This window comes from Curtobacterium sp. RIT-PI-V, assembly GCF_025642935.1.
GTDB lineage: Bacteria > Actinomycetota > Actinomycetes > Actinomycetales > Microbacteriaceae > Curtobacterium.
Window position 1 is genome coordinate 1 of record NZ_JANZKM010000025.1, and the last position, 57,671, is coordinate 57,671.

Consider the following 57,671-nt stretch of genomic DNA (forward strand, 5'->3'; position numbering starts at 1 on the left):
CGAGACCGCCGCAAGGTGCACCATGGGCGGGTGACGACGACGACACGCACGCTCTTCCGACGGAAGCCCATCGAGACGATCAATGACGACACCGGAGCCGAGGGCGGCCTGAAACGGCACCTCGGCCTCTGGCAGCTCACCGCGATCGGCATCGGCGGCATCATCGGCGCGGGGATCTTCACCCTCGCCGGCACCGTGGCGAACGGCGTGGCCGGTCCCGCGGTCCTCATCAGCTTCCTGGTCGCCGGCGTCGCGAGTGCTGCGGCGGCGCTGTCGTACGCCGAGTTCGCCGGCCTCATCCCCAAGGCCGGCAGTGCGTACACGTACGGCTACGCGGTCCTCGGCGAGATCGTCGGGTGGTTCATCGGCTGGGACCTGCTGCTCGAGTACACCGCGATCGTGGCGGTGGTCGCGATCGGCATCTCGGGCTACGTCGGGTTCCTGGTGGGCCAGTTCGGCATCGACCTGCCCGCCTGGATGCTCGGCGCCCCCGGCACCGGCGACGGCCACGTGATCGACGTCTTCGCGATCATCCTGTGCCTGGTCACCGCGTTCGTGCTCACCCGCGGCATCCGCAGCGCCGCCCGGTTCGAGTTCGTCGCGGTCGGCATCAAGGTCGCGCTCGTCGTGCTCATCGTCGTGCTCGGCGTGTTCCACATCAACAGCGCGAACTACTCCCCGTACTTCCCGTTCGGCTTCGGTGGCGTGATGACCGGTGCCGCGACGGTGTTCTTCGCGGTGTTCGGTTACGACGCCATGTCCACCGCGGCCGAGGAGTCCGTCGACGCCCGCAAGCACATGCCGAAGGCGATCCTGCTGTCCCTCGGCATCTCGATGGTCCTGTACGTGCTGGCGACGCTGGTGCTGACCGGGATGCAGAAGTACACCGACATCGACCCGGCCTCGGGCTTCTCGTCGGCGTTCGCGTCGGTCGGCCTCGGCGGTGTCGCGAACGTCATCGCGATCGGCGCCATCGTCGGCATCGTCACGGTGCTCGTCACGTTCATGCTCGGCGCCAGCCGCGTCTGGTTCTCGATGAGCCGTGACGGCCTGATGCCGAAGTGGTTCGCGAAGACCGACCCGAAGCGCCACGTCCCGACCCGCGTCACGTGGATCCTCGGCATCGCATCGGCGATCCTGGCAGGCGTCCTGCCCATCGGCGTCGTCGCCGAGCTCACGAACATCGGGATCCTGCTCGCGTTCGTGGTGGTCTGCTCCGCGGTGATCGTGCTCCGCTACCGCCAGCCGAACCTCGACCGTCAGTTCCGGTTGCCGTTCATGCCGGTCATCCCGATCATCGGCGTCATCGCGTCGCTGTGGCTCGTGACGTTCCTGCAGTGGGAGACGTGGGTGCGGTTCGCGGTGTGGTTCGCGATCGGTCTGGGCGTGTACTTCGGCTACTCGCGGAAGCACAGCAAGCTGGCGGCAGCCGAACCCGCGAACACGGAGAAGCCGTCGGCCTAGCGTCCGCTCCAGCGCACCCAGCCCTGCACCTGCGCCGCAGCGCTCTCGAGCGACGAGTGCGCCCCGTTGATCGAGTGGTCCGGCGAGTCCACCGTGAACTGGTCGGTCCGGGTGACGTCGCAGACGACCTCGGAGCCGAGCCACACGTTCCAGTGGTCTGCGGAGTCGTGCACCCACCGCAAGCGGTCCGGCATGAGCGTGTCCAATCGAGTGGAGAGCGACGAGCAGTCGTCGCCCGTCCACGCAGACGGTAGCCCTGCTCGATGTGTGCCGTTCGGGTCGGCGGCTCCGCGCGTCGGTGGCACCTGGCACGATTGACCCGTGCCAGCAGCCCCGATGATCGACGCCGTCGACGTCATCCGTTTCGTCGGGCCGCAGACCTTCGGGCGCGCACGCGACGTCGTGCGCGCCGGCCTGGTCGACGATGCCGTCTGGAACGCCGACGACGGCACCGTCACGGCGACCGTCTCCGGCACCGCCGACGACCCGTACGAGTGCCGCATCGACATGACCGTGGCCCGCGGTGACTTCATCCGTCCGGTCCGCAGCACGTGCAGCTGCCCCCTCGGCGGCGACTGCAAGCACGTCGCCGCCGCGCTGCTCACCATCAACGCGCGTGCCCTGGCCGCCAACGCCGGCCCGCGTCCGGAAGCGTCGGCTCCGCCGCCCTCGGACTGGAGGCACGACCTCGCCCGCCTCGCCGGTGACGACGACCAGGCGGCCACCCCGCAGGGCACCCGGATGGGTCTGCAGTTCGAGTTGCGTGACGCGGTCCCCGCCGCCCTCGCGGCCCGTGCCCGCGCCGCCGGCCGCGCCCTGCCGGCGCCGTCCCGCACCGTCCGGCTCGGGGTCCGACCGGTGACCCGCAGCGACGCCGGCAACTGGGTGCGCGGCCAGCTCACCTGGGGCACGCTCCCCTACTCGCAGAACCGCCTGGGCCTCGGCGCCGAGCAGCACGGGTGGTTCATGCAGCTCGCGGCCCTGCACCGTGCCGGCCAGCTCGCGGGGTTGCCCGGCGAGAGCGACTGGCTCCACCTCGACGACTTCCGCAGCCCGCTCCTGTGGCCGTTGCTCCGGCAGGCGTCGGGGCTCGACATCGCCTTCGTCACCGGCAAGCGCGAGGGCGGCGCGGTCCTCGGCGAGCAGGCCCAGGTGCTGCTCGACGTCGCCCGGCACGACGACGCCGTGGTGATCGGCGCGAGCGCGGTGCTCGACGGCCGCCCGGTGGTCCACGGTGCCGCACGGATGGTCGGCGACCACGGTGTGTACGTGTTCCGCGAGAGCCCCGAGTTCACCGTCGGACTCGCACCGACCCCGGCGCCCGTGCCCGAGGACCAGCGCCGCATGCTCCTCGAGGGCACCCGCATCACGGTACCGACGGCCGAGGTCGACGAGTTCCTGGCCGACTGGTCGCCCCGGCTGCGCGGTGCCCTCGGCCTGGTCAGCTCCGACGGGTCGGTCGAGCTGCCCGAGCGCACGCCGCCCGAGCTCGTGCTGACGGCGACGTTCGAGGCGGCCCGGGCACCCCGCACCGACGACCGGGTGCACCTGCACTGGCGTTGGCACGTCGACGGCCGCAAGGACCCGGTCTCGCTGCACGGGCCGCTGCCCGACCTGTCTGGGCTCCGCGCCGCGGACGATCCAGCCAGCACCGACGACCCAGCGAGTACCGACGGCCCAGCCAGCACCGACGTTCCGGCCGGCACCGACGTTCCGGCCGGCACCGAGGCGGCGACCGCCGACGCCGACGTGCCCGCGGCCCTGGAACCCGCCACGTCGACAGCGCGAGCCGACGGCGCGACCGCGGGCGAGCCTCCCGTCCGCCCTGCCGGACCCGGTGGTGGGCTCGACTGGTTCCAGGACGGCACCATCGACGGCGCCGACGTCGCGGTGTTCGCGAACGAGTTCCTGCCCGAGTTGCCGGCGCTCGGCGTCCGCACGGCGGTGCAGGGTGAGCGCCTCGACTACGAGCGGTTGAGCGGGCGGCCGCACATCCGCGTCACGACGATGCCGTCGGACAAGCACGACTGGTTCGACCTCGGCATCATCGTGAGCGTGAACGGCAAGCAGATCCCGTTCACGCCGCTGCTCACGGCGTTGGCCGGTCGGCAGCGGCGGCTCAAGCTCGTCGACAACTCGTACCTGTCACTCGCGGACCCCGCGTTCGACCGGCTCAAGGAACTCATCGACGAGGCCCGCGACCTCGACGAATGGGAGCCCGACCAGCCGATCCACGTGACGCCGCTGCAGGCCGGGCTGTGGACCGAGTTCGACCTGCTCGCCGACGAGACCTCGCACGACGAACGCTGGCAGGCGATCACCGCGGGGCTGATGGGGGCGACTCCCCCGGGGGACGTCCCGGTGCCGGACACCGTGCACGCCGAGCTGCGGCCGTACCAGCACGCCGGGTACGCGTGGCTGTCGTTCCTGGCGGCGCACGGCATCGGCGGGGTACTCGCCGACGACATGGGCCTCGGCAAGACCCTGCAGGTGCTCGCGATGGTCGCAGCGCGCCGTGCCGCCGACCCCGACGGGCCACCGTTCCTGGTCGTCGCGCCGACCTCGGTCGTCGGCAACTGGGTGGCCGAAGCGGCGAAGTTCACGCCGTCACTGCGGGTGGCGGCCGTCACCTCGACCTCGCTGAAGGACCCCGGTCTCGTCGCCCGCACGGCCTCGCAGGCCGACGTCGTCGTCACCTCGTACGCGCTGCTCCGGCTCGACTCGCAGGCATGGACCGACCTGCCGTGGTCGGCACTCGTGCTCGACGAGGCGCAGTTCGTGAAGAACCCGCAGTCGCAGACCCACCGGGTGGCGTCCGAGCTGCACGCACCCGTGAAGTTCGCCATCACCGGCACCCCGCTCGAGAACGGGCTGACCGACCTGTGGGCGCTGTTCCACATCGTCGCGCCCGGGCTGCTGTCCACCTGGACCCGGTTCGGCGACGACTACGTGAAGCCGCTCGCCTCCCCCGAACTCCGGGGCGAAGCGCGCCAGCAGCTCACCGCGAAGCTCCGGCGGCGGATCCGGCCGCTCATGCTCCGCCGCACGAAGCAGGCCGTCGCCGCCGACCTGCCGCCGAAGCAGGAGCAGGTCGTCCGCGTCACGCTCGACCCAGCGCACCGCGAGCTGTACGAGCGCACGCTCAACCGCGAGCGACTGAAGGTCCTCGACCTGATCGACGACCTGTCGAAGAACCGGATGATCGTGTTCCGGTCGCTGACGCTGCTGCGGATGCTCGCGCTGTCGCCGGCGCTCGTGTCGAACGGGTCGGACTCGACCCTGTCGCCGTCGACGTCGATCCCGTCCGCCAAGCTCGACCTGCTGCTCGACGAGCTCGAACAGCTCGCGGCGGAGGGCCGCCGCGCCCTGGTGTTCAGCCAGTTCACGTCGTTCCTGCGGATGGTGTCGGACGCCCTCGACGAGCGGGGCGTCGGCTACGAGTACCTCGACGGGTCGACCCGCAAGCGCCCACAGGTCATCGAGCGCTTCCGGCAGGGCACCGCGCCCGCGTTCCTCATCTCGCTGAAGGCCGGCGGCTTCGGGCTCACCCTGACCGAGGCCGACACCGTGTTCGTGCTCGACCCGTGGTGGAACCCCGCCGCCGAGTCCCAGGCCGTCGACCGGACCCACCGCATCGGGCAGACCCGGTCGGTGAGCGTGCAGCGCTTCATCGCTGAGGACACCATCGAGGAGAAGGTCCTGGCCCTCGCCGCGCGCAAGGCCGAGCTGTTCGCCACGATGATCGACGACGACGCCCTGTTCGCCGACGACCTGACCGCCGACGACATCCGCTCGCTGCTCGCCTGACGCGCGGGCGCAGTGCGCGGTTGCGCGTCAGGCGAGCGTGGGCGAGCGCGTCAGCGAGCGAGGGCGTCGATCGCCGCGACCTCGTCCGTCGAGAGTTCGATGCGGGCACCGGCGGCGTTCGACCGGATGCGCTCCGGGTTCGACGACTTCGGGATGACGACGAAGCCGTGCGCGACGTGCCACGCGACGATGACCTGGGCGCTGTCGGCGTCGTGCTCGCCCGCGATGTCGAGCAGCGTCGGGTCCTGCAGGTTGCTCGCCTTGAAGGGGCTGTAGCCCTCGAGCACGACCCCGCGCTCGGCCAGCCCGTCCGCGATCGCCTGGTCGTACTCGACCGGGCTCCACTTGATCTGGTTCACGGCCGGGGTGGTGCCGGTCGCGGTGACGAGCTCGTCGATCTGGTCGAGCGAGTAGTTGCTCACACCCACCGCTCGGGTCAGTCCGTCGGCCTGGGCCTGCACGACCTGCTCCCACACGTCAGGGCGGGCCTCGCCGTTCGGTGGCCAGTGCACGAGCCAGAGGTCCACGTGGTCGAGGCCGAGCTGGTCGAGGCTCTCCTCGATCGTCTCGCGCACGCGGTCGGCGTTGTCCGGCGGCAGCTTCGTCGTCACGAACATGTCGTCACGGGCGAGGCCGGACTCGGCGAGGGCCTTGCCGACGCCGCGCTGGTTGCTGTAGCCGGTGGCGGTGTCGATGTGGCGGTACCCGGCCGCCAGTGCTTCGCCGACGGCGGCGGGGGCCTCGCCGTCGGGGATCTGCCAGGTGCCGAAGCCCAGGAGCGGCATCGACCCACCGGTGACGGACACGGACGGATTCGCGTAATCGGTCATGCGGACCTGTCTACGCCGTGGTCGCGCATCAGTTCAGAGCGTGGCGGTCCACGGCCATGTCCGAGGTCTCCGCCATGATCGTCGAGGCCGCCCGGCGCCGCACCACAGCACCACCGCACCACCAGGAGTTCCACGCACCCATGACGTCCCGCCGACGCCGCCGCACCCGCATCAGCCTCACCTCCGTCCTCGTCGTCCTGGCCCTCGCGGTCGGTGGCTACGCGCTCGACGCCACCGGCGTCCTCGGACCGGACGCCGACGCGGCTGCCGGTCCGACGGCGGTCGCCACGGCCACCGTCGGCACGGACAGCGACGCACCGGAGCCGAGCCGCGCCTCCAGTCCGACGAATCCGACCGTCAGCACGTCGACCGACACCGACGCTGCGGACGCCCGCGCGCTCCTCGCCACGCTGCCCGTCAAGGGCAAGGCCCCCGGCACCGGCTACGACCGCACCGGCGATTTCGGCAGCGCGTGGATCGACGTCGACCACAACGGCTGCGACACCCGGAACGACGTGCTCGCTCGCGACCTCCGCCGCATCGCGCGGCAGGGGCCGTGCAAGGTGATGGCCGGCACGCTCGTGTCGCCGTACACCGGGGCGACGATCGACTTCGTGCGCGGGAACACGACCTCGACCCTCGTGCAGATCGACCACGTCGTCGCGCTCGAGAACGCCTGGCGCACCGGCGCCCAGCAGCTCAGCCAGTCGGAGCGGGAGGCCCTGGCGAACGACCCGTCGAACCTGTTCGCCGTCGACGGCCGGTCGAACTCCCAGAAGCGCTCGGGTGACGCCGCGACCTGGCTGCCCGCGAACACGGCCTTCCGCTGCACCTACATCGAGCACCAGGTCACGGTGAAGGCGAAGTACCGCCTGTGGGTGGCTCCGGCAGAGCGGGCCGCGATGGTTCGGGTGCTGGACGCCTGCTGACGTCGGGCGGGCCGGCGCCGCTGGGTGTCGGCCTGGAGGCCCGGCGCACCTCCGCCCCGCGTGGCAGGCTGCGGACATGGCTGAGCAACTCACGGTCCCGCAGGCGTTCGCGCTCCTCCAGATCGAGCCCGATGGCCGGAAGTCCGTCGACGGGCAGACGTTGGACACCGGTCTCGCGGGAGCGGTCCTCGCCGACCTCGCGCTCCGAGGTGCGGTCTCGCTGCAGAACGGCCTGGTCACCGTCGTCGACGGCGCCGCCACGGGCGACCCGGTGCTCGACGGCGTCGTCGGGTCGATCGCGGCGGCCGGTACACCGCGCAAGGCGAAGTGGTGGGTGAGCCGGCTCGGCAAGCAGCGGCTCCGCGACGACGTCGTCGCCGGACTCGTCGAGCGAGGGATCATCAGCGTCGAGCAGGGCAAGGTGCTCGGGCTCTTCCCCACCACGAAGCACCCGGAGCGCGACGGAGCACCGGAGGCACTGCTGCGATCCGGCATCGCGGACGTCCTGGCTCGGCGGGCGGGCCCGACGCCGTTCTCCGCCGCGGTCATCGGGCTGCTCGACGCGACGAACACGCTCCGCAAGCAGTTCGGCGCGGTCGACAAGGGCCTGGTGAAGGAGATCACCTCGGGTACCTGGGCGAGCCCGGCGGTGAAGGCCGTGCTCGAGGAGATCCAGGCCGCGGCGATGATCGTCATCATGGCGGCGACCACCGCGACGACGACCACGGTCATCACGAGCTGAAGTCGGCAGCACCGGGCAGTCTCTCGCCCCCTCGACCCTCCTGCAAAACGACAGGTGTAGCCTAAAGGGAATTCATCGTCGAAGACCCCAGGAGGCCTCCCCATGCCCGAAACCAACTCCGTCACGTCCCGCTTCGCCGACCGAGTCGTCCTCATCACCGGCGGCGGCTCCGGCCTCGGTCGCGCCACCGCCGTCCGTCTGGCCGCCGAGGGCGCTGCGCTCTCCCTCGTCGACGTCTCCGAGCAGGGACTCGAGGCGACGAAGTCCGCCGTGCTCGAGGCCACCCCCGCCGCCCAGGTCCTGACGACCGTTGCCGACGTCTCCGACGAGGCCCAGGTCGACGCCTACGTCACCGCCACCACCGAGCGCTTCGGGCGCATCGACGGCTTCTTCAACAACGCCGGCATCGAGGGCAAGCAGAACCCCACGGAGTCCTTCACCGCCGCCGAGTTCGACAAGGTCCTGTCGATCAACCTGCGTGGCGTGTTCCTCGGCCTCGAGAAGGTCCTCAAGGTCATGCGTGAGCAGGGCTCCGGCATGGTCGTCAACACCGCGAGCGTCGGCGGCATCCGCGGCATCGGCAACCAGTCCGGGTACGCCGCCGCCAAGCACGGCGTCGTCGGCCTGACCCGCAACTCGGCGGTGGAGTACGGCCGCTACGGCATCCGCATCAACGCCATCGCCCCCGGCGCCATCTGGACCCCGATGGTCGAGAACTCGATGAAGCAGCTCGACGCGGAGAACCCCCGGAAGGCCGCCGAGGAGTTCATCCAGGTCAACCCGACGAAGCGCTACGGCGAGGCCCCCGAGATCGCCGCCGTCGTCGCGTTCCTGCTGTCCGACGACGCGTCCTACGTCAACGCGACGGTCGTCCCGATCGACGGTGGGCAGTCGGCCGCGTACTGAGCCGCACCGTGACAGCATGGCTGGCGTGAGCAACGACCAGACGAACGGATCCGCCTTCGGCCGAGGCGTCGACAAGGCCCCGCCGACCGCGGCCGCCGAACTCCGCCGCCGGATGGCAGCCTCGCCGGCGGGCTTCCTGCGCAGCGCGGCGTGGGTCCCGTGGAAGCCGGCGGGTACAGCGGAGGCCGGCAGCGTCGCACACGTCATGATCCGCGACAAGCCGTTCGTGCCCGTCTTCACCGACCCCGACGAACTCGCCGCCGGTCTGCCCGACGCCGATGGGCGTCCGGTGCCGATGTCCGAGCTCGTGACCGCGCTGCCCGAGGAGTTCGGCATCGTGGTCGACCCGACGAGCGCCGAGGCGGCGAACTTCCTGCACGCCGACGTCCTCGCCCAGATGCGGGTGCAGATGCAGGGTGGCGTCCCGACGGCCGACGACTGAGTCGCGCCGCGTCAGGCATGGCACGCCGCCGCCGCATGGCGCACGCTTGAACAGGCATACCAATCAAACGCCGGGCAGGTCGGCTGCTGCTCAGCTGCTCGCGGTCAGAGCAGCACCGGTGATCGCCCACCAGTAGCCCAGCAGCGCTCCTGCCGGGACTGCCAGCACGGCGACCGCGACGGCGCGACGCATCATCCGGTTCCGCCGCGCCGCCAGGCCGATCTCCCGCTCGAGCCGTTCGAACCGCTGGACGTGGCGAAGGGTGTCGTTCACCACCACAGCCTCGACGTGCCAGGTCCCGCGTTCCTCGGCCAGCATCGACAGGAATCGGACGGCTTCGTCGGAGTGGACTCGCGGCAGATCCCTGATCCAGGCGCCGATCTGACGGGGCGCGACCGTCACGACGGCCGGTGCCGTCTTCCCGAACTGCAGCGTTCCCGCTGCGACGACCAGGAGGGGCTGCACCGGGATCGGTCCGCCGGCTGCGGCGGACAACAGGCGAGTCGCTCGTTCCCCCTCGGCGAGGGCGCGGTGCACGTGCGGTGTCCGCTGCCCGTTCACGGTCAGCATCCGGCCGCCGACCCACACCTTCTGCCCCGAATGGTTCTTGGTGTTGATCGAGAACACGCCGGTGGGTCCGACGACGACGTGGTCGATGTCCGTCATGCTCGTCCCGACCGGTACCGCGTGCAGCACCGTGAACTCGGGGCCGAGCGCATCGAGCTGGGCGGCGACCTGCCGTTCTCCGACAGCGCCCTTGAACCACGAGCGGGCCTCGTCACGAAGCGGGTCGTGCCCCCAGAAGCGCTGCCAGCCGGTTCGCGCCGGCCCCTCAGCCTGGATGGCCAGGCACTCCTGCATGACCGCGTACCCGGGCTTCCGTGCACGGAGCGTCAGCGCGGCCCCGCCCCTCGGAGTCGGGCGGTGGTCGGCGACAGCGGTGTTCTCCCCCATGGGTCCACCGTCCCAGGACGACAGGTGTCGGGACCAGCCCTCGTTCTGGCGTCACAGTGACGGCGGCGCGGCCGGCGCGGCCGTCAGCGAGCGGGCTCGACGAGCTCGATGAAGCGGGACAGCAGCGACAGCCCGGCGATCGACGGCGGCAGTCCGGTGGTCAGTGCGGGCGAGTGCACGAGGTACGCCGCCCACTTCGCCCGCGACAGCGCCACGTTCAGCCGGTTCGGCATGAGCAGGAAGTCGAGCCCGCGAGGGATGTCGGCTGCGCTCGACGCCGCCAGGGACACGATCGACACCACGGCCTCGCGGCCCTGGAACAGGTCGACCGTGCCGACCTGGGTGCCGGTGAAGCCTGCACGATCGAGCTCCTGACGGATCAGGGCACCCTGCGCGTTGTACGGGGCGACGACGATGACGTCCTCGTCGGTCAACGACCTGGTGGAGTCGCCGTCGGTCCAGGTCCGCCCGACGACATCGCCGACGAGGGCCACCACGCGGGCGGCTTCCTCCGGTGACGAGGTCGTGTTGCCCGCGTGCACGACCGGCACGGGGTGCACGCCCGCGTCGATGCCGTCGAGGTGCCGACCGGACACCATCGACGCGAGCTGCCCGTCGTAGGACAGCGCCGACACGGACTCGGTCAGCGCCGGCTCCATCCGCCGGGTGCGGGCCAGGAAGTAGCCGAACTCCGGCGGCAGGACGTGCTCGCCGTCCGCCAGCCAGCCCAGCGCCGACTCGTCGACGGGCTCCGGGTGCGAGCCCTGGGACACCTGCGGGAGCTGCTGCGGGTCCCCCAACAGCAGGAGTCGGGTCGCGGCGATCGAGGACGCGATCGTCGGTGCGAGCGAGAACTGCCCGGCTTCGTCGACGACGAGCAGGTCGAGCGACCGGCGCTCGATCGTCGACGCGTTCGCGAACGTCCATGCGGTCCCGCCGACGACACCACCGGTGCCGGAGGCCTCGCACGATGACAGGAACGCGGCGACCGCAGCACCGTTCTTCACGGGCGTCCACGCGGCCGCGTCGAGTTCGTCCTCGGTCGCACCGGACTTCGGCACCTTCACGACCCGGTCCGCGGGCACGCCGGCGTTCACGACCGAGGACAGGAAGTTCTCGGAGGTCGCGTGGGACTGCCCGACGACGCCGACCCGCCAGCCGTACTCGCGGACGAGCCGTGCGACGACGTTCGACCCGACGTAGGTCTTGCCCGTGCCGGGAGGCCCCTGGATCGCCAGGTACGAGTGGTCGAGGCCGAGCAGCGTCGCCACCACGGCGGACACCGTGTCGTCGCCCTGCACGGGCACGATCGCACCGCGTGGCGGCACCCGGCGCAGCAGGTCGAAGGCCGGGTCCGACACCATCGAGGGCAGCTCGTCGAGGACCTGCTGCCCCCACTCGGCGATCGCCTCGGGCTGCGGCTTCGCCCGGGGCGGTGCCGAGGGCGCGAGCACGACCGGGAACTCGTGGTGCGGCTCCGCCCCGACGGGCAGCCCCTCCTTCACGAGCACCTCGACGGCGTCGCCGTTGTCCCACACGTCCACGATCACGGCGCGCGACGACGCGCCCTTCGACCCGGGGCCCGGAGACACGACCGAAGGCGGAAGCGGGTCGTCGTAGACGAGGTGGGGCGTGCCTCCCGGCCGGAGCCGCGAACCGGGCGCGAGCGTCCCCGACAACCGGAGTTCTCGCGACTGCGAGCGGGCACGCGGCAGCGTGTCCCAGTCCCGCTCGACGGACGCACGCTCCACGACGAGCACGTCACGGGTGTCGGCCCAGTCGTCGACCGGGTTGCGCAGGCGGTCGAAGTGGTCCTGCCAGAAGGTCTTCGCCTCGCGCCGGTGGTAGTCGATCGCTGCTGCGGCGAGCGCCAACGCGGTCTCGTCGGGCGTGCGGTCGAGGGCGTCGACGTCCTCCAGGTGCGACGCGAGCGCGACGTACACCGGGTTCGGCTCGCGCTCGACGGGGATCGGCGGGACGTCGAGCTCGAGTGCCGGATCCGCTGCGTCCGGGTCGTCGGTGCGCAGGGAGCGGAGCCAGTCACGCAGCCGCAGGGTCGAGCGGCAGTCGTAGGCGTTGTAGTCGGCGACCTCGTCGAGCATGTGCTGGCCGGCGACGGGGTCTCCGTTCCGGAGCTCCTCGATCGCGTCGACGTAGGCGGTGATGCTGTCGGCCGCGTTCGTCACATCGCTGAGCCGCAGGTCGTCGCCCATGTACAGCGGCTCGAGCTTCTTGATCGAGTAGCTGTGGCTGCCGACGACCAGGGCCTTGCGGACGATCGGGTACAGGTCGACCAGGACGCCAGCGCGCAGCAGGTCGTCGACGGCCTCTTCACCAACCCCGTGCCGGGCGGCGAGCGACAGCAGGTGCGTCCGCTCGTAGGCCGCGTAATGGTAGATGTGCATGCCGGGGTACTGCTGCCGGCGTTCCTCGATGAAGGCGAGGAACTGCTCCAGCGCAACTCGCTCGTCGCGGATCGTGTGTGCCCAGAACGCGGTGAACTCCGCGCGGTCGTCGACCAGGCCGAACAGGTAGTCGAGGCCCCAGTGCACGCCGTCCTCGGTGTGCAGCGGGTCGCCTTCGAAGTCGAAGAACACGTCGCCGGGATCCGGCGCCGGGATCGCATCGAGCGCGCGGGCATCGAGGACCTCGAAGCGCGGCTTCGCGGGCTGGTCCGGCCCGTCGGCGCCGTTCCGTCGGGCGGTCTCCGTCTCGATCTGGAGGCCCGCCTGGCGCACCAGCCGATCCTGCGTCGCGCGGGGCAAGCCCGGCACTGCCCGGGTGCGGACCGCCAGGTCGTCGATCGTCCGCACCTCGTGCTTGATGAGCTTCGCCCGCTGGTCAAGGCGCATGCCGGCGACGAGGACGAGGTCGCGGTGCTCGGCCACCTGGGTCGAGCAGACGGCGCAGCGGCCACACGACGAGTAGCGCGGGTCACCCCACCGCAGCGGCTCGTCGGCGGCGATGCGCTCGGCGATGACCCGCTGCAGTTCGGCGCGCTGCGTGCGGTACACCGGCGCGATGTCGGCAAGGTCGTGCGTGGTCGTCGTCCGGTCACCGAGCACCAGGTGCACCTGCGCCCCGGTGGGGATGCCGTGTGCCTGCATCTGCTCGGCGTAGGCGGCGAGCTGCAACAGGGCGCTGATCTTGGCGTGCCGGGCGAGCTTGGTGTCGTAGACCTCGTACTCGCCCCGGTCATTGCGGATGATGAAGTCCGCGAAGCCGATGAAGCCCGGGCTGTCCGCCGTGGGTGCCGCGTGGAACGTCGGCTGGTACAGGACGTCGGCGCCGTCGGCGAAGGCCTGTCGCGCTTCGGCTGCGGCGCGTGCGTAGTCCGGCGGGGCGGGGCGGTCGAACTCGACGACGTTCCGGGTCTGCTTGAGGATGTCGAGGTAGTCGAGCTCGTGCTGGTCCCCCAGGCGGGCGGTGCGCTCGAGCATGTCGTCGTGCGCCTCGGACAGGGGTTCCCCGCGACCGAGCTTGACGTCGAGCCGGCGCAGGAACGCCCACTCGCAGGCCGACCACGTGCTCATGTCACTCGGGCTGAGCAGCACGTGCCCGTCGACGCCGATCTGCATGCGTTCCCCCTTGTTCTCCGGTGCGCTGAAAGCCTAGGGGCGAGCGCCGACACCCGAACGGGAACGGGTCGGCCCCGTCAGGGTCCGACCCGTTCCTCTGCGAACTCGGATTACCAGCAGATGAAGAGGCTGATGGAGGAGAGCAGGATGTGACCGCCTTCCTCGGGCGCGTCGGCCTCGATTGCCTGGAGATCATGAGCGTTCATCGTCGTCGTCCTTTCGTCGGTGAGTTGACGATCGTGAACGTACACACGTTGCGTTTGACATGTCAAACACTCCGCTGCCACCATCTCGGCATGGGTATCGGGTGGGCGCGCTTGAGCGGCGACTGGGCGGACTGGCGGATCACGAGCGACCTCGATTGGACGCGCTTCGGTCAGCCGGTCGGGGCACCGCCCGACCAGGGCTGGAAGATCCACTTGTCGGCTCGCCTGCAGGATGCCGAGCGGGTTCGATCGCTGGCTGCCGAGTTCTGCAGGACCGCAGGATGGTCGTTCAAGTACCTGACGGACCGGACGGTCCTCGAACGTGCCAACGCCAAGGATGCGCCTCGCACGAGCAGTGGGAAGTTCGTGACGATCTACCCTCCTGCGTCCGCGGTCGACGAAGCGCTGCTCGACCATCTGGCTGCGGTCCTCCACGACTGCTGCGGGCCGCGGATCCTCGGCGACCTCCAGTGGCGGAACTCCGTGGTGCACGTGCGCTACGGAGCGTTCCGTTCGCTCTCCGACTGGGACGGCATGCCTGCCATCCGAGATCCGAGCGGCGCCCTCGTGCCGGACCGACGAGGGGTCGTGTTCGACCCGCCCGACTGGGTCGAGCTGCCGAACTGGGTCGTGGCCGAACGGCTTCGATCAGCTGGAGCCGACGAGCCGCTCTCACGGATGCGCGTCTCCGGCGCGTACTCGTTCTCCAACGCTGGCGGTGTGTACCGAGCGTTGCACGACGCGCACGGCGAAGTGGTCCTCAAGGAAGGACGCGAGCACGTCGGAGAACACGCCGGGCGCGACGCTGCTGGTCGCGTCGAAGACGAGTTCGAGGCCCTTCGCCACTTGGAACGTTCAGGGGTGGCACCGCGCGTCTACGGTACGTTCCGCTCCGGAGGTTCGGCGTTCATGATGAGCGAACGGCTGCCGGGCACACCGTTCAACCGCGCAGTCATGTCGCAGAACCCGCTCACCGCCGCCGAGGCCGACCGCACGGCGCTCGACGAACACGCAGCGAGCGTCCACCACGTCGTGCGGGCGATCGAGCGCGAAGCCGAGAGGCTGCACACGCTCGGAGCCGTCCACGGTGACATCTCGCCACGGAACGTGCTCGTGGAATCTCCGTCGGCCGCGCGGCTGATCGACTTCGAGTCGTGCACGGTCGGCGACCCACCCGGGACCATCGTGCCAGCGACGCCGGGTTTCAGCGCGCCGAACGCGGTCCGTGGGCCAGACCGAGATCTGTTCTCGATCGCATGCCTGCACCTCGCCGCACTCGTTCCCCTCACGTCGCTCTTCCCACTGGACCCCGGGAAGATCGATGAAGTCCTCGCCGCAGCCCGGGTCTGGTTCCCGACCGCGCCAGTGGACGCACTGCGTGTCGTCTTCGGTCGATGCGTTGCCCTGCCGGACGGGAACACTGCGCGAACGACGCCACCCGGTGTTGCCGAGCTCCGGGACGCGATCAGATCGCGGAGGGAAGCGCCCGGGTCGGCGCACCGGCCCGGCCTCGAGCGCGGAGCGGACGGCCTCGCACTTGCGCTGCGACGGTCTGAGCCCGACACGAGGACTCCCCCGGGTCCTCTCTCGAGCCAGGCGTCCTCAGGCGCGGGCCTGTTCTCCGGCCGGGCTTCCGAGGTGCTCCTGGGCAGGACAACGCCGGCGTTCCTCGCCCGACTGCGGGACGAGGTCCTCGGCATGCTGCGCGTCGATCTCGAGGACGGGCTCGCGGGGATCGGCCTCGCGCTCCTCAGCGCGCCGACACCGGGCGTCCACCGGGACACCGTGGACGTGATCGCGGGACGTCTCACGGAGTTCAGCCGCGACGACAACCGCTCCCGGCACCTGCCGGCCGGACTCCGCAACGGACCGTCCGGCATCGCGTTGTTCCTGGCGCTGTACGGACGCTTGCACGGAGACGACGCGGCCGTCGAGGCCTCCCGACGCATGCTGGAGATCGACGCGCAGCGCCTGGAGCATCGACAAGGGTGGGGCCGGCAGCTCCGTCACAGCGGCCGACTCGTGCCCTTCCTCGGGTCCGGCTCCGCCGGCGTCGGGGTCGCGCTCGTACAGGTGTTCCGCGCGACGACCGACCAGGACCTCCTGCCGGTGCTCCACGGCGTAGCCGAAGCAGCGTCGCCGGAGTTCACCGCGCATCCGGGTCTGCTCGACGGACGTGCAGGACTGGTCCACTTCCTCGTCGACGTCGGCGAGCTCGGGATCGCACCGTTCGATGCCGAGTCCGTCGGCGAGCGCTTGAACGAACACCGTCGGCGTTTCGCGCTGCACCGCCTCCAGACTCCCGACGGGGTCGCCTACCCAGACCAGCATCTCCGAGCAGTCGACGACGGTTGGGGGCATGGCGGAGCAGGCGTCCTCACCGCCTTGGCCGCGATCGAGGACTTCGAACGTGGTCGCGACGTGCAGCAGGATGTTCCGTCGTTCCTCCGCGGCGGACACCGATGATCGCGCTCTCCGTCCTCGGGATCTCGGCACGCTCGATCCGTCCGGACGGCCGCAGGATCATCAGCGACGTGAGCTTCCGCGCCGAGCCCGGCAGCCTGACCGCCATCGTCGGACCGTCCGGAGCCGGCAAGTCGACTCTGCTCGACCTGACAACGGGAATCGAAGTGCCAGCCACCGGCTCGGTCCTGCTCGGCGGCACGCGCATGCACCCTGCCACGGACTCTGCCAGAGCACGGTTGCGAGCGCGGGTGTTCGCCGCAGCACGACAAGGTGACGACCTCATCGATGCGCTGTCGGTCGACGACAACGTCCTGCTCGGTCAACGACTCGCTCGCAGGATCGACCGATCGTTCGCGGAACGGGTGTGCGCGGCGCTCAACCTCGACCGTGACGTTCGGCGAACGCCGGTACAGCACCTGTCGGGCGGGCAGCGGAGGCGAGTCGCCCTCGCGCGAGCGTGCGCAGCCGGTACGGCGATGCTTGCCTGCGACGAACCGACCACGGCGCTGGACGACTCGAATGCCGGGCTCGTCCGTGGAGTCCTCCGGAGCGCGGCGACCTCGGGCAGGACAGTGGTCGCCGTCACCCACGACTTCCAGCTGGCAGCGGACGCCGACCGGATCGTTCAGCTGGTCGACGGCCGGACGACAGCGCTGCTCGATCGTCCGACCGAGCAGCAGGTCCGCCGCCTCATGACGGTGCCCTCGTGATCGCGCTCCTCGCTCTGGCTCGCACCGTTCGCGCTGATCCCCGTCCGGCGCTCGGGTTCGTGATCACGGTGGTCGCCGCCGTGCTCGGGCTCGGGGTGGTGGTCGGCGGCGGGCTCGATCTCGCGGGCGCCCACCCGGACACCGCACGAGCACTCGAAGCGGTCATGCAACTCACGGCGCTCAGCTCGACTGTCGCTTCGTTCGTGTCGGCCCGGGGACTCGCGGTCTCGCTGCTGCCGGAAACGCGCTGCCTTCGAGCACTGGGCACGAGCTGGACGACGTTCTGGACGTTCGGAGCCGTGGTCGTCTCCTCCGCAGCGGTCGTCGCCGTGCTGTTCGCGGTCGTGGTCGCACAACGGCTTCGGACGAGCTGGGTCGTCGGCCTGGCGGACGTCCTCGGCGTGACGGCTCCTCCATCAGGCGGCGTCCCGAGCGGTGTGATCACGTGTCTGCTCGCGGTCGTCTGTGCAGCAGGTTGGTGGAGTAGGGTCCGAGCTGGCCGGTTCGCCGTCGTCCGGTCCGGTCGTGCCTGGAGGGCGGCGAGCGCGTTCGCTGTGGCGGCGTTGTTCCTGGTGCCCACGGTACTCGCAGTTGCATTCGCGCCGCACCTGCTGAGCATGGTCAGCGGCGCCGGGGACGAGACAGCTGCCAGCCGCCTGACCGTGCTCGACTCGTCCGACGGTCCGCTCATCGTGATGTCCGCCGCTGGCTTCGGGCTCGTCGGCGCGGCAGCCATCGTCGCCTCGGACGCATCCCAGTCCATGGTCGGGAGCGCCGCTCGCCTCCTGCGTTCCGGTCCACTCTCGCCGTTCATCGGACTCTGCCTGGCCCGAGCCCGAATCGGGTTGTTCGGCGCGCTCACGACGCTGGTCGCAGCCGGGGTCGGGTTGACGGTCACGAGGACCATGACAGCAACCGTTGCGGACAGCCTGGCGAGCGAGCGAGCCGGAGCCGGCCTGGTCGAACTCGGGCTCACACTCGGTCCGGCGCTCTGCATCGCTGCCGCAGCATCGGTGGGTTCGGCGCTCGCACAGAGCCGCGGGACCGGCACCGACCTCGCCGCGCTCAGGCGCATCGGTTGCACCCGGGCCGGCACCACCACCACACTCTCCGTGGCAGCCGTCGCGATCGGCGCAAGCGGTTCCCTGATCGGGCTCGGTGCGGCCCTCGGCGTGGCACTGGTCGCGATCGCGACCGGCGTGGATGCCTCGTGGCTCTCGGCCATCGACCCGACCGTGCCACTCGTCTCCGCTCTCACGGCGACGCTCGGCACTGCGGCGGTGTTCGTGAGTAGCGAGCTCGTCGGCGTCGTGCTCCACAGCCGTCGGGGCCGCCGTCGCGGGGGCGCCTAGCGCAGCTGACCGTTGGAGACCGGCACGAACCGCGGCCCGTCGTACCCGTCGCGCGTCACGTGCGCCGTGAAGTCAGCCAGCGTGCGGACCCAGTGCCCCCGCTCGCCGTACAGCGCCTGGTAGACGACCACCGGTTCCTCGGTCTCGACGTCACGGGCGACGAGCAGCACCTCGTAGTCGTTGCCCTTGAAGTGTCGGTACCGGCCAGGAGTCACGTCGTCGCTCACACCCGCGATGCTAGGGCCGGGCGGCAGAGCGCTCCTACACTCGGGCCATGAACGAGCACGCTCGAACGGACCGCGGCCTCGACCGACTCGTCAACTTCTCGGACGCCACCGTCGCCATCGCGATCACGCTCCTGATCCTGCCGCTGGTCGACATCGCCAGCGACCTGCGCGACGGCGAGGGCGCGGGCGACCTGCTCAGAGCGCACTGGCCCGCCCTGCTCGAGTTCCTCATCACGTTCTGGTTGATCTCGCGGTTCTGGATCCTCCACCACCAGGTGTTCGAGCACGTCCGCTCCTACAACGCCCGGGTCATGCAGTTGAACTTCGTGTGGCTCATCAGCATCGTGTTCCTGCCCTTCGCCGCGAACCTGCTCAACAGCGGCGAGAACGACGACCGGGTGGCGCACGCGCTGTACCTCGGCAGCATGGTCGTGACGAGCCTGGCGCTCACCGGCATCGAACTCGTGCTGCGCCGGAATCCGGAGTTGCTCGCCACACCGCTGGGCGACTCGGCGCGGGGACTCATCGCCGCCGGCCTGCTGTCGCTCGCCCTGATCCTCTCGGTGGTGTTCCCGAACATCGGCCTGCTCTGGGCGCTGCTCCTCGTGCTGCAGGGCACGGTCGCCCGGCTGCTCCGCCGAGTCTGATCGCGGTACGGTCAGCGCATGGGCTTGGGGGACGCGGAGACCGTACTGGCACGCAAGAACGCGAACTTCGTCATCGACGACGCGGCAGCGGAGGCCGGCCTCGTCCGTTGGATCGCAGCACCCGGCCGGTTCGGCAGCCGCCGCCACGAAGCCGCGGGAGGCCGACTCACCCTCACCCCCGCGGTCCTCTGGTTCCGAGCGCACCCGTTCAACGTCGTCCGGCCGACGTTCGGCATCCCGCTCGACTCCATCGCGGAGCTCCACGACACCTCGCAGAACGTCTCGCGGCAGATGCAGGTCGTCCTGCAGGACGGGCAGCGCCTGACCTTCGTCATCTGGGGCGTTCGAGCGTTCATCGAGCGGATCGACCAGGCGCGCGCCGCGCTCTGACGCCGATGCCACCACAGCGAACAAGCCGACGGCCTCGTGTCCCGAGCCCGTCACGTTCAGTCACGTTGGCGCCCTGCGCACCAGAACGACGTACCGTCACGGCATGACCGTCATCGTGGCCGTCGCCATCCTGGTGGGAGTCCTCGCACTCGCCACCGTGATCGGCCTGCTCCTGCGCACAAGCACCGGCCGCGCGCGGAACACGGAAGCCAGTACCGACAGCACCGTCGCCGACATCGCTCCCCCGACCGCCTTCGGCACCCGCGCCACCCTCGTCCAGTTCTCGACGCCGACCTGCGCCCGCTGCCCCGCGACGGCCCGCCAGCTCGACAGCCTCGCAGCGCAGTACGCCGGCGTGACCCGGCTCGAGATCGACCTGACCGAGCACCCGCACCTCGCCACTCGCTTCAACGTCCTGCAGACCCCCACGGTCCTGCTCGTCGACGGTTCCCACGCCGTCCGCACCCGCTTCGGAGGGCCACCCCGCCCACCGGAGCTCGCCGCAGCCCTCGACACCGTCCTCACCGGCCCACAGGAGTCCCGATGACCACCGCCCCCGACAAAGCAGGCATCGACCCGCGCTCCCCGCGCTTCGGCGCCGCGATCACGACGGTCCTGCTCGCGCTGACGATCGTCCTCACGCTGATCCCCGCGACGTGGGTCGTCGGCATCGTCCTGCTCGCCGTCATCGTGGCGCTCTTCGCCATCGGCGGCATCGCCGGCATCCGCCGCCACCCCTACGGCGCGCTCTTCCGACGGGTCGTCCGGCCGCGGCTCGCCCCGCCCGCCGAACTCGAGGCTCCGGAACCTCCGACCTTCGCCCAGCAGGTCGGCCTGTTCGTGACCGCGGTCGCCCTGCTCCTCGCCCTGCTCGGCGTGCCGTACGCGGCCCCGATCGGCGCGGCCGTCGCCCTGGTCGCAGCCTTCCTCAACGCCGTGTTCGACGTCTGCATCGGCTGCTTGCTCTACGTGTGGCTGGTCCGCGCAGGCGTCTTCCGTCCGCGACGCGGCATCGCCTGACGGCGGTCGACCGGGAGGCCCAGCCCGCTTCCGCCCCGCCGCCCGCGCCGTCGGTCTGGTCCCGTCCACCGCCCGGCGAACAATCGGAATCACCTCGCGCCGCGCGATTCCGCGGTTCGAGGTGACTTTGGTTGTGCGGCGGCGGAGGCTCCCCCACAACAAGTCGTTCACGATCGCCCTGCCGTCTGGGCCGGCATCATCACGACGAACACCGAGCTGACCTACTGGCTGTTCGTCGCACCGATCGCCATCATCGCGACCGTCGTCACCGTCGGGCGATCCGCTCGTAGGGTGGGGGCATGGGGGAACTCGAACTGACAGCACGGCGCGCCTGGCGACGGACGGCCCTGCTCGCACTGATCGGAGCCGTCGTCGGCGCCGTCATCGGCGGGCTGCTGGCCACGACCGAGTCGGGCGCCGTCGCAGTCCTCACCGTTGTCGGCTTCGGCGCGTCCGTCGGTGGCCTGACCGGTACCTTCTCGATCCTCGCCACGACGATCGGGATGTCGACCGCGATGCAGGCCACAACGGCGGGGCTCTCCCCTGCCGGTAAGCGCATGGTGACGCAAGCGATCAAGACCGGCAGCCCGATCCAGCCACCCGAGTCCGACCTCGCCCTCCGGGCACGCGAGCATGCACGACTGCTCTCCACCTACCAGCCGCTCGCCCTCGCCCAGTTCCTCCTGCTCTACCTCGGCATCGCTGGCGCCCAGTTCCCGATGTTCGCTGACGAGGACGTCTCCGGCTCGGCGTTCCCCCGGTTCCTCTGCACAGCACTGCTCATCACCGCACTGATCGTGACGCCGATCCTGCTGCGCGCAGTACGTCGATCGCGGCGGTACCTGCGGGCGGCAACTGTCGCCGCCTCCCCGACACCGTAGGCCTGACGAGCACGACCGTCCGCACAACCAAAGTGCGTCCGAGCCGCGCGATTCTGCGGCGCGAGCTGACTCCGGTTGCGCGAACCGGAAGCGCGCCGCACCTCGCCGCCAGGCCCGGCACGCCCACCACCTGTAACACGCAATTTACTTTCACCCCTGGCGCTCGCGCACGAAAGCCGCTTTCATAGCGGGATGACGATCACCGACCGGGTCGAGCGCGCCGACGCCTTCGCTCTCGTCCGCACCCAGTCGGCCACGATGCCGTCGAGCATGCGCGCCATCGCCGACGCCGTCCTCGAGGACCCGGCAGCCGCAGCCACCACGAACGCCGCCGAACTCGCCGGCCGCGCGGGCGTCTCCCCCGCCACCGTCTCTCGCTTCGCCCAGCACCTCGGCTTCGCGAACTTCGCGGGTCTGCAGCGCAGCATGACCCGGGCCGTCGAGCGCGGCATCCACGAGCGGGAGCACACCGAGATCCACGCGGGGGTCGCCGTCGACGACGACGTCGCCACCGTCATCGCGAAGGTCACCGAGGATGTCCGCGCCGTGATGGCCGATACCCGCGCCGCACTCGACCCGCACGCCCTCGAAGCAGCGGCTGCAGCCGTGAGCGGTGCCCGCCGGGTCGTCCTGTACGGCGTCGGCGCGAGCGGCATCGTCGCGCGGGACCTGCACCTCAAGCTCGAGCGCATCGGCATCGTGAGCTCGATCGCCGACGACCCGCACAACGCCCTGACCCTCGCGAGCGTCATCGGTGAGCACGACGTCCTGGTGCTCGTCAGCCACTCGGGCTCCACCACCGAGACCCTCGAGGTCGCCCACGCCGCCGCGGCCCAGTGCTCGACGATCGTCGCCATCACCGGCCACGCCAACGCCCCGCTCGCCACCGCGGCCCACCACGTCCTGCTCGGCGTCGCCGGTGCCGAGAGTGCCCTCCGCCCCGCAGCCATGGGCAGCCGCATGAGCCAACTCGCCATCGTCGACGCCCTGTTCATCGTCGTCGCGCAGCGCACCGACGAGCGGTCCCAGCCGCTCCTCGCCCGCAGCCGCGACGCCGTCCGCACCCACCACCGGAACTGAGCACCACCATGACCGACACCCACGACGCCCTCCGCGACGAACTCGCCGCCCTCACCACCGAGGCGACCGACCACTCGCTGGACGACATCGACACGATCTCCACACTGGAAGCCGCCCAGCGCATGAACGCCGGCGACCGCAGCGTGCCTGCGGCACTGGAGCCGTGCCTCCCGGCCATCGCCCTGGCGGCAGACTCGATCGCTCTTGCGTTCAGTCGAGGCGGCCGACTCATCTACGTCGGCGCCGGCACGCCGGGCCGGCTCGGCGTCCTCGACGCCAGCGAGTGCCCGCCCACCTTCGGCACCGACCCGTCGCAGGTCGTCGGCCTGATCGCCGGCGGCGACGTCGCCCTGACCACCGCCGTCGAGGGCGCCGAGGACGACGAAGCAGCGGCCGTCCGCGACCTCGACGCGCTCAGCCTGACGGCCGACGACGTGGTCGTCGGGATCAGCGCGTCCGGCAGGACGCCCTACGTGATCGCAGCCATCCTGGAGGCCCGGCGCCGGTCCGCCCTGTCGGTCTCCGTCGCGTGCAACCCCGACTCGGCCGCGGGGCGGGAGGCGGACATCGCCGTCGACGTCGTCGTCGGCCCCGAGTTCATCGCCGGGTCGACCCGCCTGAAGGCGGGCACCGCGCAGAAGCTCGTGCTCAACATGCTCACCACGCTCGCGATGGTGCGCAGCCACAAGACGTACGGCAACCGCATGGTCGACGTGCGGGCGACGAACGCGAAGCTCGTCGCGCGGGCGTTCTCGCTCGTGCAGGACGTCACCGGCGCTCCCCCCGCTGACGTCCAGGCTGCGCTCGATGCCTCGGACGGCGAGGTGAAGACCGCCATCGCCGTGATCCTGACTGGTGCCTCGGCTGCTGACGTGCGTGCTCGTCTCGATGCTGCTGCCGGCTCGTTGCGCGCCGTGTTGTAGATCTCGTTCCCCTTTCCGTTTCCTTCCCCCGAGGAGCACAGCAATGCCCGATGCACAGCAACTCGCCCAGCAGATCCTCGACTCCGTTGGCGGTTCCGCGAACATCGCCGACGTCGAGAACTGCATGACCCGACTCCGGGTCGAGGTCGTGTCCGAAGAGTCCGTCGCGCTCGACGAGCTCAAGGCCACCGACGGCGTCATGGCCGCCATCGCGGCCGGCTCGAACCTGCAGATCGTGCTCGGCCCGGGTCTCGTCGACCGCGTGGCTGACGACCTGGAGGCCCTGCGCGCGGCCGCCCCGGCGGCTGCGGCTGGTGGGGCTGGCGCGTCCAGTGCCGCTGGTGCGTCTGGTTCGTCGCCCGAGGAGCTCGCCGCTCGCGGCGCGTCGATCAAGGCGACTGCGCGGGCTCGTTCCGACGGCCGCACCATGCGTGCGATCCGGAAGATCTCCGCGATCTTCATCCCGCTCATCCCCGCGCTGATCGCCTGCGGGCTGATCGCCGGGATCAACGGCATCCTGACGAACCTGGGGTGGGTGCCCGGGGTAACGCCGTTCCTCGGGGTGCTCTCGTCCGGGTTCTTGTCGCTGCTCGCCGTGTTCGTCGGGATGAACGCCGCGAAGGAGTTCGGCGGCACGCCCATCCTCGGCGGTGCGGTGGGCGGCATCATCGTCGCGGCCGGCGTCGCGAACGTCACCGTGTTCGGCGAGACCCTGGCTCCCGGGCAGGGCGGCGTGCTCGGCGCCATGGCCGGCGGCATCCTCGCCGCGTACGTCGAGCGCTTCATGCGGCGCGTGACTCCCGACGTCATCGCACTCATCGTCGTGCCGACCGTGACCGTGCTCGTCGCCGGGTCGGTGACGCTGGGCATCCTGATGTCCGTCGCCGGTGTCGTCTCCGTCGCGATCGGGACCGCTGCGACCTGGCTGCTCGCGAACGGCGGGGCCTTCGCTGGCTTCGTGCTCGGAGGCCTCTTCCTGCCGCTCGTCATGACCGGCATGCACCAGGGACTCATCCCGATCCACACCACCCTGATCGACCAAACCGGGTGGACCGTGCTGTTGCCCGTGCTGGCGATGGGTGGTGCTGGGCAGATCGGTGCCTGCATCGCGCTGTGGGTGCGGTTCCGTTCGAACGCTTCGCTGGTGCGGACCATCCGTGGCGCGCTGCCAGCAGGGTTCCTCGGTGTCGGCGAGCCCCTGATCTACGGTGTGACGCTGCCCCTCGGGCGGCCGTTCATCACCGCGTGCATCGGTGGCGCCTTCGGTGGCGGTGTCGTCGGGCTGTTCGACCAGCTCGGGCACTCGGTGGGAGCGATCGCCATCGGGGCTTCGGACCTCTCGCTCATCCCGCTGCTGAACGGCTCGTCCGGGTACGGGTGGGCGCTGCTCGGGTACGGATCGGGGCTCATCGTGGCGTACGTCGTCGGGTTCGTTGCGACGGTGCTGTTTGGGGTGTCCGCGTCGGTCAAGGCCGACCTCGAGGAGCAGTCCGCTCCTGAAGCGGCAGATAACGCCGTATCGTCGGTCGTGCATAACAAGGCTAGCGATAGCGCTGAGCCTGCTCGCGAAACCACGGCCGCCGCCAGCCCCTTTCCGCGTTGAGCGTCGCGCGAGAGGCCTACGGAAACGCGCAGTCTCGAGTCCTACCCGACCGGTTACAACCATGCCTGCGGCCGTGCTGCGCCGGTGACGGCAGCGGAAAGGGTAGAGATTACTGCTGGCACGTCTATCCGCTCTGCCGGCCCGGGTTGCAGCTGTTGCGCAAGCCAGTTGGACCGCAGGTCCATCGTCTGCCTGATCGCCGAAGCGACCGCACGCTCGATAGTGTCCTCCGAGGGCCGCGACAGGCTCCAATACGAGTCCCCGGTCACTGATCATGCTCCGACCTGCGGGTACCCACCGACCCGCATGGTCTGCACGAGTGCCCAGGCAAGCGGACAGACCAACATCGGCATCGTGCGCATCACCCCCGAAACGGGCTCCTCACGGGCCTTGTGTTGATCGCGCCCGATCGCCAAGATAAGAAGTCCGAACGAGAGGGGCACCGTGGGTACGCAGCTACGGCAAGCAGACGCTACACCAACCAAGCAATTCTTTGTCCAAATGCTGACCCGAGACATCTCTCTTACTGACTGCATACTTGACCTAATCGATAACAGCATCGACGGAGCATGGGACAATGCCCAGATTCCGGCTGAAGAAATAGTTCGCAACCCGATTGACTTCGATGACCGCTCATTGTCCGGCTATCGGATCGACATCGACTTTACCGACTCCAGTTTCGCAATCCGAGACAATTGCGGCGGGATCACGCTCGACGATGCGGCAGACTATGCCTTTACCTTTGGCCGCAAAGAAGGTCGCGTGGACAACGACTTTTCGGTCGGCGTTTACGGAATCGGAATGAAGCGAGCAGTATTTAAACTCGGATCGTTAATCGACATTACAAGTACTTACACGGAATCAAACGAACGTCAAGCCTACAAAATCCCGATCAATGTCGCTGCCTGGCTCAAAAGCAGTTCCCTGCCCTGGGATTTTGATATAGAGGAGAGCGAATCCCTCGAAGAGGACGGGGTACGCATCGAGGTGACGGATCTTGCCGACGGAACACAACGAAGCTTCGCTGATCCGACTTTCGAGGGAAGACTGGTTCGAACCTTGGCTCGCGACTACATGATCCCGCTCATGCACGGTCTCGAAATACGAGTGAACTCACGTCCGGTAGTTGGATGGGAATTCAACCTTCAGGAGAACGAGAACTTTGCTCCCGTTCGGTTAGCTTATAACGACGAAGGAGTTCGCGTTGACCTGATCGCGGGAATGTGGGGAACGCCACCAGACGACCCCAGTCCGGACGAAAAGCCCCGCAAAGACGATCCATCTGGTTGGTACATCGTCTGCAACGGTCGGGTTGTCCTGGGACCTGACACAAGCATTACGACTGGGTGGGGCGATCAGCTGCCAAAATGGCATAGACAGTACTCCGGTTTCGCCGGCATCGTTGTATTCAGCTCAACCGACCCTTCGCGTCTTCCAATGACAACGACAAAACGGAATGTCGACGCCTCCTCGCGACTCTACAGTCGCGCTGTTGAGAAGATGCACGAGCCTGCACGCGCTTGGATCGACTACTCCAACAAGCGCAAACAAAACCTTGAAGAAGCGCAGGAAGCCGAGAAGGGAACGGCTTCAGTCAACGTCTTCCGAGCTGCTGCGCGGCAGGAGATTCGCGTACCCGTCATCTCGAAGCCCGCTTCTCGCGTGCGCGTCGCAAATGTCAACTACGCCGTCGAACTAGTTCGGATGCAGCGGCTTCAAGAGGCGATCGGTAACATTAACATGAGTTACCGAGACGCAGGGATTGCCGCGTTTGAGTACGCCTACGATGACTTGGTCGGGGACTGATGGGGTCGACAAATTACATAAACTTTAGCGTTCGCCAGAACAAAGCCATAGAACGTAAGATCGCTTTTGAATGCCTGTCCAAGCTTGTTACGGATAAAGGCGATAGCTATATCTATGTCGGCTTCGGCTCGGTTTGGTTCGTAGATTTCGAAGCCGCACACCGGGACCTTCGGATTAATTCTATGATCTCCATTGAGTCCGACGAAGTGGTATATCGAAGGGCAGCCTTCAACGCACCATTCCGAACGGTTTCGGTAGAACAGGGGAACTCTGCCGACGTTCTGCCCGATCTCCTCAAGCGACCAGATCTTTCCTCCCGACCGTGGGTCGTATGGTTGGATTACGACACGACGATGGATGAGACCAAGCTCGACGAACTTGAGAATCTGGTAGTCAATCTTCCGCCGAATTCCGCAATATTGACGACCTTTAGCGCTTCCGCAGGCCGGTATGCGCAGCAGACCCAGATCGCAGATCGGCTAAGCTCACTGTTCGGCGATACGTTCGATGCGACCGAGTTTCCGCGCCTTAAGGACTACAAGAATGAGAAGAAACTCATGCTTGCCCTGAGTAAGGCGGTTAGGGATCGGATGATCTCACGATTCCATCGAAGCGGGCGTACAGGTTCGTGTCTGCCCATAATCGAACTTCAGTATCAAGACGGGACACCAATGACAACGGTCGGGTTGGCCTTGACTGATCCAGCGGAGTCTAAACGGGTAGAGGGCTTAATCGGAGACCCCTCTTGGCGCGGGATCAGCAATGACCCAATCGCAACTCCTCCCCTCACGCAAAGGGAGACAAACGCACTCCGTACTCTCCTTCCAAGTGATCCCTTTCCCACCAGATCGGCCGTCAAGACACTCGGCTTTGATCTTGCGGAGAACGAGCTCGCATCCTTCTCCCGCCACTACCTCGACTACCCCACCTTCGTTCAGACTGCATATTAAACGAACATGGCATGCAGCAACCAATCCGCTGCGTCCCCGCTCTAGGTGAGTTTCCTGAGCGCTCGGGGTACAAGCCTGCACAACCTGGAGCCAACAGTGTCGGCAAAAACATCTCGAGCAGAAGGCATCAGTCCGTCCATGTTTGGCGATCCGCCGCGCGCCCGTTTGTTCACACCGAGAAGTTGTGTGAGTCTGGTCGACATGGCATCGACCAGTGGCTTGAACGCTCCTCGCCCGGTGGCGATCGACCTCTTCTCCGGAGCGGGCGGACTGAGCCTCGGATTCGAGATGGCAGGATTCGATGTGGTGAGCGCGGTCGAATACGACCCGGTCCACGCCGCAACGCATCTGTATAATTTTCCGTTGACCGACATCCTTTGCCGCGACGTCGCGCGGATTGACCGAAGCGACCTATTGAAGTCTGCAGCGAAAGGTTGGGCGAAACACAACCCCGACGCGGGCAAATGGGATGGTACCGTTGACGTGATCATCGGGGGACCATCTTGCCAGGGCTTCTCAGCAATGGGTAAGCGCGATGTCGATGATGAACGAAATAAGCTGATTGGCGAATTTGTCCGACTCGTGGAGCAGGTCAAACCGAAGGCGTTCGTAATGGAGAACGTACCGGGAATTCTATCAGCCCAGTACGAAGCTCTGTTAGGTGACGCGTTGGCTCGCTTCCGTGCAGCAGGCTACGTCCTCGCCGACCACAGTCGCCCCCTCGATGCTGCAGATTATGGCGTACCCCAGCGCCGGAAGCGCGTCGTCTTCATCGGTGTTTTGGGGGCTATTGACGCGCCTGTCCCCCCAGCTCCAACTCATGATGAGCCGGTGACTGTCGCGGATGCATTCGCTGGACTACCTTCACTCGTTGGCAGAGAAGGTTACGAGGGTGATCTTTTCGAGCTGAATGACGAGCAGCTTCGCATCTACACCGAGACCACAAATGCATATCTCTGCTCACTTCGAGAATACGATCGAAAGAATTTTGCACATCCTCGCCCAGTGAATCCGCGAGTCCTTACTGGATCTCGCGTGACTGAGCACAAGGCTGCTTCCATTGCACGATTTGCGGGAGTCGAGGAGGGCAGGGTTGAACCGATCAGCCGTGCTTGGCGCCTGTCGACGGGGGCTCCGTCTCGTACGCTTCGTGCAGGCACGGGCAGAGAACGCGGTGCGTTCAGCGCGTCCCGTCCGCTCCATCCAAAGGAACCACGGGTTATTACGGTGCGCGAAGCAGCCAGGCTGCACTCGTTCCCCGACTGGTTCCGTTTCCACACGACGAACTGGCACGGGCACCGCCAGATCGGTAACGCGGTTCCACCACTCCTTGCTCGAGCCGTGGGCGAAGCGGTTCTGTCGGCTTTGGGAATCGACCCTCGTCACTCAAATCAAAAGAGGATCGACGGTGGAGACGCCAAGCTTCTCGAACTTACGCCTACGTCGGCGGCGGAACGGCTCAGCGCCTCAACCGACGAGGTACCCCGAGCGCGACGCCGAGTGTCCATTGGCGTAGTTCCTCGGTCTAGCACGGAAGATTCGCTGGCCGGTTGAACTTCTCGCTGCTACCGCGCTCTCCGAGGGACGATCCAAGCCGGCAATCTCCAACAATGGAGCACGGACACAATTGACTCAACTAGTCTCCCCACCGTAGCTCTGACACTAAATTGCCCGCCATTTACCGAGAAGTTGGCGTCGAGCAGAGAAGAAGTCACCTCGGCTCGTTCATCGCGGCCAAAGAAGACTCGCCGCTTGCTTCTGCGACCGGGCGACTTGCTTGATTCGAATTCGAAGCCGAGATAGTCAAGTCAGTGCGGGAGTACCGGCAGCGTCAATTACGTAGAATAAGCGAGGAGGTCAGTACCGCTCACGCCGAAGCGGACTGGCCATTGTCAAGGACTAAATGTGACGTCGCAGGTACTCTCTAAGCGACGGATCGGCGACGAAGACGTAGGTACCGCGCGTGCCCCGTGTTAGTAAAACCGAGTAGATGTTGGAGACCAGGCGCATCACGTCGGCATCAGAGTAGTTGATCCCGAGACGAGGGTTGTTCTCCATGCCCTTCTTGTCGAAGTAGTTCGACCGGTCGAACACCATCTCCTTCGAGACCGGGTCGAACCGCATGTCAGGGCCGATGATGACCCCTACGTAGTTCAGGTCGTACCCCTGCACAGTGTGGATCGAGCCCACCTGGTCGACGGCACCCGGTGAGGTGATCCAGTCAGTCTGTGTCTGGTTCCACTGGAACTCGCGACCGTCGATCTCGATGTCGATGGCGCTCTTGTCGTGCTTGCTCTTCCACTTCCAGGCGTAGCCAGCGACGAGCCGTGAGAGACCTACTTCGTCGTCGTGTGCCCGGATGGCATCGTGCATCTCCCCCAGGTCATCGAACATCCGGAATTCGTAGTCGCCGAACGATCGTGGCTCGGGCGATTCTCCTCGCATGATCGCCCGCACGTACGACACGTAGTCGGCGCCGCCTTGCACGCGCATCTGCGTGAAGAGCCGGTAGTACCGATCGTTCTGTCGCGCCGATTGCACGAGGTCCGCCTGCAGCTCCTGCGGCAGATCCGCCGGGCGCACGCTCTGCTCTGAGTCAAGCAAGAAGATCTGGTGTCTGCTCCGGTCTCGTATCCAGTCGAGCTGGGTGTAGTGGTCAGCATCAGCGCCGAAGAGCTGGCGGTTGATCTCACCGAAGGCCTTGTTTTGAGGTCCCGATGCTTGGTTCGCACGGTGGTTCAGTCGGTGGGACTCGTCGACGACCAGCAGGTCCCACTTCTCAGCGCTCTTCCCCACCTCGAACGGGGTGAGCACCATGGTCTTCTCGAGGCCAGGGGTCTTGCGGAACACGCGCTTCAGGGAAGCGCGGAGCGCCTGCTGCGGGATGACTAGGCCGACGCGGAAGTCAGCGAGGCGCTCACGGTTCTCCTCGGTGAAGTAATCCGAGAACATCGAGTCGCCATCCACCTCGTCGACCCCAATACCGTTCGCGATGTCGCGGAGCAACTTGAGCAGGTAGACCGCCACGATCGTCTTGCCTGTCCCCGGGTCGCCCTGCACGACGATCGTGCTGCCAGAGCCTGTTGAGAAGTCATCGAACAACCCCTCGAGGATGTCCTCCATCACGACGGCCTGATCACGGTTGAGCGCCTTGAACGGCGAGAGTTTGAACAGCTCGCTGTTCTCGATCTCGGCGATGCTGCGTGTGAAGAGCTTCTGCTTGCGCAGCGCTTCGAAGATCTCCTCGAAGGTCTCTCGATACCGCGCGCGGTCGTAGTAGTCCGCGTTGACGACGCCCTTGTTGCTGTTCAGCACCGTGTACTTGTCGTCCCCAGCGAACAGGCCGATGAGTTGCGACTCCAGGTCCAGACACACCGACTTGTTGAAGGTTCGGTCGAGCACAAGGCGCACGGCCTTCAACGACCGACGTTCCACGGAATCGAGGTGCTGCCGCATGCGGGAAGCCGTGTTGAGCGTCTCGCCGACGTACACACGCTTGCCGTCGTCGAGGATGTAGACGACCGGCCAGTTCAGGAACCGAGGATCCTCTTCGCGCCACAGCCGCAGGTGCCGCTCATTGAACGGGAGCTGCGCGATGTCAAAGCTGGTCATACTTCGTGCTTCGTCCTCGGGCCCGATCGACCGGGTACTTGTCCCGGGTGACGGCGAGTTTCTCGCGGATGATCTCCGCGGGATCGACGCCGAGTCGATCGGCGAGCAGATGGCAGTAGGTCAGGACGTCGGCGAGTTCCGAACGGACTCGATCGACGTCGGCATCGGGGGCCCATTGAAAACACTCGAGCAGCTCCCCGGCTTCGATCGAGATGCTCTTCGCCAGGTTCTCCGGCGAATGGAATTGCGCCCAGTCGCGTTCCGCAACGAACTCACGGAGTTCCTCGCGCAGCCCCTCATCCGCCATGTCCGCACGCTAGCAGGCCAGCGAAGATTCCCTCGTACCAAGTCCCACAGACGCGATGGGAACTGGGCTCCGTGGGAGGCAAGAGTCCGCCGACAGCGGGGAGTCGAGCAGGAATTTCGCAAGGTCCGCGGTTCATGCGACGATGTCGACCAACACCGCGTACCCGAGCGCGGCTCACGCAAGAGGACAACCGAACATGACCGAACCCGACGCTGCCGACGCGACCCTTGAAGCCGAGGTCCCCGAGGAAGACGTGACTCGGAACATCGCGAAGGCCGTGACCGGCCGTCGTTCCCTCGCCCGGCAGTACGTGAAGTGGCTCCGCCGTCGAAACCCTTCGGCCACTCCCGCAGACATCATCCAGATGCTCGAACGCCACTACACGACGTCGATCACGACGGCAGGGGCAGCGATCACGGTGGGATCGATCGCAGCGGACATCGCGATTGCCTCGATTCCTGTTGCGGGCCCGGCCGTCGCCGGAGCGAAGAGCGCGGGCGCGCAGGCAGCGAAGGCCGGCACGAAGGGCGCGATGAAGGTGGCCGCCAAGAACCTCGCGAAGAACGCCGCCCAGACCGGCGCTCGTGGTGCGGCATCCCGGCTGCTTCCCGCCGGAGATCAGCAGCTGCAGTTCGAGATCACGGCAGTCTTCGGTCTCGCGCTTGCCGACCTCCACGACATGGACCTTGACAAGGACCAGGCGCAGGCGCTGATCCTCGGTCTCACCAACGAGCGAGTGAGTCAGCAGCAGATCGCTGCGATGGCAAATGACGTCGCTGAGGTCTCAGCGGGCGGCACGGTGGGCACCGGCCAGGCGATCGCTGCAGGTCGGGACGATTGGTCGCATTGGGCCTCGACGCTGTCCAACGCCGTGCCGGGTGGTGCTGCCCAGAGCCTCGTCCGCACGATCCAGACCGGCGAGCTCGACCCGATCCGCGAGGGGATGACCGGCAAGCAGCGCGCGACCGTCGAGTACGGCGTCGGTGCAGTGACGGGCGGAGTAGCCCGTTTCGTGTTCGGCCGCGACGTCGTGAAGTCCTCACGCACCGCTTTCCCTGAGGCGCCAGAGACGTTTCCGGAACATCTCGTGATCTCAGCCGATGGAAATTCCGAGGATGCGCCGTCCGAGAGCCACGCGCTGGCCGCATTGGAAGACGCCGCTCGGTCGACCGGTAGTTGGGTGAGCGGGGCGGCTGGAGCAGTCGGCACGGGTGTTGCTGGTGCGGCGAGTACCGCCACGCGGGTCTTCCGGCGAGTCGACCTGGACGGCGACGGGGTGGCCGATGAGGCGCAGGCGCTCACCGCGGCCAAGCAGGTCGGCGGCCGGGTGGCCGGTGCCGCTGATGCAGTGGGCGGCAAGGTCGCTGGGCTCTTCCGCTCGCGGAAGTCCCCGACTCCGGAGGAGTGAGCCTTCGACTGTCTCTCGACAGGAGTCGAGCAGTAGCAGCGACCGTCTGACGGACGGGAGACGCGGCGCCACCCGGCACCGCGCCTCCCGACCCTCACCCCAACGTCAACTCACCAAGTGAGCACGAACCGCCCCCGCGTCCCCCCAGCCTCCAACCGCTCATGCGCCTCCACAGCCCGAGCAGCCGGCAGCACCTCGGCGACCCGCGGCGTCAACGTCCCACTCTCCACCGCATGCCGCAACTGCTCGAGCTTGTCGAACGACCGGTACTCCGAGAACACCATCACCTGCACGAACTCGATCCCCCGAGCCCCGTTGCCCTGCCACCCACGCACATCGAAGAACACTCCGCCGTCGCGAACCGCATCCACGACCGAGGTCCGCTGCACCGCAGCATCGGCGAGCGCATCGACCCCGTCCGGCACGAGCTCGCGCACCGCGGCAGCAAACCCATCCCCGCGAGGCACGATGTGGTCCGGCCCGAGCGACCGGACCAGCGCCTCGTCCTTCTCAGCTGCATCCGCGATCACGGTCAGCCCGGCGGCCTTCGCCAGCTGCACCACGTAGTTCCCGAGGAGCCCCGCAGCTCCGGTGACGGCGAGCGTCTGCCCCGGCCCGAGCGAGGCGTGCGACAGGATCTGCAACGCCGTCAACCCGTTCATCGGGACTGTGGAGGCGAGCGGGATCGACGTCCCACGGGGGATCCGCGTGAACGACCCCACCGGCGCGACGAGCTCCTGCACGTAGGCGCCACCGTGGGCGCTGAGCGGCAATGCCATCGCCATGACCTCGTCGCCGACCTGCCAGCCGGTGACGTCGGGCCCGACCTCGTCGATCACCCCGGCGGCGTCCATCCCCGGCACGTACGGCGGCGAGGCCTGCGAGCTGTCCCGCTCCCCGGCACGCACCCCCGTGTCGGTCGGGTTCACGGCGAACGCCTGCACCCGGATCCGCACGGACCCCGCACCGGCGTGCGGCTCCGGCACCTCGTGGACGGCGAGGGCCTCTGGCCCTCCGAACGCTTCGACTCCGATGACCTGCATCCTCCCGGTCTACGCGCGCGTTGCTTGACGCAACCTGACGCGACCCACCATCGGACGGGAGGCACGACGCCAGGCCGCCACGGGCCTCCAGTCCGTCACGGGGTGACGTCCACTGCACGTGGTGCGCCATGCTGGCACCGTGCGTTTCGACGAACTCCTCACCCGGTCCGACGGTCCCGCGATCGCCGAGCAGCTCGCGGCCCTCCGCCGACCCGCGCGGTACGTCCTCGAGGGCATCCACCAGGAGTCCCGGCAGAAGTACTGGCAGTTCCGCGTCGACATCGACGAGGCCGCGCATACCTGGACGCTCGTCCGCCAGCGGGCCAAGCCGGTCTCCTACCACGACGGCGTGCTGCACGACCCCCACGACGGCCCGCACGAGGTGTCGTTCGCCCGGAGCATGGTCTCCGATCCCGTCGTCCGGATGGCCGTGCCCGACCTGATGCTCCGTTGGGGTCGCGGCCCCGAAAGCTTTCACCCGATCCTGGTCCAGCACATCGGCGAGCACTCGATCCTGTTGACGTTCGAGCACCACGAGGACCCGGCGTTCCGCACGACGCTGGTGATCGACGAGCGCGACGGCATCGCCCGCCGTTCCTACGAGCACGGCGAGGCCACGATCATCACGAGCGTGCGGACCGCCGAGCCGGACGAGGTCCTGCCCCGCGCCCGCTTCGTGCAACCGACGGACTGGATCCGTCCGCAGTACTGAAGTCGTGGCGGTTCCGGTTCGCGATCCCCGACGATCGCGAACCAGAATCGTCTGCGGTCACACCGCACGTGACGATCACCCCTACCGCAATGCTGACCGGGTCGTCCTGTTCTTCCCCCTCACGGCTGGACCTCCTACCCTGCGTCGGCGTAGGGGATGCAGTCACTCGCGACGAGAAGCGTTCCCTCGCGCCGATCGAACATGATCGTCGATTCCGCCGAGGTATCCAGCAGCTGCGGATTCCCGCTGACAGTGGTACCGAAACCCCGGCGGTTCCCTCCGGTGCTCCATGAGGCGGCCAGGGTCTTCTCCGCTGCGACGCGGTCAAGCGCAGTGGGCAGGTCGACCCGTTGGCGGAACGACCTGCACCGGTTCCCGAGGGCGGTCGTGCTCGTCGAGAACCACGTCCGCTGCTCGACACCGCTCTCACGCAGATCCAGGACATCGAGTGCGTCGGCGACGTGGGACTGCATGGCAGCGCCGGCCGCCTCGGCCGAGGACGGCCCGTCGTACCCCACGTCTTCGAGCTCCTCCCGCTGCTGTTGCTCGCGGTACGCATCCGCTTGTCGGGCCGACCGCGGCAGCAGGTCGAAGGCGGGGACGACGACCAAGAGCGCGACGGCGACCAGTCCGATGCCGCTCACGACGGTCGTCGCCGACGCCAGCCCGACCCAGGCCTTGTCACGGAGCGCTCGGATGCCTGCGATGAGTGCCGGCACCGTGGCGACCAGACCGATCCCGATCGCGACGAACAGCGGCCCCGCTACCTCGTCCCCGTGGTGCACCCCGCCCCACGCAGCATCGATCTGTACGAGGAACCCGACGAAGAGTGCGATCAGGACCCCGATCGGCGCAACGACGAGACCGAAGACGAGCCGGTTCCGCCGCAGGTCCGCCCGCTCGGCAGGGGGCGCGACGGCATCGGCGTCGGCCTCGGCGTCGGCGGCTGATCGAGGAGGAGTGGGCATGCGTCGGCGCCGATTCCGGGTTACCGGTAGTCGTCCGGATCGCCGAGCACGCAGACGGAGTCGACGTTGACATGGGCACGCACCTTGGTCGCCGCGATCGAAGCGCGCGGCTTGTCCTTCGCACGCGCGACGATTGCGTACACCTTCCCAGTGGCGGCATCCATCTCCGACGTCGTCGTGGAGAGCTCGTATCCGCGCTGCTTCCAGTGGTCGCCTGCTGCCTCGACCAAGGACTCGGGGTCGCGCGGCTCTGCGACCTCGACGAAGTAGCTGAACTGGACAGCCTTCTGACCGTCGACCTTGCAGTCATTCGCGACGGGCTTCGGAACCTCCTGCGGCCACGTGTCCGGTGCCAGTTCGAGCACCGAGCGCAGCTCCGTGACGGCTTCAGATCGTGCTTCATCGATCGTCATGGTCTTCCCTGCTCCTGTCGTGCCGCAGCCGGCTGCGCCGAGCGCGATGGCGCACGCAACGGCAGCGGCGGTCATGGGTCTCGTTGCTCGCCTCGTCATCATCCTCACCGTAGTGTCGCCTTCGCCGTCTCGAGCAGGGTGTTCGTGTCGAGGTCGAGGTAACCGTGATCAGCATCGGGGTCCCCGTCGGGGTTGACGACGAGGTCGTGGACGTCCACCGCCGGCGATCGGTCGGTCCCGGAGGCGTCGATCACCGTCGAACCGAAATCAGGGTCGGTGGGATCGAGTCGTTGCGGGTAGCTCAACGACCGCCCGATGTGCGCGACGTTCCAACGCTCTTCCGCCTGAGCGGAGTACACGTGGTCCACGTTCGTCGCGGCTGTATCCGGGATGCTGTTCGGGATCCCTGCCGATCCGTGGGTGACGAATGAGTGCACCCCGAGCTCCGGGTGGTCGTGCAGGGTGATCGCTGCGGTCGTCGATCCGTAGGAGTGCGCGACCACGTTGAGCGTCGTGTCCGGGCGGGTCGCGCGGAATCCACCGAGGTCGTCCGCGAGTCGCTCGGCGCCGGCCCGGGCGTGCGACTCCCCGAACACACCAGGGTCACCCGTCGTGAGCACGTTCCCCGGCGCCTCGTACCCGATCCAGGAGACCATCGCCGTGTTCTGTCCTGCTTCGGACAGCCGCTGGGTGGCGGCCACGTTCGCACTCGCGCGCATGAGCACGGTCGTGTCCTGCAGGGTGGTCCCCATCCCCGGCACGAGGTAGCTCACGTTGTCGGCGGTGTCGAGGTCGCCGATGGAGATGGCACCGAGCGGTGGCTGCGCATCGCTGAAGGAGACCATCTGGCGAGGCATCCCGTCGACACCGTTCAGGTCGGTCCGGACTCCTGCGACGAAGTTCTTGAGCTGGTCGTACCGACGCTCCGCGGCGTTCAGCTTCTGCTGCGCCGCGAGCTGCGCGGTCCGACCGATCGCCGCCTTGAGGTCCTTCTTCGCGTCCGTCACGTCGCCTTTCGCCTGCTCGAACGCCCGCTGCGCACTCAGCCGGTTCGCCTGGTCACGCGCCCAGTACGGCACCCCGTTCAGGTTGCCGATCACCGCGGGCAACGCCGTGATCAACGCGTCCTGCGCCGCCGAGTGCTCGCCCGCGGTCCCCCGGCCACCGAGCCCGTCCCACCACGCCTGCACGACCTCGGGCGGCATCCCGGCGATCCGGTCCGCGACGCCGTTCCCCTGTGCCGCGAGCACCTCGGGCGGCATCCCGGCCACGGCCCGCAGGAAGTCGGCGTCGCTCATCGCGGCGAGCGACCCCGCGTACCTGACAGCGACTCCGAGAACGTCGCTGTCAGTGAGACCCGCCGCTGCGGCGTGATCGGCCGCAGCCCGCCGCTCCACGAGGGCGTCCCACTCCGCGTCGAGTCGCTTGGCGGCTGCGGCGAGGTCGTCGGCGTCGGTTTGCAGACGGTCGACTCGACGGGCGTCGGCTTCGGTGGCGTCGCTGCCCGCGGCGGTCGACTGAGCGCTGCCCATCGAGACGGCGTTGGCGATCGAGTCGACGGCGTTCGTCAGCTGAGCGGCTTGGATGCGTTCGGCCTCGTCCTGGATCTGTCGGACGGCCTCGGCGTAGGTGTCGAGCACGTCGATCGCTGCGTCGAGTCGACTGATGATGCGCTGCGCGGCGGGCGCGATCGTGCCGATGGTGGTGGTGAAGCGGTCCTTCGAAGCGCCTTCCCACCCGTCGGCGCCGTGTTGCGCACTGACGACCTGGTGCGCGCCCGTGCGGATGTCGTCCTGGTGATCGGCAAGAGCGCTCGAGAGCTTGGTGATCGCGCCAGGGTCGCCGGCGAGGGGGTCGGCCGCCATCACTTGCCCCCGGCCTTGCCTGCCAGGTCGTCGTCGGCGTCGGCGAAGAGCGACCTGGTGTCCTTCGCGTACTCGCCGAGCGTCCGGCTCGTGTCGGCCAACCACTCGGCCGATCGCTCTTGGGCCGTCCGGAAGGCCGCGAACGCCTGGGCGATGTCGCCTGATCCGGATGCACCGCCCTCGGCTGGGAGCGAGGCGCCCTTGAACGTTCCGGTCGCCCTCTCGAGCGCGCCGTGAACAGCTTCGAGCGTGCTCCACGACACCGTCAGATCAGCCATCGTCTCCCCCGTCTTGCCGTTGCAGCCTGCGCCACATCCCCGGACGCAACATATCAGAGAGTTGCCGGACGCAACGAGCCGTGGAGTGGACTGTGGACGACCAACCCGCACCGCGCCTCCGGTCCGGCACCATCCCCCGATCGGACGATGCCGAGACCACCGCCCCGGCCGATCCCCCACCGCGACCGGGCGGCGAAGCTGGACTCATGCCCGAGTCCCCCGCCATCGAGGTCCAGCACCTCGGCAAGCAGTACGCCACCGGCAAACGTGCCGTGGACGACGTCTCCTTCACGATCGAACGCGGGGAGACCTTCGCCCTCCTCGGCCCCAACGGTGCCGGCAAGTCCACGACGGTCGAGATCCTCGAGGGCTACCGCTCCCGCACCGCCGGCGAGGTCCGCGTCCTCGGCCACGACCCGGCACGGACGAGCCGCAGCCACAACGCACGCATCGGCATCGTCCTGCAGACCAGCGCGGAGTCCCCGAACGTCACCGTCGCCGAGCAGCTGAACCACTTCGCGGCGCTGTACCCGAAGCACCGCAGCGTCGAGGAGCTCCTCACCGCGACGGGGCTCGAGACGCAGCGCAACACCCGCATCAGCCGCCTGTCGGGTGGCCAGCGCCGCCGCGTCGACGTCGCCCTCGGCATCATCGGCCGCCCCGAGGTCCTGTTCCTCGACGAACCGACCACGGGCTTCGACCCCGAGGCCCGCCGGCAGTTCTGGGACCTCCTGCGCCGGGTGCAGCACGAGGGCACGACGATCCTGCTCACCACGCACTACCTCGACGAAGCCGCCCAGCTCGCCGACCGGGCAGCGGTGATCGCCGACGGGAAGCTCCTCGACCTCGCACCCATCGACGAAATCGGCGGCACCGAGGCCCGCACGCCCCGGGTCCGCTGGCGCGACGACGGCGGCGAACGCCACGACGAGCGCACCACCGACCCGACAGCGCTCATCCGCAGCAGCACCTCGCCCATGCACGACCTCGAAGTCATCCGCCCGTCCCTCGAGGACGTCTACCTCGACATGGTGGGACAGAAATGAAGACAGCGACGAGCCGCATCTCGTACGAGATCCGCACCTACTTCCGCGCTCCCGACGCGGTCTTCTTCACCTTCCTGTTCCCGATCATCATGCTGGCGCTGTTCTCGGTGGCGTTCTCCGGCGCCGCCGACATCCAGGCCGGCCCCGACGTCAGCGTCGACTACGCCACCTACTACCTGCCCGGCCTGGTCGCGACGGGCATCCTGCTCTCCGGCACGCAGGCCCTCGGTGTCGACATCGCGACCGAACGCAGCGACGGCACGCTGAAGCGACTCGGCGGCACACCACTGCCTGTCCTGTCGTACTTCGTCGGCAAGATCGGCATGGTCCTCGTCACCACGCTCGTGCAGACCGCCCTGCTGCTGGCGATCGCGAGCCTGGTGTTCGGCGTCGACCTGCCGACCGCCGCGAGCAACTGGGGCGTCTTCGCCGGGGTGATGGTCCTCGGCATCGCCACCAGCTGCGTCCTCGGCATCGCGGTCTCGGCGCTCCCCCGCGAGGGCCGCCGCGCCACCGCCACCATCGTCCCGATCGTGCTGGTGCTGCAGTTCATCTCCGGCGTCTACCTGCCCTTCACGCAGCTCCCCTCCTGGTTGCAGGACGTCGCCTCCGTCTTCCCCCTGCGCTGGATGGCGTCCGGAATGCGGTCCGTCTTCCTGCCCGGTGCGTTCGAGTCAGGTGAGCCGGGAGGCGCGTGGCACCTCGGCCTCGGAGCCCTCGTGTTGGCAGCGTGGCTGGTCCTGGGCACGGTGGCCTGCCTGCTCACGTTCCGCTGGAACCGCAAGGACGCGTGATGGGGCCTGTGGAGAACCGCTCCGCGGTGCTGCATCGATGGGATGCTGTCGTCATGAGCGGGGAGACGTGGGTGCGGGGCCGGTGGTTGCATGTGTTCTTCGCGGGCACGATGCTCCTCACCGCCGTGATCACCGCGCTGGGCTGGTCCCCGTGGTCGGCCCGCTGGCCCGCGTACCTCGCGGTCGTGGTCCTCGTCGTGGCGTACCTCGGGTACGGGCACCGCGGCTACGACACCCCCCGAGCCGCCGCCGCGTTCCTGCCGCTCGTCATCGTCGCCGCTCTGGTGCTGCCGGCCGTCGTCCCGAGCACCGCGTTCGTGCAGTGCATCGTGTTCCCGCTGGTCTGGGTGCAGTCCGAGCGGGTCCGCACCGCGGTCCTGTTGTCCATCGCGGTCGGCGTCGCGAGCGGCATCGGCCTGCAGGTCTCCGAGGGCCCGGACGCCCTCGTCAGCACCCTGCTCATCGAGGGCATCAGCGTGATCGGTGCCTGCGCGATGGGCGTGTGGATCTCGAGTGTCGCCGGTCTGTCCGAGGAGCGCCGCCAGCTCGTCGAGGAACTCCGCGCCACCCAGCAGTCCCTCGCCGACGCGAACCGCACGGCGGGCATCGCGAGCGAACGGGAGCGCCTGGCCCGCGAGATCCACGACACCGTCGCACAGAACCTCGCCGGCATCGTCATGCTCACCGAACGGGCCCGCGGCGATCTGGCGAACGACCGCTCCGATGCGCTCGAGGAACGACTCACCGTCCTCGAAGAGTCCGCTCGCGCCGCCCTCGAGGAATCCCGCACCCTCGTCGCCGCCGGAGCCGCCGGCATGACCCGCGACAGCCTCGCCGGCGCCCTCCACCGCCTGGCCGAACGGCACACCCGCGAGACCAGCGCGGTCGTCACGGTCGACGTGGCCGACTGCGTGCTCGATCGTGATGCGCAGGTCGTCCTGCTGCGGGTCGCGCAAGAGGCCCTCTCGAACGTCCGCGCGCACGCCGGCTCCGCCTTGGCGCAGGTCCGTCTGCTCGCCGAGGACGGGCAGACCGTGCTGCGGATCACCGACGACGGCACCGGGTTCGACCCCGAGCAGCCGACGGCCGGGCACGGGCTGCGCGGGTTGCGGGAGCGCCTCGCCCTCGCTGGCGGCACCTGCACGATCACGAGCGCCCTGGGCCGGGGCACCGTCGTCGAGGCCACCCTGCCCACCGGACCCGCACCGGGTCTCCCGTCCGCCGTTCGCCACCCCGTGGCGGAGGTGGCCCGGTGATCCGCGTCGTGGTCGCCGACGACCACCCGATCGTTCGCTCGGGCATCGTCGCACTACTGCAGGACACCGACGACATCGACGTGGTGGGCCAGGCCAGCGACGGCCGAGCAGCGGTGTCCGTCGTGCTGGCCGAGCGCCCCGATGTCGTGCTGATGGACCTGCGGATGCCTGAGCTCGACGGGGATGCGGCGACGGCGGCGATCCTCGCGGCCGAGCCGGGCGTCCGTGTCCTGATCCTGACGACGTACGAGTCCGACGACCAGATCCTCGCGGCGATCGAGGCCGGCGCCACCGGCTACCTGCTCAAGGCCGCTCCGGAGTCCGAGATCCTCGCCGGGGTGCGGGCGACCGCGCGGGGCGAGACCGCGCTTGCGCCCTCGGCCGCGGCTGCGCTCGTCAGGCGTGCCAGCGGTGGGATCCCGACTGGCCCGTCGCTGACTCCGCGCGAGCTCGAGGTCCTGCAGCTCGTCGCCCAGGGCAACTCGAACCCGGCGATCGGCCGCGCCCTGTTCCTCAGCGAGACGACGGTGAAGACGCACCTCGGTCACGTGTTCGAGAAGCTCGGCGTCAACGACCGCACCCGTGCCGTCACCCGTGCGATGGAGCTCCGCCTGCTCCCCTGATCCCCCGGTGCGCCGGACATCGGGAGCGGGTGTACCGTCAGGTAGTCAGCATGCTGATCATCTGAGAGGACACGCACATGAGCGCCGCAGCCGCAGCTCCCACCACCACCCCGGACCGCCGTCGGTGGATCGGTCTGGTCGTGATCAGCCTGGCGGTCGCGCTCATCATCGTCGACTCCACGATCGTGAACGTGGCGATCCCGAGCATCGTCGCCGACCTCGACATCGGTTCGACGCTCGTGCAGTGGGTGCAGGAGAGCTACACGCTGGTCTTCGCCGCGCTGCTGCTCGTCTTCGGTGCCGTCGCGGACCGTTTCGGTCGCCGGCGCCTGCTGACCGTCGGCGTGATCCTCTTCGCGGTGGCGTCGGTCCTGGCTGCCCTGTCCCCGACGGGCGAACTGCTCGTGGCGTCCCGCGTGCTGCAGGGGGTCGGCGGCGCGATGGTCCTACCCACGACGCTGTCGATCCTCAACGCGACGTTCACCGGCCGGGAGCGCGGCATCGCCTTCGCGGTGTGGGGCTCCACGATCGGCGGGATGGTGGCGGTCGGTCCGCTGCTCGGCGGCTGGCTGACGACGGACTTCTCGTGGCGGTGGGCCTTCGGCATCAACGTCCCGATCGTGGCGGTCATCCTGGTCGGCCTCGCGGTCGCCGTGCGGGAGTCGCGCGACGCCGAGCACACCGGCCGCATCGACCTCGTCGGAGCCCTGCTGTCCGTGATCGCGAGCGCTGCGCTGGTCTTCGGGCTGATCGAGGGCCGCACCTACGGCTGGTGGACTCCGTCGTCGACACCGTTCACGATCGGCTCGTGGTCGTGGTCGTGGGACGGCCCGGTCTCGCCGATCCCCGTCGCGTTCGTGATCGCGATCGCTGCCGGGGTGGCCTTCGTCGTCCGCTCCCGGCGCCGGCAGCGTGCGGGCCGGTCGACGCTCATCGCCCTCGACCTGTTCGGCATCGGCTCGTTCCGGAACGGCTCGATCGCGGCGCTCATCGTGTCGCTCGGCGAGTTCGGCATCATCCTGTCGCTCCCCCTCTGGCTGCAGAACGTCCTCGGGTACTCGGCGCTGCAGACCGGCTTCGTGCTGCTGGCCCTGGCGATCGGGTCGTTCGTCGCGAGCGGGTTCGCGGCCACGATCGGACAGCGGATCGGGGCGCTGCGGATCGTACGGATGGGCATCGGCGCCGAGATCGTCGGGGTCGCCGCGATCGGGTTCGTCGTGACGTCGTCGACCCCGTGGTGGGCGATCGTCCCGTGCCTGTTCGTCTACGGCTTCGGCGTCGGGCTCGCGACGGCCCAGCTCACCGGCGTCGTGCTGCAGGACGTCCCCGTGGAGCGCAGCGGCGAGGCCTCCGGTGCCCAGAGCACCGCGCGCCAGATCGGTTCGGCACTCGGCATCGCGGTCCTCGGCACGGTGCTGTTCACCTCGACCGGCACCATCCTCGAGCACCGCCTGCAGGACGCCGGCGTCTCGACCGCCCAGTCCGAGCAGATCGCCGACACCGTCGTGCAGTCCTCGGGCGGAGCGATCGCCGGCCTCGAGGGACAGACCCGCGCCGACGCCGCCGAGGCGTTCTCCGACGGCACCCGCGCCGCCGCGTTCTCGGCCGCGGGCTTCCTGGTCATCGGCCTCGGTGCGACCCTGCGGCTCCGCGCCCCGCGCCACCCCGGCGACGACCCAGAAACCGACGCCGAAACCGACGCCGACGCCGATCACCAGACCCAGGCGTGACCGGGGGCCCCTTCCTGCACCACTGCTGACGGTTCTGGTTCACGATCCCCGAGGATCCTGAACCAGAACCGTCACCGGCCGGACGCGGACCCGCGTCCCCCGCGCCGTGGACGCGACCACCGACGGGACGGGAGGCACGGCGCCTGCCTGCACCGTGCCTCCCGACCGCTCCGACGTGCGCCCTGCCATCGCGACGCGCGCCCCGCTCAGTGCTCCGCGCCCGCCCCCTCCGGTCGGACGCGGAGCACCCGCGCTGTGGGGGTCGCCCCGCCGTTCGCGACCTCGAGCGAGCCCGAGGCGGCGTCCCACGCCACGGACCACGACCCGAGCGCCGTCGGAAACAGCGGCTCGACGACGACCGCCTGCCCGGCGAAGCCCGGCAGCGGCAACGACACCGACCCCGATGCACCGGGCAGCGACCACACCGACAAGTACAGATCGCCCGACCCCGCCCGCAAGCCGAGCGCGAGCCACGGGTCCTCCCAGGCCGGCAACCCGAGCGGCCACACCGGCACCGACGACTCGATGGCCTCGAGCACTGTCCGGTGGGCTTCGATCGCAGAACGCACGACCGCCCGCTGCGATGTGCTCATCGAGTTGAGGTAGCCCGACAGGTACATCCGCCCGAGCACCCCGTTCACGAGCGACAGCTCGAACAGGTCAGGCGACATCGACGGCGCCGGGTACGCCCAGTTCCCGGCCTGCTCGGGCAGCATCGCGGCGGGGGCAGCAGCGACGATCGAGGCCGACAGCACCGGGTCCTGCTGGTCCGAGGTCGACTGCATGTGCAACCGGGACAGCATCGCGGAGTCGGCGCGCATCGCTCCCGAGGCGCAGTTCTCGACGAGGAGCGCGGGGTACCGCTCCTGCACAGCATCGAGCCAGTCGAGGAGTGCGCGCTGGTGCTCGAGCATGCCGGGAAACGGCCCCGTCATCGTGTTGTAGTCCATCTTGAAGAAGCTGACCCCGAGCGACCCGACGAGTCGATCGACGACCGCGTCGAGGTGCGCCCGCGTGGCAGGTGACCGGAGGTCGAGCAGGTGCCGTCCGTGCTCGGCGACCCGCACACCGTGGTGGTGGACGAAGGCGTCGTCCGGCAGGGTCGCGGCCAGCGGCGAGTGGATGCCGATGACCTCGGGCTCGAGCCACAGCCCGGCCTGCATCCCCCGCGACCGGATGTGATCGATGACGAACCCGAGCCCGGTCGGGAACCGCGACGCGGCTTCCTCCCAGGCCCCGACGGTGTCCCACCAGTGCCCCTCGGCGTACCAGCCGGCATCGATGCAGAACAGGTCCGCTCCGGCGTCGGCAGCGGCGTCGATCAACGGCAGCAGCTTCTCGGTGGTCGGGTCGCCCATGAGCGTGTTCATGTAGTCGTTGAACACGAGCGGCAGGGCTCGATCGGCCTCGCGCACGTGCCGGAACGCCCGACGCTGCGCCGTGAGCACCTCGAACGCGCCACCGACCGAACCGGCGATCCCGACCGACACCGGCACGGACACGAACGGCTGCCCCGGAGCCACGACGGCCGTCCACTGGTGCTCCTGGTCGGTCGGCCCGCTCAGCAGCACGTACGCGTGGCGCCGGGTCTCGCCGAGCTCGTACAGCCACGGCCCGTTGTGCTCGACCTGCCAGACGAGCGCGTAGGGCGCAGCACCAGCGGATGCAGCAGGCGTCAGCACGCCGATCGGCAGCGCCTCGCCCGTCGACCACGATCCCCGGTTCTGCACGACGGCGCGGCTGCGGGGTGGGTGGTGCTGCACCTCGCGGTCGATCGCTGCGAGTCCGATCGACCGCAGCGGATCGGTCCGCCACCGACTCTCGGCCGCCCAGTCGTTGTCCGCGTGCACGAGGGCCAGGTCGTCGACGCCGACCCCGGAGTCGGTCAGGAACGCCCCGGTCGCGAACGACGACACGAAGTCCACGACGTGCTCGCCGTCATCGGCGGACGCCTCGGTCCACGTCTGGAAGCCCGGGACGTCGGCTCGCGCCCGGAACACCGATTCGACTTGGAGGCCCGTGGCCGCGTCCGCCTGCACGATCCGGAACCACGGATCGGCCGCGTCGTCGGACACACGCCACGACACGGGTCGCAGTCGCGCCGCGATGGTGGAGTCCACGTGCCGGTACCCGCCCGGGAACCGCCCGTGCCCGACGGTGGTCAGCTCGACCAGCGGCTGCGGATCTTCGGGTCCGTCGGCGAGCGCTCCACCGGCCGTCACGAACGACACGAGTGCCGCGGGCTGGTCGTCGCCGATCCGAAAGCGTGCCGCGAAACCGGGCGTGACCCAGTCGGCGAACGTCGGCCGCTCGCTCACCGTGCGCCGACCGGAGCGGGCTCGCTCGACACCCACGCCCCGACGCCGTGGTCGTAGCAGGTGGTGTTGTCGATCTTCGAGCGGTCGAGAGCGCTGCCCGAGGTCACCTTGCGGTCGATGCGCTCCGGGTCGGGGGCCGCCTCGGCGAGCAGCCGGGTGTAGTCGTGCTGCGGGTCGAGGATCACGGCGTCGGAGGGCCCGCGTTCGACGACCCGGCCGCGGTAGAGCACCAGGATCTCGTCGGAGAAGTGCCGTGCGGTCGCCAGGTCGTGCGTGATGTAGAGCACGGCGAGGTGGTCCTCGCGCTGCAGGCGGCCCATCAGGTTGAGCACGCTGAGCCGGATCGACACGTCGAGCATCGACACCGGTTCGTCGGCGATGAGCACCTGGGCGCCGGGGGCGAGTGCGCGGGCGATCGCGACGCGCTGCCGCTGTCCGCCGGAGAGCTCGTGCGGGCGGCGGCTCGCGAAGTCCTCGTCGAGGTTCACCCGGCCGAGCAGTTCCCGCACTTTCTCGGCGGTCTCGTCGGCGCCCCGGGCTCGGTGGTGCAGCTGGAGCGGCCGGGCGATGTGGTGCTCGATCGAGTGGAACGGGTTGAGCGACGCGAAGGGGTCCTGGAACACCATCTGCACGTGCCGGCGGTACATGCTGCCGACGACGGGGGTGCCGTCCTCGAGCTGCACGTCGATCGTGCCGCGGGTGGTGCTCTCGAGCTTGGCGAGCATCCGGGCGATGGTGGACTTGCCCGATCCGGACTCACCCACCAACGCCACGGTCTTCCCGGGCAGCAGCTCGAACGACACGTCGTCGACGGCGTGCAAGGTGGTGCGCTTCAGGCCCTTGCGGGTGTGGAAGTCCTTGCCGAGGTGGCTGACGGTCACGCTGGTCATCGGATCTCCTCGTGGACGGCGGCCGCGTGGTCGTCGACGCCGGAGCGGATGAACGCGCCGCGCTCCCCGGACAGGCTCGGGAACGACTGCAGCAGCTTCTGCGTGTACGGGTGCTTCGGGTCGTGCTGGATGACCGAGGCCCGGTCGCACTCGACGACCTCGCCGCGCAGCATGATCGCAATGCGGTCGCTGATCTCGAGCAGCAGCGGCAGGTCGTGCGTGATGAAGACCACGGCGAACCCGAGCTCGTCGCGCAGTCGGACGATCTCGCGCAGGATCTCGCGCTGCACCACGACGTCGAGCGCGGTGGTGGGCTCGTCCATGATCATGATCTGCGGTTCGAGCAGCATCGCCATCGCGATCATCACGCGCTGCCGCATGCCACCGGACAGCTCGTGCGGGTACGCGGTGATGCGGGACGGGTCGACACCGACGCGGCTCAGGGCGTCCTCGGCGATCGCGCGCCGTTCCTTGCGGCCCAGGTCGCGCCGGTGTTCCTTGAGGGCGTCGTCGAGCTGCGCCCGGATGGTGGTGACCGGGTTGAGGGCGTTCATCGCACCCTGGAACACCATCGACAGCTTCGACCAGCGCACGGCCCGCAGCTGCTCGTGCGGCAGCCCGAGCAGGTCGATGTCGGTGCCGTCGCGGTCGTGGAACGTGATGCTGCCCGAGGCGACCTTCGCCGGCGGTCGGTGCAGCCGGGTGATGGCGTATGCCAGGGTCGTCTTCCCGCAGCCGGACTCCCCCGCGAGCCCGAGGATCTCGCCGGGCGCCAGGGTGAGCGACACGTCCTTGACGGCGTGCACGGGGTGTTCGGTCTCGTAGACGACGTCGAGGTGGTCGATCGTCAGCACGGCTTCGGCACTCATCGGACGAACTCCTTCGTGGTGCGTGCGGACCGCGAGGCGCGGGCGGCCCGCTTGGCGCGACGTTCGCGCCGCCGCTGGGCACGCACGTTCGCCAGTCGTGGGTTGATGACCTCGTCGATCGAGAAGTTCACCAGGGACAGCCCCATGCCGAGCAGGGCGATGAGCAGGCCGGGCGGCACGAACCACCACCAGGCACCGTTCGCCAGCGCGAAGCCGTTCTGGGCGTAGAAGAGCATGGTGCCGAGCGTCGACGAGTTCGACGCCCCGAGGCCGAGGAACGACAACCCCGCTTCCCCGAGGATCGCGGCGATCACCGCGAACACGAACTGCGACGCCAGGACGGGCAGCAGGTTCGGCAGGATCTCGACGGCGATGACCCGCCAGGGTCGTTCGCCGGCGACCCGGGCGGCGGAGACGTAGTCGCGGTTCCGGATCGACATCGTCTGCGCCCGCAGGACCCGGGCGGACCCGGCCCACGAGGTGATCGCGAGGACGACGGCGATGGTCCACAGCCCGCGGGCCTCGCGCGGGACCAGGCCGGAGATGACGATGACGAGCGGCAGACCGGGGATGACGAGGAACACGTTCGAGAACAGCGAGAACGCCTCGTCCATGATCCCGCCCAGGTAGGCGCCGAGGATCCCGAAGAACGCCGACAGCACCGTGGCGAGCACGCCGACGATCAGCCCGATCTGCAGGCTGCCGCGGGTGGCGTAGGCGAGCTGCGCGAGCACGTCCTGCCCGGTCTGGGTCGTCCCGAGCAGGTTCTCGCCGCTCGGTCCCTGCAGTCCGGAGTCGCGGATGGTGGTCGGGTCACCGACGAGCAGCGGCCCGAGGACGCCGAACAACGTGACGCCGGCGACGAGGGCGATGCCCGTGACGAGCCACGGGGTCAGGGTCGGCAGGAAACGGCGGATGCCGCCCTTCGGTCGTGACGCTCGGGCCGTGGCGATGCTCCGCGTCGACCCGGCGTCGGCTTCCTCGGCGAGTGCGCCGATGGTGGGTTCGGTGTCCTGCTGGATGTTGGTCATGGCGTGTCCTCCCTAGCTCCGCGCCCGCGTCCGCGGGTCGATGAGCCCGTACAGCAGGTCGACGACGAGGTTCGCGCCGAGGACCGCCAGGGTGATGAACAGGAAGATCCCCTGCATGAGCGCGTAGTCGTTGTTGGTCACGGCGGACAGCAGCTTCGATCCGATGCCCGGGTACGAGAACACCTGCTCGGTGACGACGGAGCCGGACACGATGAACCCGAGGGAGATCGCGAACCCGGCAACCGAGGGCAGCACGGCGTTCCGGGCGGCGTAGTTCCGCAGGATCTTGCCGTCGGACAGCCCCTTGGCCTGGGCGGTGGTGATGTAGTCCTCGGACAGCGTCGACACCATCATGTTGCGCATGCCGAGCAGCCAGCCGCCGAGCGATGCGAGCACGATCGTCACCGCGGGCAGCACCCCGTACTGGATCGCCGAGGCGATGAAGTCCCAGTTGAACCCGGGGGTCAGGATGACGTCGTAGCCGCCCTGCGCCGGGAACAGGTGGATGCCGGTGGCGAAGAAGTACACCAGGATCAGCGCGAGCCAGAAGTACGGCACCGCGGCGAGCAGGGTGGTGGCTGGCACGAACGAGTCGAGCCAGGTGCCCGGACGCCAGCCGACGAAGGCGCCGAGGCCGACGCCGATGATGGCGGCCAGGATGGTGGCGATGCCGACCAGGGCGATGGTCCACGGCAGCGAGCTCGCGATGACCTCGGTGACGGGGGCCGGGAAGTAGCTGACGGACACCCCGAGGTCACCGCGGAACACGTTGACCAGGTAGTGGCCGTACTGGGAGATCAGCGGCTCCGAGGAATCGCCACCGAGGAGCAGCTCGTACGCCTGCCGTGTCGCCGGGGTCACCTGCCCGCCGCGCTGCTGGAGCTTGGCGAGCAGGATGTCCACCGGGTTCCCGGGCAGCAGCCGCGGGATGATGAAGTTCAGCGTCAGTGCCGCCCACAGCGCGACGATGTAGAAGCCGATCTTGCGCAGGAAGTAGGTCATCGTCGAGTGCTCCTCGGTCGCGATCCCATCGTGGTCAGCCCTTCGCCGGCTTCAGTGCCTTGAAGATCTCGGCGTTGTCCGGGCTCGCCCAGACGGCCGGGAAGGCGTAGAGGTCGTCCTTCGTGGGCCAGCCGGTGAACTTCGCCGCGTGGAACTCACTCGTCGTGCCGCCGGTCATCACCGGGATGTACGGCAGGTCCTCGACGATGTGCTGCTGGATCGTGTCGATCTCCGGCTGCGTCGCAGCGGTGTCGGACGGGTCGATCGTCGCGAGCTTCGTGATGGCCTTGTCCACGTCGGGGTTGCTGTACCGCGAGATGTTCATCGGGGCTGCTGCGCCGACCTTCGCGGTGTTCGCCGTCGTGAAGTAGTTGTTGTACAGGTAGTACGGGTTCGCCGTCGGGCCCTGGCCGAGCGAGTCGATCGCGAGTTCGAAGTTGCCCTTGGTCTTCTTGTCGGTCCACTCGTTCCACGACGACTGCTGCGCCTTGAGCTCGATGCCCGCGGCCTTGAGCTGCTGCGTCATGGTGTCGATCGCGGTGATGTAGTCGGTCCAGCCGGTGACGACCTCGACGGTCAGGGACAGCTTCTTGCCGTCCTTCGCGTAGATGCCGTCGGCGCCCTTCTTCCACCCGGCGCCCTCGAGCGACGACGCGGCGGCGGCCTTGTCGGCGGTCTCCGGCATCACGGCCGGCTCGATGTCCTTCGAGATCGTGTCCTTCTGCGTCGTGGTGAGCGCGAAGGTCGGCGAGATCTCGCTCGCGGTGTTCTCGAACGCCAGCGAGTTGAGCTGCTTGCGGTTGATCGCGTCGGCGATGGCGTGGCGCACGGCCGGGTCGGTCTGCGGGCCGGCGCAGCCGAGGTCGGTGTTCGCGCAGGTGAGCAGCGCCATCTGGTTCTGGCCGACGGTGATGCCGTCGTAGCCGTTGTAGTTGCCGGCGATGTCGTCCATGTTCGGCACCGGGCCGGTCTGCCAGTCGATCGAGCCCTGCTTGAGCGCGTCGGCGCCGGCGGTGTTGCCGGAGAGCGACAGGTAGCGGATGGTCTTCACGGCCGGGGCGCCGTCCCAGTACTTCTTGTTCGCCTCGAGGGTGAAGGCCTGCGCCTTGAAGGTGCCGAGCGTGTACGGACCGGTGCCGACGGGCTCGCGCACGACGTCGGTGGTCGGGTCGATGTCCTTCCACAGGTGCTCGGGCACGATCCAGGTCTTGCCGAGCAGGTTCGGGCCGAGCACGAACGACGGCTTGTCGAACGTCACGACGACCTTGGAGTCGCCGTCGGCCTTCGCGGTGCCGTCGTAGCCGATCGAGTTCAGGGCCTTCTGCTTCTTGAGCATGTCGAGCGTGAACACGACGTCCTTCGAGGTGAAGGGCTCGCCGTCGCTCCAGGTCGCCCCGTCGCGCAGGGTGATGGTGAGCTGCGTGCCGTCGGTGTTCCACTCGTACGACTTGCCGAGCAGCGGCTTCGGGTCGTTCGTGTTGACGTTGGTGATGAAGAACAGCGACTCGTAGATCGTGCCGACGCCGCCGATGTTCGACGGCGACCACGGGTTGAAGTTGATCTGGTAGTCGCCGGACTGTCCGGTGTAGGCGACCAGGGTCGAGGCGGCGTCGTCCTTCGTGCTGGCGTTGCCGCTCGCGCTGCAGCCGCTCAGCGCGAGGCCGGCGGCGAGGAGGACGGCGGCGCCGATGGCGAGCCGTGAACGGGTTGGGTTGAACATCGTTGTCCTCTCGGTCTGCGTCGTCGCAGGATCCACGTTGTGAGCGTGATTGTTACACGCGTAAACTAAGGCGGTCAAGGGGTCGGGTCACGGCCCCGTCACGATTGAGGAGACGCGATGGAGCGGACCACCCTGGACGGCACGTGGACGGTCGAGGCGGTGCACGGCCCGGCGCAGGCCGATGCACACCGGGAGCCGGTCGCCGCGATCGTCCCCGGCTGCGTGCACACCGACCTGCTGCGGGCGGGCCGGATCCCCGACCCGTTCGACGGCGACAACGAGGCCGCGACCCAGTGGATCGGCGACACGGTGTGGCGGTACCGACGCACCTTCGCATGGTCCGGCACGAGCACGGAGGACCGCCACGACCTGGTCGCCAAGGGTCTGGACACCCTCGCGACGATCGAGCTGAACGGCATCGTCGTTGCCACCACCGCGAACCAGCACCGCGCGTACCGGTTCCCCGTCGGGCACCTGCTGCGCCCGGGCACGAACGAGCTCGTGATCACCTTCGACGCACCGGTGCCCGCGGCCGAGCGGCTGTCCGCCCTGCACGGCGGCGAACTGCCCCACGTCAACCACCACCCGTACAACGCGCTCCGCAAGAACGCGTCGAACTTCGGCTGGGACTGGGGCATCGACGTCGCCACGAGCGGCATCTGGAAGTCGATCGGCATCGAGTCGTGGAGCGGCGCCCGCATCGCCGCCGTCCGCCCGCTCGTCGACGTGGACCGCACCACCGGCGTGCTCACCGCGCACGTCGACGTCGAGTTCGCCGGCTCCTCCGGCGCATTCTCGCAGGCCATCGGCAGCGCGCCCGTCGCGTCCGCAGGTGGTGACGCGGGTGCCGGACTGGAGGCCCGGATCACCCTGGCCCCGCACCACGCGTCCGCATCGCACCCCGGTTCCGACACCGTGCCTCCCGTCCGTCCCGCCGACACCGCGGCCCCCGCCGACTCGGTCGTCCGCCCCGCCGACACCGCGGCCCCCGCCGGCCGGGTCGTCGGCGCGCGCCCCGTCGTGACCAGCCCGGACCGCACAACCGGCTCCGCCGTCGTGCGGCTCGAGGTCCCCGACGTCGCCGTCTGGTGGCCGCGCGGCGAGGGCGAGCAGCCGTTGTACGACGTCCGGGTCGAGGTCGGCGACGACGTCTGGACGGGCCGCGTCGGATTCCGCACCGTGACGCTCGACACCGCGGCCGACGCCGACGGAGCGCCCTTCCTGCTCCGGGTGAACGACCGGCCCGTCATCGTCCGGGGCGCGAACTGGATCCCCGACCACGCGTACCTGACCGAGATGACGTCCGAGCGCTACGCCGACCGGATCGACGACGCGATCGAGGCGAACGTCAACCTGCTCCGCATCTGGGGCGGTGGGATCTACGAGTCCGACGACCTGTACGACCGCTGCGACGAGCTCGGGGTGCTCGTCTGGCAGGACTTCCTGTTCGCCTGCGCCGCCTACGCCGAGGAGCCCTGGCTGGCCGACGAGGTCGAGCCCGAGGTCCGCGAAGCCGTCACCCGCCTGAGCCCGCACCCGTCGCTCGTGGTGTGGAACGGCAACAACGAGAACCTCGTCGCGTACGCCGAGTGGGGCTGGCGGCCGTCGCTCGTCGGCCGGACCTGGGGCAACGGCTACTACCGCTCGCTGCTGCCCTCGATCGTCGCCGAGCTCGACCCGACCCGTCCGTACACGCCGGGCAGCCCGTTCTCGTTCGACGAGTACCTGACGCCGAACGACGAGCGGAACGGCAGCGTGCACATCTGGGACGTCTGGAACCGGCTCGACTACCGCGCCTACGCCGACTGGAACCCGCGGTTCGTGGCGGAGTTCGGGTTCCAGGGCCCGCCCGCCTGGTCGACCCTCACCGCGGTGGTGCACGACGAGCCGCTCGACCCCGACGGCCACGAGATGCTCGTGCACCAGAAGGCCGACCAGGGCAACCGGAAGCTCGCCGACGGCATGCGTGGGCACCTGCCGACGCCGACCGGCATCGAGGACTGGCACTTCGCGTCACAGCTCAACCAGGCGCACGCGATCCGCTTCGGCATGGAGTGGTTCCGGTCCCGCACGCCCGACAACACCGGGATGATCGTCTGGCAGCTCAACGACGACTGGCCCGTGGTGTCCTGGGCGCTGGTCGACCACGCGGGCATCCGGAAGCCGGTCTGGTACGCGGTGCGGCAGGCCTACCAGCCGGTGCTGCTGACCGTGCAGCCGTCTGCGGTCGGGACTGCGGGCGCCACCGGGGCTGCTGGCGGGCTCGACGTCGTGCTCGTGAACGCGTCCGGGGCGCCGGTGGCCGACGAGGTCACGGTCGCCCGCGTCGCGTTCGACGGCACGGTGCTCGACTCGTCGTCGTTCGCGCTCGCCGCCGGACCCGCCGATGCCGATCGGGTCACGCTGCCGGCCTCACTCGCGGTGCCCGGGGACGCCGGATCCGAGGTGCTCGTCGTCACCGGAGCAGGAACCCGCACGGTGTTCGACTTCGCCGAGGTCGTCGACCAGGTGCTCGCCCGCACACCGCTGTCCACGTCGGTCACGGGGACGGACGACGGGGCGGTCGTCACGGTGACGGCGACGTCCTACGCGCGGGACGTCTCGCTGTTCCCGGACCGCGTGGACCCCGCCGCTCGGGTCGACGACGGGCTGGTGTCCCTGCTGGCTGGCGAGTGGGTGACGTTCACGGTGACGGGTGCGCCGGGCATCGACCCCGAGGCACTCGTCGGCCCGCTCGTCCTCCGCCACGCGGGCTCGCTCCTCCCCTGACGCGGGCGCCCGCTCGCCGACCGTGCTGTCGGCGAGCGGGCCATCCGCGAGCGGGCGAAATGCCCGGGTTCCCACGCCGAGCACCCGGATGTATCGCCCGCGCGGCATGCACGGACCGCGAGCGGGCGAAATGCCCGGGTTCCCACGTCAGGCACCCGGGTATTTCGCCCGCTCGGCTGGGCCACGCCTGCACCACCGCGGCGGCCAGCGACGACGGCCGACGGCGGCCGGCAGGGCGGGTCAGTCGAGGGCGTGCAGCTCGAACACGATCGCGGTCGCCGGGGCCAGCAGCGGCAGCCGCGCCCCGACGTCCTCGAGCACTGCGCCCGACAGCTCCAGGTACCCGCGCACGAGCCACGCCGGCGGCACCATGTCGAGTCCGTGCGGCACCCGCAGCCCCGTGACGGGGGCGAGCCGGTAGCGCCGCGCGCGGTCGAGCCCCCGCATCCGGAGCGGCACCGGCAGCGACTGCGGCCCGGTCTCGGTCCGTGCGATCCGCACCAGCGCCCGCGACCGGTCGACGGCCACGACCGAGGTCGCCACGAGCCCGGGGTCGCCGAGCTCCAGGTGCCGCAGTCGCCCGGTGTGCAGCAGCCCGCGCTCCCGCTTGTACAACGCCGTCCACGCCCGCAGCCGGTCGAGCTCCGCGGGCGCCAGTCGGGTGACGTCGGTCTCGATGCCAGCGGAGCCGAACAACGACACCGCCATCCGGAAGTCCAGGTCCAGGTGCCGGCCGGTGGTGTGCGAGACCTCGGGGCCGACGTGCGAGCCGATCAGCTCGAGCGGCAGCAGTGCCTCGGTCCAGCGCTGGATCGGCAGGCGTTCGAACGCGTCGTTCGAGTCCGACGGCCACACCCGGTCGGTGCGCTCCAGCACGCCGAGGTCCACCCGGGCGCCGCCGCTCGCGCACGCCTCGATCTCGAGCCACGGGTGCCGGGCGCGCAGGGCGTCCATCAGCGTCCAGACCCCGCGGGTGTGCGCGTCGATGCCGGCACGTCCGGCGTGGACCGCGTGCACGATGTCGCGGTTCTGGTCCCACTTCACGAAGTCGACGTGGTGCGCCCCGATGACGGCGGACATCGCCTCGAGCACGTACGCCCGCGCGAGTGGGTTCGCCATGTCGAGCACGTACTGGTTCCGCCAGGTGCGGACGTCGTCCTCGGGGCGCTGCAACAACCACTCGGGGTGCGCGGCCGCAAGCTCGGACACCGGACTCACCATCTCGGGCTCGAACCACAGCCCGAACTCCATGCCGAGTCCGCGGACCCGGTCGACGAGCGGCCCGAGGCCGTCCGGCCACACCGTCGGGTCGACGCGCCAGTCCCCCAGCGACGTCGAGTCCGAGCGCCGTCCGAGGAACCAGCCGTCGTCGAGCACGAACCGCTCGACGCCGATGTCCGCGGCGGTCTCGGCCAGTGCGACCAGGGGCGCGAGGCCCTGCTCGTAGTAGACGGCCTCCCACGTGTTGAGCACCACCGGCCGGGGGCGCTTCGGGTGGCCGGGACGGCTGCGGAGCGAGTCGTGCAGCCGGTCGGACAGTCCGTCCAACCCGGCGTCGCTCCAGACGAAGACGGCGTCGGGCGCCGCGAAGGACTCTCCCTGCCCGAGGACGACCTCGCCGGCGCGCAGGAGTTCCCCGGCGCCGAGCAGCGGTCGCGCTTCGGCGAGCAGGTCGTACCGGTGCACCGAGTCCGCGCTCCAGGCCAGGTGCACGCCCCACAGCTCACCCTGGGCGTCCGAGAAGCCGGGTGTGCCGAGCACGAGCAGCGTCGGAGCGTCGTGGCCGGTGCGACCGCGGCGGCTCTCCCGCGCGTGGCTGCCGGCGGTCAGGGTCCGGCGCTGCGGGGTGCGCTCCCGGGTCCAGCGTCCGGCCAGGTCGAGCACCTCGCCGACCCGTTCGCCCACGGGCAGCGTCGCCTCGAGTGCCTGCAGGTGCACGGGCACGGCGGCGCCGTTCGTCACCGTGTGCCCGACGCGCAGCACCCCCGCGGCGTCGAGCCGGAAGGTGCTCCGCAGCAGCAGTTCGTCGGACACCGCGGTCACGACCAGCACACCCGGCTCCGCGGTCACCGCGACGTCGCGCCACCGCGGCACGAGCGGCAGCCCGTCGACGTGCCCGGCGATCGCGGGTCGTCCCTCCCACCCGTCGCGTTCGGTCGGCAGCACGGTCAGTGGCCAGGCCGCGTCGAGGGCGCTCGGCCCGAGCGGCCGTCCGAGCGCGAGCAGCAGTTCGGCGCCGTCGCCGACCGTGACGGGTCCGACGTCGCGGCCCCAGTGCAGCACCTCGGGCAGCCCGTCGTCGGCGGTCGCCAGCACGAGCGACACCCCGCCGCCGCGCAGGACCTGCACCTGCCGTCCGTCGAGTGCGCGCGCCGGCGCCGGTTCGCGGTCCACGACGGTCACGACGCACGCTCCTCGCGCAGGACGCGGACACGACCGGCGGGCACGACCGTCTCCGGCCCGTGGCCGGAGCCGTCGAGCAGGTCCGTACCGGACGCGACGACCGTCACGTCGTCCGCGCGGTGGTTGACGAGGAACAGGAACACGGATCCGTCGTCGTGGACGCGGCGCACCGCCTCCAGGCCGGGAGGCGCGGTGACCGTCCGCGGGAGCGCGCGCTCCTCGATGACCCGGTCCACGAGCCGCTGGGTGCTCTGGGCAGGCAGCATCGCGGACACGTACCAGGCGCCGCCGCCGACGGCGCGGCGGGTGACCGCTGCGCGGTCCGCGAGCGGCCCGTCCGTGTACCGGAGCACGACGTCGGCGTCGTCGACCACGACGGCCTCGGCCCAGTCGGTGACGGTGCCGCCGTCGTCGAGCGTGCGGGTCTCGTCGCGCTGCAGCGGGGTGAACTCCTCGCTCCAGGCGCCGAGCACCTGCCGGAACGCGCCCGGGTAGCCGCCGGTGCGGATGCGGGCGGTCTCGTCGGCGACGCCGGACAGGTAGGTCACGATCAGGGTCGCGCCGCGGTCGACCACTGCGGCGATCCGTGCGGCGGTGGCGTCCTCGACGACCAGCATCGTGGGGACGACCACCACGTCGTAGCCGTCGAGGTCGGCGTCCGAGGGCACGACGTCGGTGAGCACCTGCCGGTCGTGGAACGC

General features: G+C 69.2%; 48 protein-coding genes (1 of these 48 running past the window's edge). 28 read left to right on the forward strand and 20 right to left on the reverse strand.

The window, feature by feature from the left end:
• The first annotated feature begins 30 nt into the window (after positions 1-30).
• A complete protein-coding gene (locus OGL88_RS14130; protein WP_263091813.1) occupies positions 31-1,464 on the forward strand; it encodes an amino acid permease in 1,434 nt (477 codons plus the stop codon).
• Here OGL88_RS14130 and OGL88_RS14135 read toward each other — a convergent pair.
• Entirely contained in the window at positions 1,461-1,658 is a 198-nt protein-coding gene (locus tag OGL88_RS14135; RefSeq protein WP_123292404.1) for a hypothetical protein, read from the reverse strand. The two genes, OGL88_RS14130 and OGL88_RS14135, sit on opposite strands and share 4 nt — an antisense overlap.
• A 127-nt stretch (positions 1,659-1,785) precedes the next feature.
• Here OGL88_RS14135 and OGL88_RS14140 point away from each other — a divergent pair, with 127 nt between their 5' ends.
• Entirely contained in the window at positions 1,786-5,271 is a 3,486-nt protein-coding gene (locus OGL88_RS14140) for a DEAD/DEAH box helicase (protein ID WP_263091815.1), read from the forward strand.
• A gap of 50 nt (positions 5,272-5,321) precedes the next feature.
• Here OGL88_RS14140 and OGL88_RS14145 read toward each other — a convergent pair whose 3' ends face one another.
• Positions 5,322-6,101 (reverse strand): aldo/keto reductase, encoded by a 780-nt coding sequence (locus tag OGL88_RS14145; protein ID WP_263091817.1) that lies wholly within the window; start codon positions 6,099-6,101, stop codon positions 5,322-5,324.
• 56 nt (positions 6,102-6,157) lie between these two features.
• On the opposite strand from OGL88_RS14145, the gene OGL88_RS14150 reads away from it, so the two are divergent.
• The 4 genes from OGL88_RS14150 (at position 6,158) to OGL88_RS14165 (ending at position 9,120) form a co-directional block, all read left to right on the forward strand.
• The gene (locus OGL88_RS14150) at positions 6,158-7,030 is read left to right on the forward strand and encodes an HNH endonuclease family protein (RefSeq protein WP_263091818.1); all 873 of its coding nucleotides are present in this window, start codon (positions 6,158-6,160) and stop codon (positions 7,028-7,030) included.
• 76 nt (positions 7,031-7,106) lie between these two features.
• The gene (locus tag OGL88_RS14155; protein WP_263091819.1) at positions 7,107-7,772 is read left to right on the forward strand and encodes a GOLPH3/VPS74 family protein; all 666 of its coding nucleotides are present in this window, start codon (positions 7,107-7,109) and stop codon (positions 7,770-7,772) included.
• Positions 7,773-7,874: 102 nt separating this feature from the next.
• The gene (locus tag OGL88_RS14160) at positions 7,875-8,678 is read left to right on the forward strand and encodes an SDR family oxidoreductase (protein WP_263091820.1); all 804 of its coding nucleotides are present in this window, start codon (positions 7,875-7,877) and stop codon (positions 8,676-8,678) included.
• A gap of 25 nt (positions 8,679-8,703) precedes the next feature.
• Positions 8,704-9,120 (forward strand): SseB family protein, encoded by a 417-nt coding sequence (locus OGL88_RS14165; RefSeq protein WP_263091821.1) that lies wholly within the window; start codon positions 8,704-8,706, stop codon positions 9,118-9,120.
• 90 nt (positions 9,121-9,210) lie between these two features.
• Here the strand turns inward: OGL88_RS14165 and OGL88_RS14170 are convergent, their stop codons facing one another.
• Together OGL88_RS14170 and OGL88_RS14175 are read right to left on the reverse strand one after the other, a co-directional pair.
• Positions 9,211-10,074, reverse strand: a complete 864-nt coding sequence (locus OGL88_RS14170) for a nuclease-related domain-containing protein (RefSeq protein ID WP_263091823.1) — start codon at positions 10,072-10,074, stop codon at positions 9,211-9,213.
• An 83-nt stretch (positions 10,075-10,157) separates the two neighbouring features.
• Positions 10,158-13,652 (reverse strand): TM0106 family RecB-like putative nuclease, encoded by a 3,495-nt coding sequence (locus OGL88_RS14175; RefSeq protein WP_263091824.1) that lies wholly within the window; start codon positions 13,650-13,652, stop codon positions 10,158-10,160.
• A gap of 149 nt (positions 13,653-13,801) precedes the next feature.
• Here OGL88_RS14175 and OGL88_RS14180 point away from each other — a divergent pair, with 149 nt between their 5' ends.
• From OGL88_RS14180 to OGL88_RS14190, 3 genes are read left to right on the forward strand one after another with little or no spacing between them, the layout of a single operon-like run.
• Positions 13,802-16,324, forward strand: coding sequence for a protein kinase/lanthionine synthetase C family protein (locus OGL88_RS14180; protein WP_263091825.1), 2,523 nt, complete (start codon positions 13,802-13,804; stop codon positions 16,322-16,324).
• Positions 16,321-17,034 carry an ABC transporter ATP-binding protein gene (locus OGL88_RS14185; RefSeq protein WP_263091826.1) on the forward strand — a complete coding sequence of 238 codons (714 nt, stop codon included), beginning with the start codon at positions 16,321-16,323 and terminating at the stop codon, positions 17,032-17,034. Before OGL88_RS14180 ends, OGL88_RS14185 begins: the two co-directional genes overlap by 4 nt.
• A complete protein-coding gene (locus OGL88_RS14190; protein WP_263091827.1) occupies positions 17,031-18,386 on the forward strand; it encodes a hypothetical protein in 1,356 nt (451 codons plus the stop codon). Before OGL88_RS14185 ends, OGL88_RS14190 begins: the two co-directional genes overlap by 4 nt.
• Here OGL88_RS14190 and OGL88_RS14195 read toward each other — a convergent pair.
• On the reverse strand, positions 18,383-18,613 hold the full coding sequence (locus OGL88_RS14195) for a DUF1653 domain-containing protein (protein ID WP_263091828.1): 231 nt from the start codon (positions 18,611-18,613) through the stop codon (positions 18,383-18,385). The two genes, OGL88_RS14190 and OGL88_RS14195, sit on opposite strands and share 4 nt — an antisense overlap.
• Positions 18,614-18,660: 47 nt before the next feature.
• Between OGL88_RS14195 and OGL88_RS14200 the strand changes: the two genes are divergently transcribed.
• From OGL88_RS14200 to OGL88_RS14250, 11 genes are all read left to right on the forward strand, one after another.
• Entirely contained in the window at positions 18,661-19,260 is a 600-nt protein-coding gene (locus OGL88_RS14200) for a TMEM175 family protein (RefSeq protein WP_263091830.1), read from the forward strand.
• 18 nt (positions 19,261-19,278) lie between these two features.
• Entirely contained in the window at positions 19,279-19,650 is a 372-nt protein-coding gene (locus tag OGL88_RS14205) for a hypothetical protein (RefSeq protein WP_263091831.1), read from the forward strand.
• A gap of 103 nt (positions 19,651-19,753) precedes the next feature.
• Positions 19,754-20,197, forward strand: coding sequence for a thioredoxin family protein (locus tag OGL88_RS14210; RefSeq protein WP_263091832.1), 444 nt, complete (start codon positions 19,754-19,756; stop codon positions 20,195-20,197).
• Positions 20,194-20,670 (forward strand): DUF4395 domain-containing protein, encoded by a 477-nt coding sequence (locus OGL88_RS14215; RefSeq protein WP_263091833.1) that lies wholly within the window; start codon positions 20,194-20,196, stop codon positions 20,668-20,670. Before OGL88_RS14210 ends, OGL88_RS14215 begins: the two co-directional genes overlap by 4 nt.
• Before the next feature lie 299 nt (positions 20,671-20,969).
• Positions 20,970-21,551, forward strand: a complete 582-nt coding sequence (locus OGL88_RS14220) for a hypothetical protein (RefSeq protein WP_263091834.1) — start codon at positions 20,970-20,972, stop codon at positions 21,549-21,551.
• Positions 21,552-21,743: 192 nt separating this feature from the next.
• Entirely contained in the window at positions 21,744-22,631 is an 888-nt protein-coding gene (locus OGL88_RS14225) for a MurR/RpiR family transcriptional regulator (protein WP_263091835.1), read from the forward strand.
• Between the two features lie 8 nt (positions 22,632-22,639).
• Entirely contained in the window at positions 22,640-23,554 is a 915-nt protein-coding gene (gene murQ / locus OGL88_RS14230; RefSeq protein WP_263091836.1) for an N-acetylmuramic acid 6-phosphate etherase, read from the forward strand.
• A gap of 43 nt (positions 23,555-23,597) precedes the next feature.
• On the forward strand, positions 23,598-25,157 hold the full coding sequence (locus OGL88_RS14235; RefSeq protein ID WP_263091837.1) for a PTS transporter subunit EIIC: 1,560 nt from the start codon (positions 23,598-23,600) through the stop codon (positions 25,155-25,157).
• A gap of 501 nt (positions 25,158-25,658) precedes the next feature.
• Positions 25,659-26,963, forward strand: coding sequence for an ATP-binding protein (locus OGL88_RS14240; protein ID WP_263091838.1), 1,305 nt, complete (start codon positions 25,659-25,661; stop codon positions 26,961-26,963).
• Positions 26,963-27,913 carry an O-methyltransferase gene (locus tag OGL88_RS14245; protein WP_308202629.1) on the forward strand — a complete coding sequence of 317 codons (951 nt, stop codon included), beginning with the start codon at positions 26,963-26,965 and terminating at the stop codon, positions 27,911-27,913. The genes OGL88_RS14240 and OGL88_RS14245 overlap by 1 nt, the downstream gene beginning before the upstream one ends.
• A 237-nt stretch (positions 27,914-28,150) precedes the next feature.
• Entirely contained in the window at positions 28,151-29,467 is a 1,317-nt protein-coding gene (locus OGL88_RS14250; protein WP_263091840.1) for a DNA cytosine methyltransferase, read from the forward strand.
• A gap of 345 nt (positions 29,468-29,812) precedes the next feature.
• Here OGL88_RS14250 and OGL88_RS14255 read toward each other — a convergent pair whose 3' ends face one another.
• Positions 29,813-31,525 (reverse strand): DNA/RNA helicase domain-containing protein, encoded by a 1,713-nt coding sequence (locus OGL88_RS14255; protein WP_263091841.1) that lies wholly within the window; start codon positions 31,523-31,525, stop codon positions 29,813-29,815.
• Positions 31,512-31,832: a nucleotide pyrophosphohydrolase gene (locus OGL88_RS14260; RefSeq protein WP_263091842.1), complete on the reverse strand. Its 321-nt coding sequence runs from the start codon at positions 31,830-31,832 to the stop codon at positions 31,512-31,514. The genes OGL88_RS14255 and OGL88_RS14260 overlap by 14 nt, the downstream gene beginning before the upstream one ends.
• A 196-nt stretch (positions 31,833-32,028) precedes the next feature.
• Here OGL88_RS14260 and OGL88_RS14265 point away from each other — a divergent pair, with 196 nt between their 5' ends.
• Positions 32,029-33,240, forward strand: coding sequence for a hypothetical protein (locus OGL88_RS14265; RefSeq protein WP_263091843.1), 1,212 nt, complete (start codon positions 32,029-32,031; stop codon positions 33,238-33,240).
• A gap of 110 nt (positions 33,241-33,350) precedes the next feature.
• On the opposite strand, the gene OGL88_RS14270 is transcribed toward OGL88_RS14265, so the two are convergent.
• Positions 33,351-34,283: an NADP-dependent oxidoreductase gene (locus OGL88_RS14270; protein WP_263091844.1), complete on the reverse strand. Its 933-nt coding sequence runs from the start codon at positions 34,281-34,283 to the stop codon at positions 33,351-33,353.
• Positions 34,284-34,422: 139 nt separating this feature from the next.
• Here OGL88_RS14270 and OGL88_RS14275 point away from each other — a divergent pair, with 139 nt between their 5' ends.
• Positions 34,423-34,995 carry a hypothetical protein gene (locus OGL88_RS14275; RefSeq protein ID WP_263091845.1) on the forward strand — a complete coding sequence of 191 codons (573 nt, stop codon included), beginning with the start codon at positions 34,423-34,425 and terminating at the stop codon, positions 34,993-34,995.
• Between the two features lie 134 nt (positions 34,996-35,129).
• Here OGL88_RS14275 and OGL88_RS14280 read toward each other — a convergent pair whose 3' ends face one another.
• Genes OGL88_RS14280 through OGL88_RS14295 form a run of 4 tightly spaced genes read right to left on the reverse strand, consistent with a single transcriptional unit; the run spans position 35,130 to position 38,519 of the window.
• The gene (locus tag OGL88_RS14280) at positions 35,130-35,963 is read right to left on the reverse strand and encodes a hypothetical protein (RefSeq protein ID WP_263091846.1); all 834 of its coding nucleotides are present in this window, start codon (positions 35,961-35,963) and stop codon (positions 35,130-35,132) included.
• 20 nt (positions 35,964-35,983) lie between these two features.
• On the reverse strand, positions 35,984-36,451 hold the full coding sequence (locus tag OGL88_RS14285; RefSeq protein ID WP_263091847.1) for a hypothetical protein: 468 nt from the start codon (positions 36,449-36,451) through the stop codon (positions 35,984-35,986).
• A gap of 29 nt (positions 36,452-36,480) precedes the next feature.
• A complete protein-coding gene (locus tag OGL88_RS14290) occupies positions 36,481-38,241 on the reverse strand; it encodes an alpha/beta hydrolase (RefSeq protein WP_263091849.1) in 1,761 nt (586 codons plus the stop codon).
• On the reverse strand, positions 38,241-38,519 hold the full coding sequence (locus OGL88_RS14295) for a hypothetical protein (RefSeq protein ID WP_263091850.1): 279 nt from the start codon (positions 38,517-38,519) through the stop codon (positions 38,241-38,243). The genes OGL88_RS14290 and OGL88_RS14295 overlap by 1 nt, the downstream gene beginning before the upstream one ends.
• Before the next feature lie 206 nt (positions 38,520-38,725).
• Here OGL88_RS14295 and OGL88_RS14300 point away from each other — a divergent pair, with 206 nt between their 5' ends.
• From OGL88_RS14300 to OGL88_RS14320, 5 genes are all read left to right on the forward strand, one after another.
• Positions 38,726-39,565, forward strand: coding sequence for an ABC transporter ATP-binding protein (locus OGL88_RS14300; protein ID WP_263091851.1), 840 nt, complete (start codon positions 38,726-38,728; stop codon positions 39,563-39,565).
• Positions 39,562-40,359, forward strand: a complete 798-nt coding sequence (locus OGL88_RS14305; protein WP_263091852.1) for an ABC transporter permease — start codon at positions 39,562-39,564, stop codon at positions 40,357-40,359. Before OGL88_RS14300 ends, OGL88_RS14305 begins: the two co-directional genes overlap by 4 nt.
• Before the next feature lie 53 nt (positions 40,360-40,412).
• The gene (locus OGL88_RS14310; RefSeq protein ID WP_263091853.1) at positions 40,413-41,615 is read left to right on the forward strand and encodes a sensor histidine kinase; all 1,203 of its coding nucleotides are present in this window, start codon (positions 40,413-40,415) and stop codon (positions 41,613-41,615) included.
• Complete coding sequence (locus OGL88_RS14315; protein ID WP_263091854.1) at positions 41,612-42,238, forward strand: response regulator transcription factor; 627 nt, start codon at positions 41,612-41,614, stop codon at positions 42,236-42,238. Before OGL88_RS14310 ends, OGL88_RS14315 begins: the two co-directional genes overlap by 4 nt.
• Positions 42,239-42,315: 77 nt before the next feature.
• Complete coding sequence (locus OGL88_RS14320; RefSeq protein WP_263091855.1) at positions 42,316-43,968, forward strand: DHA2 family efflux MFS transporter permease subunit; 1,653 nt, start codon at positions 42,316-42,318, stop codon at positions 43,966-43,968.
• A gap of 206 nt (positions 43,969-44,174) precedes the next feature.
• Here the strand turns inward: OGL88_RS14320 and OGL88_RS18095 are convergent, their stop codons facing one another.
• Genes OGL88_RS18095 through OGL88_RS14350 form a run of 6 tightly spaced genes read right to left on the reverse strand, consistent with a single transcriptional unit; the run spans position 44,175 to position 51,798 of the window.
• Positions 44,175-46,322 (reverse strand): glycoside hydrolase family 36 protein, encoded by a 2,148-nt coding sequence (locus OGL88_RS18095; protein WP_263091856.1) that lies wholly within the window; start codon positions 46,320-46,322, stop codon positions 44,175-44,177.
• Positions 46,283-47,176 carry an ABC transporter ATP-binding protein gene (locus OGL88_RS14330; RefSeq protein WP_240347248.1) on the reverse strand — a complete coding sequence of 298 codons (894 nt, stop codon included), beginning with the start codon at positions 47,174-47,176 and terminating at the stop codon, positions 46,283-46,285. The genes OGL88_RS18095 and OGL88_RS14330 overlap by 40 nt, the downstream gene beginning before the upstream one ends.
• Entirely contained in the window at positions 47,173-48,045 is an 873-nt protein-coding gene (locus tag OGL88_RS14335; RefSeq protein WP_181437678.1) for an ABC transporter ATP-binding protein, read from the reverse strand. The genes OGL88_RS14330 and OGL88_RS14335 overlap by 4 nt, the downstream gene beginning before the upstream one ends.
• Positions 48,042-49,076 carry an ABC transporter permease gene (locus tag OGL88_RS14340; RefSeq protein WP_185094297.1) on the reverse strand — a complete coding sequence of 345 codons (1,035 nt, stop codon included), beginning with the start codon at positions 49,074-49,076 and terminating at the stop codon, positions 48,042-48,044. Before OGL88_RS14340 ends, OGL88_RS14335 begins: the two co-directional genes overlap by 4 nt.
• 12 nt (positions 49,077-49,088) lie before the next feature.
• On the reverse strand, positions 49,089-50,078 hold the full coding sequence (locus tag OGL88_RS14345) for an ABC transporter permease (RefSeq protein ID WP_111086984.1): 990 nt from the start codon (positions 50,076-50,078) through the stop codon (positions 49,089-49,091).
• A gap of 34 nt (positions 50,079-50,112) precedes the next feature.
• A complete protein-coding gene (locus OGL88_RS14350; RefSeq protein WP_263091858.1) occupies positions 50,113-51,798 on the reverse strand; it encodes an ABC transporter substrate-binding protein in 1,686 nt (561 codons plus the stop codon).
• A 117-nt stretch (positions 51,799-51,915) separates the two neighbouring features.
• On the opposite strand from OGL88_RS14350, the gene OGL88_RS14355 reads away from it, so the two are divergent.
• The gene (locus OGL88_RS14355; RefSeq protein ID WP_263091859.1) at positions 51,916-54,567 is read left to right on the forward strand and encodes a glycoside hydrolase family 2 protein; all 2,652 of its coding nucleotides are present in this window, start codon (positions 51,916-51,918) and stop codon (positions 54,565-54,567) included.
• A 240-nt stretch (positions 54,568-54,807) separates the two neighbouring features.
• Here OGL88_RS14355 and OGL88_RS14360 read toward each other — a convergent pair whose 3' ends face one another.
• Together OGL88_RS14360 and OGL88_RS14365 are read right to left on the reverse strand one after the other, a co-directional pair.
• Positions 54,808-56,970 (reverse strand): alpha-galactosidase, encoded by a 2,163-nt coding sequence (locus OGL88_RS14360; protein WP_263091860.1) that lies wholly within the window; start codon positions 56,968-56,970, stop codon positions 54,808-54,810.
• Positions 56,967-57,671, reverse strand: partial view of a beta-galactosidase gene (locus OGL88_RS14365; RefSeq protein ID WP_263091861.1) — the 3' portion only. The gene runs 1,311 nt beyond the window's last position; 705 of the gene's 2,016 nt are visible here — the last part of the coding sequence; the start codon falls outside the window, past its right edge; its stop codon occupies positions 56,967-56,969. Before OGL88_RS14365 ends, OGL88_RS14360 begins: the two co-directional genes overlap by 4 nt.

Excerpts from the sequence above, each read along its gene's own strand:
- OGL88_RS14135 (WP_123292404.1), bottom strand. The coding sequence starts at position 1,658 with ATGCCGGACCGCTTGCGGTGGGTGCACGACTCCGCAGACCACTGGAAC.
- OGL88_RS14145 (WP_263091817.1), bottom strand. The coding sequence starts at position 6,101 with ATGACCGATTACGCGAATCCGTCCGTGTCCGTCACCGGTGGGTCGATG.
- OGL88_RS14150 (WP_263091818.1), top strand. The coding sequence starts at position 6,158 with ATGTCCGAGGTCTCCGCCATGATCGTCGAGGCCGCCCGGCGCCGCACC.
- OGL88_RS14155 (WP_263091819.1), top strand. The coding sequence starts at position 7,107 with ATGGCTGAGCAACTCACGGTCCCGCAGGCGTTCGCGCTCCTCCAGATC.
- OGL88_RS14160 (WP_263091820.1), top strand. The coding sequence starts at position 7,875 with ATGCCCGAAACCAACTCCGTCACGTCCCGCTTCGCCGACCGAGTCGTC.
- OGL88_RS14170 (WP_263091823.1), bottom strand. The coding sequence starts at position 10,074 with ATGGGGGAGAACACCGCTGTCGCCGACCACCGCCCGACTCCGAGGGGC.
- OGL88_RS14175 (WP_263091824.1), bottom strand. The coding sequence starts at position 13,652 with ATGCAGATCGGCGTCGACGGGCACGTGCTGCTCAGCCCGAGTGACATG.
- OGL88_RS14185 (WP_263091826.1), top strand. The coding sequence starts at position 16,321 with ATGATCGCGCTCTCCGTCCTCGGGATCTCGGCACGCTCGATCCGTCCG.
- OGL88_RS14200 (WP_263091830.1), top strand. The coding sequence starts at position 18,661 with ATGAACGAGCACGCTCGAACGGACCGCGGCCTCGACCGACTCGTCAAC.
- OGL88_RS14205 (WP_263091831.1), top strand. The coding sequence starts at position 19,279 with ATGGGCTTGGGGGACGCGGAGACCGTACTGGCACGCAAGAACGCGAAC.
- OGL88_RS14210 (WP_263091832.1), top strand. The coding sequence starts at position 19,754 with ATGACCGTCATCGTGGCCGTCGCCATCCTGGTGGGAGTCCTCGCACTC.
- OGL88_RS14215 (WP_263091833.1), top strand. The coding sequence starts at position 20,194 with ATGACCACCGCCCCCGACAAAGCAGGCATCGACCCGCGCTCCCCGCGC.
- OGL88_RS14220 (WP_263091834.1), top strand. The coding sequence starts at position 20,970 with ATGGGGGAACTCGAACTGACAGCACGGCGCGCCTGGCGACGGACGGCC.
- OGL88_RS14225 (WP_263091835.1), top strand. The coding sequence starts at position 21,744 with ATGACGATCACCGACCGGGTCGAGCGCGCCGACGCCTTCGCTCTCGTC.
- murQ (WP_263091836.1), top strand. The coding sequence starts at position 22,640 with ATGACCGACACCCACGACGCCCTCCGCGACGAACTCGCCGCCCTCACC.
- OGL88_RS14235 (WP_263091837.1), top strand. The coding sequence starts at position 23,598 with ATGCCCGATGCACAGCAACTCGCCCAGCAGATCCTCGACTCCGTTGGC.
- OGL88_RS14240 (WP_263091838.1), top strand. The coding sequence starts at position 25,659 with ATGCTGACCCGAGACATCTCTCTTACTGACTGCATACTTGACCTAATC.
- OGL88_RS14245 (WP_308202629.1), top strand. The coding sequence starts at position 26,963 with ATGGGGTCGACAAATTACATAAACTTTAGCGTTCGCCAGAACAAAGCC.
- OGL88_RS14255 (WP_263091841.1), bottom strand. The coding sequence starts at position 31,525 with ATGACCAGCTTTGACATCGCGCAGCTCCCGTTCAATGAGCGGCACCTG.
- OGL88_RS14260 (WP_263091842.1), bottom strand. The coding sequence starts at position 31,832 with ATGGCGGATGAGGGGCTGCGCGAGGAACTCCGTGAGTTCGTTGCGGAA.
- OGL88_RS14265 (WP_263091843.1), top strand. The coding sequence starts at position 32,029 with ATGACCGAACCCGACGCTGCCGACGCGACCCTTGAAGCCGAGGTCCCC.
- OGL88_RS14270 (WP_263091844.1), bottom strand. The coding sequence starts at position 34,283 with ATGCAGGTCATCGGAGTCGAAGCGTTCGGAGGGCCAGAGGCCCTCGCC.
- OGL88_RS14280 (WP_263091846.1), bottom strand. The coding sequence starts at position 35,963 with ATGCCCACTCCTCCTCGATCAGCCGCCGACGCCGAGGCCGACGCCGAT.
- OGL88_RS14285 (WP_263091847.1), bottom strand. The coding sequence starts at position 36,451 with ATGACCGCCGCTGCCGTTGCGTGCGCCATCGCGCTCGGCGCAGCCGGC.
- OGL88_RS14290 (WP_263091849.1), bottom strand. The coding sequence starts at position 38,241 with ATGGCGGCCGACCCCCTCGCCGGCGACCCTGGCGCGATCACCAAGCTC.
- OGL88_RS14295 (WP_263091850.1), bottom strand. The coding sequence starts at position 38,519 with ATGGCTGATCTGACGGTGTCGTGGAGCACGCTCGAAGCTGTTCACGGC.
- OGL88_RS14300 (WP_263091851.1), top strand. The coding sequence starts at position 38,726 with ATGCCCGAGTCCCCCGCCATCGAGGTCCAGCACCTCGGCAAGCAGTAC.
- OGL88_RS14305 (WP_263091852.1), top strand. The coding sequence starts at position 39,562 with ATGAAGACAGCGACGAGCCGCATCTCGTACGAGATCCGCACCTACTTC.
- OGL88_RS14310 (WP_263091853.1), top strand. The coding sequence starts at position 40,413 with ATGAGCGGGGAGACGTGGGTGCGGGGCCGGTGGTTGCATGTGTTCTTC.
- OGL88_RS14320 (WP_263091855.1), top strand. The coding sequence starts at position 42,316 with ATGAGCGCCGCAGCCGCAGCTCCCACCACCACCCCGGACCGCCGTCGG.
- OGL88_RS14330 (WP_240347248.1), bottom strand. The coding sequence starts at position 47,176 with ATGACCAGCGTGACCGTCAGCCACCTCGGCAAGGACTTCCACACCCGC.
- OGL88_RS14335 (WP_181437678.1), bottom strand. The coding sequence starts at position 48,045 with ATGAGTGCCGAAGCCGTGCTGACGATCGACCACCTCGACGTCGTCTAC.
- OGL88_RS14340 (WP_185094297.1), bottom strand. The coding sequence starts at position 49,076 with ATGACCAACATCCAGCAGGACACCGAACCCACCATCGGCGCACTCGCC.
- OGL88_RS14345 (WP_111086984.1), bottom strand. The coding sequence starts at position 50,078 with ATGACCTACTTCCTGCGCAAGATCGGCTTCTACATCGTCGCGCTGTGG.
- OGL88_RS14350 (WP_263091858.1), bottom strand. The coding sequence starts at position 51,798 with ATGTTCAACCCAACCCGTTCACGGCTCGCCATCGGCGCCGCCGTCCTC.
- OGL88_RS14355 (WP_263091859.1), top strand. The coding sequence starts at position 51,916 with ATGGAGCGGACCACCCTGGACGGCACGTGGACGGTCGAGGCGGTGCAC.